The organism is Bradyrhizobium sp. 2TAF36 (genome assembly GCF_052114925.1).
GTDB classification, from domain to species: Bacteria; Pseudomonadota; Alphaproteobacteria; order Rhizobiales; family Xanthobacteraceae; genus Bradyrhizobium; species Bradyrhizobium barranii.
In genome coordinates this window covers 1-55,764 of sequence record NZ_JBFRFR010000012.1, presented here as the reverse complement: position 1 = coordinate 55,764, position 55,764 = coordinate 1, and the positions used below count along the sequence as shown (strand labels likewise).

Here is a 55,764-nt window from a genome sequence, read left to right as displayed (position 1 = left end):
CGCCGCTGAGTGTGCCGGCTGCGACGTCGGCTCCGGAAAGCTAAAGATAGTTCAAGCGAAGCAGTTGGCATTACTGGCCCTCGAGTTCACGTTGGCCGGTCTTCTTGTCATGCCAAGCAGGACACGATGGCAAGCACGACGTCTGCGCTTAGCTCCCCTGAGTACATCGTGAAAAGGATGCCAGCGCCAAGAACAACAGCAGAGACCTTGAGAATAATCATTTTGAGATCCCCTCGTGGGTGACGAGACACTGGACCCGGATTGTTTCCTGAGTGCTTCGCGTGATGCGGCGAACGGTTTCATTCACCGAGACGTTATCCGTGAGGGGCTGCTCGACTTGGAGGCCCGAACCCCTAGCTCGCGAATGGGGCGGTGGCCGCTGGCTTATCCCGAGACTGCGGTTGGGCCGGGCGACGCGCATACATTTCAGCAAGCTTCTCCGGTCCGGGATATTCGCCTTTCCAAAGCTGAGGAAATGGTGGCCGGTTCAAAATCGATGGTTCGAGCGCCGCAATTTCAGCGGAAACAAAGTCCGTCTCAAGCCTAATCCTATTGTGGAGCGCTACCCCACCTTGGAAGGCGATCCCTTTGAACTTAGTCCACGCGTCTCGATCAAACGGCCGCCGGGTTCCAAGCAAGGCGTTTCTTACTTCATTTACCGCTCGCAGAGCGTTGTCGACAAAGTAGACAGTCAAGCTTTGTGCATTCTCGTCGCCCCACAAAGTTCGCCGCGCCGCATTTAGGACTCCAGCGCTTTGTTCGAGGCGATCAAAAGCGGCTTGCCTGCCTTCGTTGGCGCCAAGGCCGGAAAGCAATAGCCCGGTTTCCATAGATTCGAGATTCGCGGCAACGTTCTCGATTAGGATTTTCATGTCGATGAGTTCGGCAGCACGCTGTCGCAGACGCTCATAGTGCGCAAAGTTGTTCTGCCTGACCAACTCAGAAAGTTGGCGCTGCATTGGCAGGATCGTTCGATAAGCGGCTATGCCAGCAACAATCGCTGCGAGAAGCGATACGGCAGCTCCTAAGGCATTTCCGGCAAATCCTATCCAAGCGTCTGGATTGGCGGCGTTGCTCGCGTGCCAGATTGGCCCAGCGATTCCAAGCCACATCATCGTCGCAAATATCCACAGGATCGCGACGGCAGTCGCGACGCCTGGCCAATGTCTCTCATTCATGCAGCCGTTCCGAGCTCCGCCAGAACATCAGACTTCAACCGGAGGGCGAGCGCAAGGGTCCTCAGTTGCTCCGTTCCGACCTCCAGCCGGTTTCCCGATGTGAAATGGTGGCGGTGATATCGACGTCTCTGCCGGCGGACTGGCGCCAGGCCGCCACGCCGAAACACACCGTCAGCGTCAATGTCGTCAGCAATAGCAGCACCGACAGAAACTGGCTCACGCATACCCCCAAGCAAGATCACACACGAGGGCGCGCACATCTGGTTGATTCGGAAAATGCAGTCCGACTGACCTAGGGAGCGTTTTCCCCAAGGTTGCAGACCCGTGGACCAACACTCGTAGCCCTTGAGCCACCGCGCTCAGGATCCGGCTCCGCACACACCAGGCTTCTGCGCTTCACAAGAATTGGCCGGCTATTGCCGTCGCCACGGCATAAGCTTTGGCTGGATGCTCGATGTCAGCCTCGCCGGCCTTCGCTCTATGATGGAGGCGATTGTCGGCGGCGGTGACTTCACAGCGCTAATTGCTTGGATGGACCGGCGCTGTAGATCTCGTCCGACCGACCAAATTGGAATCGCAGCCCTAGATCTCGCGATGGAATTAGCTGGCAACGCAGTGAAGCGCTGACCCGCCGGTTCACGCTGGCGGCCCCCCTTTAGAATTCGCTAGTTGGGGGGGCTGCCGCTCTTGGCCTTGGACGAATGTTTCACTACCGGTTTGGCTGGCGTGGCCGGCTTCTTCGCTTCGTCGCCGCGGGCAGTTCCCCACGGATCGACTGCCTTCTGGTCGGGAACATTGCCGAGGGAGCGTTGATAGGCGCGCTCGGCCCGAATGTCGTCCGCCTTCTCGGCCTCCGTCTTGTCCTTGGACTCGCCGTACATTGGAACATGGTCCTGAGCCAATGCGGTCTGTGCGATCAGGGCAAACATGACAGCGGCGGCGATTTTGCGCATCGAGAAACTCCCGGTTCTGCGACTAGCATAACATCGCGCCGATTGCGGCATCAATGCATCGGAGTGGCGTCCGGTAACGGCTGATGACGCATCGCCGCCGCCGGTTGAAGCGGTAGAGATAAGCCCGGCGGCTCACAAGGTCGGCGGGGTTCTCTTGCGGGGCAGGCTAGTCATCATCCGCCGACGAGCCGTTAGTTCGCTAGTTGAGCGCGCGCCTGTTTGACATTGCGTGAGACGACACGATCGTAGGCCGATAAAGCGGCATCGGTCGCTAACTCAACCATTTCTCGATAGGCGGCGTCGTTCGTTTGAGTGAAGCTTTCGCGGATTGCTCTGGCAAGCTGTTCGTCTGAAACGGCGTCTCCAGGGGCCGCTCGTCCGGTGAGTCGGCTATACAGATTCAAGCGATACACGTCGGCGGCGATTTGCCAGGCCCAATCCTCCAGTCCCAGTTGTTGAACCACCCGGTCGACCCCTTGCTCTACGTGCAGAAAAATTGGGGTAGTCGACGCTGGGCATAGAAAAAACTAACTCAGGTTAGAAAAAATCTGCCCTACAAATTCAGGTGGAAGCCGCCGCTCGAGGCGCGCGCCGGTTCAGGCACCAACAAATACGCCGCCGGGCTCTAATACATTGTCCCGGCGGCGGTGTTCATTTCCAGCCCCGAGATGGGAACTAACAAAAACCTCGGATAGAGATTTTACGTACGAAACCTGGGAAGGTTTCAGGCTGCCGGTTCACGCTGGCGGGCCTTGGCAGGCCCTGCAAACTCCTGTTGATGTGGCCGAGGAAGCTGTCACATTACTTTGACAGACAGGTGCCAATTTGGAAGGCGCTGGGATTTCAGAGCCCAGACCGGAATACGCGGCGAACGCTGCCAAGCGAATATATTCCGCTTGTGCAGCGTTCAGTATCCTCTCAATTTCGGGAGTTCGGCGTGTTTGATGCTGAAATGACTGCGCTGCTCAGGGCGGTGCTCGATGAAGTTTGCGAAAATATTCCTGTAAGCGAGACGGGCGCCAGAGCGTACGTTGCTTCGAAGCTGCTCGATGCCGCGGCACATGGACAGCTCTCGACCGACGCGTTGAAAGCGGCGGGTCGCGAGGCCCTGAGCCCACCAACGATGTGGCGCTGATTATCCGCTCCACATCACTCGATCACATCGTATTCGAAGGCGACGCCCTCCGGGTCGTTCTCCTCAAACCGTCGTTCCGCGGCGCCCACCGTCGCGAAGACCTTGATGTGATCGATGTCGCCGACCTGCTTGGGGTGTTGCGCCGGCCCTAGTGGGGCTCTTTCGCGCGCATGGAGCGCATCTGCCCGGATCTGGCGGACGGGGAGGGCGTGCTGCCGCTTGAGCGCGCCGGCCTAGTGGCGATCGCGAGCAATTGCCGCGCTGCCATCCTCGACGCAGATCGGCAATCAGTTTGCCAACACAGTGCCCACACACGGCTTTTTCGGTCGGCTTGTGATTTCGCTTAAGTCATTGTTTTGGCTTGGTGAGCGCGCTGGGGCTCGAACCCAGGACCCCGTGATTAAAAGTCACGTGCTCTACCGGCTGAGCTACGCGCTCCCATGGCCGCTGATGGCTTTCAAGATCGATCGCCATCGTCTTCGGACATTCGAGAAGCATGTCTTGCCGCTGCCTCAACTGGCGTCGCGGGGAAAAACCGGCTGTTTCCGGATCATGCTTTCGGCCCGCGCTGTGTAGGGGGACGGGGCGCTGAGGTCAATAGTGCGAGTGGCGGCCCAAACTCTTGGCGGAGGCGGGGATTCGCTCGCGCTTTCCGCCGCTTAGACCGGAATTTTCAACCCGATTGGCGGCCCGCTATCCACGCCGAACAGCGCCGGTGGCTTGCCGGCGCGGAGGTTTCACCCGCGCCGAGAGGCCGTTCGTCCGTCAGTTCGCTTCCCGCCGGACTTCGCTCGGCACCGGTTGCGGCGTGCCGGCGGGGGTCGGCAGGGCCACGGGGCGCAGGCCGATCAGTTCGGCGGTGCGGATCGCGCTGTCGCGCCAGAACTGGAACGAGTTGATGCGGCTGAGCTCGAGGATCGCGATCGCGACCGCGGCCAGGAACGGCAGGCTTTGCAGCACCAGGACGCCGGCGAAGATGTAGATCTCGGTGATCTGGCGATAGCTGTTGGAGGCGATCAGCACGCCGGCGCCGATCACCAGCAGGGTGCCGATCACGGCCTCCCAGAACGCCTGGAACTCGATCGACATCCTGGACAGGCCGCCCTTGGAGGTGCGCGCGAACGCGATGTGCTCGGTGATCAACCCCTGCGCGACCGCGCGCGACACCGTCCATTGCACGCTCATCGCGGCGATCATCGCGCCCATCATCTGGCCGGGCTTGATCGCGACGCGCGCGCGGTACATCGACAGGAAGTGCGCGAGCGAGACGATGAAGGCGCCGATGATCGGCAGCGTCAGAATCTTGTCGGGGATGGCGATGTCGGCGAAGGCGACGATCGGCACCCAGATGAGATTGAGCAGCGCCACCACCACGCCGAGGCTCTCGGCGCCGAGCCAGTTCAGCCAGCCCAAGCCATATTCGCGCTTCTGATCGGGCGTCAGCCGACTGCGGCCGGGCAGGAAGTTCCGCCAGTGCTTCTTCACGATCTGGAGGCCGCCATAGGCCCAGCGGTGACGCTGCTTCTTGAAGGCCTCGTAGGTGTCGGGCAGCAAGCCCTGGCCGTAGCGATGATTGGTGTAGTGGGTGGTCCAGCCGAGTTGCTGGATCGCGAGGCCGAGATCGCTGTCCTCGCAGATCGTGTCGGACGACCAGCCGCCGGCCATGTCCATCGCGGCGCGGCGGATCAGGCACATCGTGCCGTGCACGATGATGGCGTTGGCCTCGTTGCGCTGGACCATGCCGATGTCGAAGAAGCCGGCATATTCGCCGTTCATGATGTAGTGCATGATCGACAGGTCGCCGTCGCGATGCTCCTGCGGCGCCTGCACGAGGCCAACGCGCGGGTCGGCGAAAGCAGGCACGAGGTCCTTCAGCCAGTCGGGATCGACGACATAGTCGGCATCGAGGATGCCGATGATCTCGGCATCGACGGCGGTGCGATCCATCGCGATCCGCAGCGCACCGGCCTTGAAGCCCTGCACCTTCTCGGCGTTGATGAACTTGAAGCGTTCACCGAGCGCGCGGCAATGGTCCTGGATCGGCTGCCAGAACGCGGGATCGGGCGTGTTGTTGATGATGACGACGCATTCGTAGTTCGGATAGTTCAGCCGCGACAGCGCATCGAGCGTCTGCTTCAGCATCTCGACCGGCTCGAAATAGGCGGGGATGTGGATCGAGACCTTCGGGTAGTAATTCTCGGGAACGTTCTCGACCGGCTTGCTCTTGGAGAGCAGCCGCTGCGGCGGCCGGCCCAAGGCCACTGCCGCGATCTCGTCGACGCGCGCCATCGCGATGAGGACAAGGGGAACAAGCAGGATCATGCCGAGCGTGAGCGCGAAGGCCGAGCCGAAGATGAAATAGTGGTCATTCCAGAACGCGAACACGGTCGCGGCCCAGGCGCCGACGCCGTTGGCGGTCGCCGATAGCAGGAACGCCTGCCTGGCGGTCGGCTGTTCCAGCCGCAGGATCGGCAGCGACAGGAGGATGCCGACCAGCAGCGCAATTCCCATCAGCTTCCAGTAGTCGGGATTCTCGACCGGGCCGGTCCAGGCGAATTTCGGCTCGCGGCTGGCGTTGAGGATGCCCCAGTACGGGCCGACGCCGCCCTCGAAATATTTCCAGGGCTGATCGATGGCTTCGACGATGTTGTATTCCATGCCGATGGCTTCGGCGCGGCTAACGAAGTTGCGCAGGGTCAGCGCCTGCTGGAACGGACCGGGGTCGGCGTTGCGAAGGTTGTAGCCCTGGCTCGGCCAGCCGAATTCGGCGATCACGATGCGCTTGCCCGGGAACAGGTTGCGCAACAGGTTGTAGCGATCGACGGCCTGGTCGACGGCCTGGTCCGAGCGGAAGTTTTCCCAATAGGGCAGCACGTGGGCGGCGATGAAGTCGACGTTGGAGGCAAGGTCGGGATTGTCGCGCCAGATGTTCCAGATCTCGCCGGTCGTGACGGGCACGCGGACCGAGCCCTTCACCTTCTTGATCATGTCGATGAGGTCTTCGACCTTCTGCTCGCCGCGGTAGATCACCTCGTTGCCGACCACGACGCCGACGACGTTGCTGTTCTTGCGGGCGAGTTCGATGGCGGCCTTGATCTCGCGCTCGTTGCGATCCTTGTCCTTGTCGATCCAGGCGCCGACGGTGACCTTGAGGCCGAACTCGGCCGCGATCGGCGGCACCAGCTCCACGCCGCCGGTGGACGAATAGAGACGGATCGCGCGCGTCATCGTCGACAGCGTCTTCAGGTCGGCGCGGATTTTCTCGACGGTGGGGATGTTGTCGATGTCGGGGTGCGCCGCGCCTTCGAACGGGGCGTAGGAGACGCTGGGCAGCAGGCCCTTGAAGTCGGGCGCGGGTTCCTTGTCGCGCAGGACTCCCCAGATGCCGGCGTGAAGCACGGACACAAGCAACAGAACGGCGGCGACAACGCGCATCGCGGCTAAACCAAAAGGGGCTGAGGTGGCAGGGAAGCGGATCCGACCCCGAGATCCGACCGAGTCCGCGGCAAATGGAGCATACCTCTGCCGCGCGGTTTCACAACTGTCATGGCCTCATGACCGTATGAGGGCATGACAGTTTCGGAATGTGCGGCAGTGCCAACCGCTTCTATCGCCGATCGTTCCTGAACGGCGGCTGAAACGATCGCGGCTATTTCGAGGGCGCCGGTGTCGGGCTTGCCGCAGGCGCGGGGCTCGCGGCCGGCTGCGGGGCCTGCGAATTGCCCGTGGTTGGCGCCGCCGGCTGGGAGGCGCTGGCTGACGCCTGCTGCGGCTGGGATGCCGGGTTGATCCAGCAGGCGTGCACGCGGCTGTCCAGGGTCTCGGCGACCTTGGGATCGATCTGGCCGCCAAAGCGGGTCAGGCAGCGGAAGGCGGCCTGGATGTGGCCGCCGGGGCAGCCGAAGCGGTCGTAGAGGTCGAGATGGCGGAACGCGGTATCGAGGTCGTCGCGCCACATCAGCCGCACCACGCGCCGGCCGAGCCAGACGCATTCGGGGTTGCCGGCCGGGCCGTTGATGACCTGGGCTGCTTCGGCGAACTCGTCGGTGCGGCGCTGGTTCTGGGCGGCGTCCTTGGCGGCGGCATCGGCGGGCTGGGTGGCTGCCTTGCCCTGGTCCGGGGCGGGCGTGCCGCTCTGGGCGGAGGCGCCACCGAGACCGACCATCACGACCAGGGAGGAGACGGCCAAGGTGGCGGCGAACTGCCGCAGGACCGCATTTCGTAACTCGAACACCCGTTGCCGCATGAATTCCCCAATATATCAGCTGACCGCCCGCGCCAGGACCTCGCGGACTCGCCGGTGATGGCGTCCAAATGGGTCCCCAATGCGGCGGCAAAGTCCTGCCGAGTCCATGACCTGAATTTGAAATTTTGTCCAGCAAAGTCACGATCCTAGGCCTCTGTCGAACGGCCGCAGGTAAATTCCTCGGGGGAGGGAAGGATCCATCCCGGACACACCCCTTGGCAGATGGCGCGTGAGCAGGTAATCGACGGCACCTCGCGGAGGACGGAACCGATTTCTCTTCGTACGCCACTGGCGCTTCTGCTCGTTTCACTGGGTGCGATTGCTGCCGTGTGGTGGTGGCTGGCCACGCCAATCACGCTCGCGCGCGCCCCGATCGACCCGGCCGACAAGGTCCAATGCGTCTCCTATGCGCCGTTCCGCGGGGAACAGTCGCCGCTGAACGCGTGGACCCATATCGAGGCCGACCAAATCGAGCAGGATTTGCGCCAGCTCAAGGAGATCACCGACTGCGTCCGCACCTATTCGATGGAGAACGGGCTCGACCAGGTGCCGGCGATCGCCGCCAAGGTCGGCGGGCTGAAGGTGCTCCAGGGCATCTGGCTCTCCAGCAACCGCGCCAAGAATTTTGAGCAGGCCGCGCTCGCCGTCCGCCTCTCCAAGGAATTTCCCGGCATCATCACCAGCGTCATCGTCGGCAACGAGGTGCTGTTGCGCGGCGAGATGACGACCGCGGACCTCGTCTCCATCATCCGCTCGGTGAAGGCGCAGGTCAGCGTGCCCGTCACCTATGCCGACGTCTGGGAGTTCTGGCTCAGGAATCGCGAGGTCTATGACGCCGTCGACTTCGTCACGATCCACATCCTGCCTTATTGGGAGGATGTTCCGGTGAAGGCGAAGTTCGCAGCGAGCCATGTCGAGGCGATCCGCGAGCGCATGGCGGTCGCGTTCCCCGGCAAGGAGATCCTGATCGGCGAAACCGGCTGGCCCAGCGAAGGGCGCATGCGCGAGGGCGCGCTGCCGTCGCGCACCAACCAGGCGCGCGTCGTCTCGGAAATCCTGGGCCTGGCGAAAGCAAACAAGTTTCGCGTCAATCTGATCGAGTCCTATGACCAGCCCTGGAAGCGCAAGCTGGAAGGCACCGTCGGCGGCTATTGGGGCCTGTACGACTCGGTGCGCCGGAACCTGAAATATCCGCCGGGCCAGCCGATCAGCAATTTCCCGTACTGGAAATGGTACATGGGCGCCGGCATGGGCCTCTGCGTGCTGGTGTTCGCGGTCGCCGGCCTCACGCTGCGCAGGCGGCCGTGGACGCCGCGCTTCTCGGCCTGGCTCGGCGTCGCGATCTCGGCGACGTCAGCGGGCACCCTGCTCGGGATCGGCGCCGACAAGATGTACTATGAGAGTTACGGCATCGGCGGCTGGCTGCACTGGGGCGCGCTGCTTCTGGCCGGCATCCTGTCGCCGATCTTCTGCTCGCAGGCGATGGTGATCGGCCGCAGCCTTCCGACCTTCCTCGATCTGCTCGGCCCGCGCGAGGGCCGCAAATGGTCGAAGCTCACCGCCGTGCTCGGCCTGACGCTGGCGGTGACCGCGGTGATCGCGGCGCAGACCGCGCTCGCCTTCGTGTTCGACTCGCGCTACCACGACTTCCCCTACGCCTCGCTGACGATGGCGGTGGTGCCGTTCGCGGTGCTGATGCTGAACCGGCCGCAGATCGGCCAGCGTCCGATCGCGGAATCGGTATTCGCGGGCCTGCTCACGCTGGCGGCCGCCTATGTGCTGTTCAACGAGGGCCGCGAGAACTGGCAGTCGCTGTGGACCTGCGCGATCTACTTGCTGTTCGCGTTCACGCTGTGGCGGGCGCGGGCCGAGCAAATCCAAGAATGAACAGGCCGATCGCAAGGCCCGACAGCACGACATTGTAGAGCACGATGCCGAGGCCGGCGGCGACGATGCCGACGGTCAGCAGCACGATCGACGGCCGCATCAGGTTCAGCGTCGCAACCACCAGCGCGACGATGCCGAACACCGAATTCTTGAACAGCACCGTCGAGACTGTGCGCGCCTTGCAGATCAGCGTCTGCAGGCCAGCGTCACAGGCGAGGCCGACGGTCGAGTTCTCGATGCCGAGATAGCGCAGATAGATCGCATAGCCGACGGACACGAAACCGACGACGATCAGGAACTGCACCTGGTAGGGCGTGAGGCGGAAGGGCTTTTTTGTCATGGGCGCAATATGGTCGGGATGACGGGAGGGGGCAACAGGCGAGGTGGATATTTCTGATCGCTTGCGCTGTTCGACGAGTCATTGGTCGACGGCCATTGACGCCCCAATTTGATGAGAGGCCGCAGTGATCTAACTCGTCCGCGTTCCTACCGCCTGAAGAACGACGACAGCGTCGATCCCGCCGAGGCCGTCTCCGGCTTCGCCGGTGCGGCCGGCGGCTGAGGCGCGGGTGCAGGCGCGGGCTCCTCGCGCTTCGACGAGCGTTTTGAGGAGTAGCTGCGGCGGCGCTTCTCCGGTTTGGCGCCAGGAGCGGGCGCTGGCGCAGTCTCGGCTTGCGGGACGGCGTCCTGGTTCTTGTCCGCGTTCTTCTCCTGAACCCGGTCCTGAGTCTTCTCTTGTCCCTTCTCCGATCCGCCGCGCATCGACAGCCGCTGGCCGTCGAACACGGTGGTCTCGCAATGGCGGTCGCTTTCGGCAAGGCCCGCGCAGAGCTTTGCGGCGGCGGCGGCATTGATCAGCGGGCCGGCGCCCAAGCGGAGCTGCATGCCGAGGCCGGTGTTGCCTTCCTTGATCATGATGATCGGCCGCAGCGCCGCGACCTCCGGATTGGACTTGATCAGGCCGCGCCAGAGCGCGCGCAGGCCGTCGAGCGAGTTGGCGCCACCGAGGTCGATGGCGAAGCGCGTCTGCTGGACAGCGATCGCGGGGGCCTCGCTCTCGGCCGTCTCCGGCGGCTTGGCTGGCGCCGCGGCGACCTCGGTCGGGGTGGGCGCCTGTTCGGGCTTCTTCTCGGCGGCCTTCTCCGTCGTCTCGGGCTGCGTCAGCTTCGATGCGGCGGGATCGGGTGGCGCCATGATCGACTTGGATGGCACCAGCGGAAGCATGGGCAGTGCCGACGTTGTCAGCGGCGACTGCGATACCAGCGAGGCCATGGCGGCGTTCTGCGGCGGCGGGATCAACTGATCCTTTGCGGCCTCCTTCACAGCGTCTTTTGTCGGCTCCTTCGCCTGGTCCTTCGCGGCTCCCGCGCGCGGCTTGTCACTCGAGGGAGCCGGCGTGGAGGCGACCGGCGCGACGCTAGGCGCCGCGGGCTGCGCGTCAGGCGCCGGCGCGTCCTGCGGTTTCGCGCTCTGCTTGGCGATGGCGCCGGTGACGGAATCCATCCCTTGCTCGAGCACGGTGACGCGCGAATAGAGCCGGTCCCGATCGGTGTTCAGCGTCTCGATGGCGGAGGCGAGGCGGCGGGCCTCGTTCTGGCTCTCCTTGGTCAGCATCTGGAGCCGGTCGGCCTGGCGCGACAGATCGGCGGACGCAACCTGGTCACGGCGCCAGCCGAGCTGGGCCTGATTGGCCATCACGGCCATCACGACAGCGCCGACGGCAACCACGCCCCACGCGCCCAGCCGCCACATCATGCTGCGGTCGACCGCGCTTTCCTCGGCCAGAAGTCCGGAGAACAGCCCGCCGGTCTCCTTGGTCCCGAAGGCGTCCGCCAGTGGGTCGGAATCCTTTGCCATGAACGTTAAGTGCCCAGCCCCGAGCTGCTTCCCCGAATCAATCAGGGAACATTAACAGGAAAACCCCGTCGCACTTGAATTCCGGGCGTTTGCGGGGGTAGCAAGGCGACAGCTCATGACGGCATCGGCCTGGCGCCGCCCGTTGATTCGGCCATGTTTGACAGGATTTCGATGACCGCCCGTTCCAGCCTCACGATCGTACTCGCCGCCGGCGAAGGCACGCGCATGCGATCGAACCTGCCGAAAGTGCTGCATCCGGTCGCCCACCAGAGCCTGCTCGCGCACGTGCTCGCCGCCACACCGAAGGGAACCGGCACCTCGCTCGCCGTCGTGATCGGCCCCGACCATCAGGCGGTCGGGGACGAGGCGAAACGTATCCGTCCCGATGCGCTCACCTTCGTGCAGGCAGAACGGCTCGGCACCGCGCATGCGGTGCTGGCGGCGCGCGAGGCGATTGCGCGGGGCGCCGACGATCTGCTGATTGCCTTCGGCGACACGCCGCTGATCTCGGCCGAGACCTTTGCGCGGCTGCGCGCGCCGCTCGCGAAGGGCGCAGCAATCGCCGCGCTCGGCTTTCGCGCCGCCGATCCCACCGGCTATGGCCGCTTCATCGTCGAGGGCGACCGTCTGGTCGCGATCCGCGAGCATGCCGATGCCAGCGCGGAAGAGCGCAAGATCGATCTGTGCAATGCCGGCCTGATGGCGATCGACGGGCGCCGTGCACTCGCGATCCTCGACAAGATCGGCAATGCGAATTCGAAGGGCGAGTATTATCTGACCGACGCGGTCGGCGTCGTTCGTGAACAGGGATGGGAGGCCGTCGTGATCGAGACCAGCGAGGACGAGGTGCGCGGCATCAACACCAAGGCGCAGCTCGCGGAGGCCGAAGGCGTGATGCAGGCGCGCTTGCGCAAAGCGGCGATGGAAGCAGGCGTCACGCTGATCGCGCCCGAGACCGTTTATCTGTCCGCCGATACCGTGTTCGGCAATGACGTCACCATCGAGCCGTTCGTGGTGATCGGTCCGGGCGTGTCGATCGCCGACGGCACGGTGATCCATTCCTTCTCGCATATCGTGCAGACCACGCTCGGCAAGAACGTCTCGATCGGCCCCTATGCGCGGCTGCGACCCGGCACCTCGCTCGGCGACGGCGCGCGGATCGGCAATTTCGTCGAGACCAAGGCCGCGACGCTGGAGGCCGGCGTCAAGGTCAACCATCTCTCCTACATTGGTGACGCCACCATCGGCGCCAATTCCAACATCGGCGCCGGCACCATCACCTGCAACTACGACGGCTTCAAGAAGCACAAGACGATCATCGGGCAGGGTGCCTTCGTGGGCACCAACTCTTCTCTCGTCGCGCCCGTGAAGATCGGCAACGGCGCCTATATCGGCTCGGGCTCGGTGATCACGCGCGATGTGCCCGACGACGCCATGGCGCTGGAGCGCAACCAGCAGACCATCAGGGAAGGCGGCGCCGCGCGCTATCGCGAGATGAAGACCGGCGGCAAGAAGCCGGAAAAGAAGCCGGAGAACTGAGCGCCAACTGCCGTGTCCTCTCGCTTTGTGCGCGATCTCTTCAGTTTTCTGATCGACACATTCGTCACGGGGATGGGGCGACTGCTGCTGCGGGAAGTGAACGAGTACGATCCGCCCGAGATTTTGGCCCTCGTCATCGGGCTGGCGTTCTGGGCGCTCCTCATTTCCCTCGTCTGGGCCGTGACGCTGGGGTGGTAGGGCGCGCCGCTATTCGTCGTCGGAGAATTCCGAGAAGATCGCGCGCGTCAGGCGCCAGCCGCGCGGCTTTGCCCGTTTCGCAGGTTCTCCGGCGGCGTGCTTGACGAAGACGGGCTTGCTTTCCTTGCCGCGCTGGGGCGGCGGCCAATGCGCAAGGTGCGTGCCAGTGGTCTCGCTGGCGCGCAAGAACGTCGATGACAGACCTTTGCGGTCGGATGAGCCTTTCATGGCCTTATTCTCCTGTCCCGGAATCGTTGGCCAAACTTGTTGACAAGGAGTTAATGCGCGCGGTTTAAGGCCGGCCAATTCGACGCAGTCGAAGCCGGATGCGAAACGGTGCTGTCTCAATCAGCAATAATTATTGAGTATCTGGTTCCTTAGGAACTTCGCTAAAGACCGAGCGGATCGTTTAGGCGATTTTTCGACGATTTGGGGGATATTGATCCGCATGTGCGGGATTGTCGGCATTCTCGGGCGCACGCCGGTTGCAGAGCAATTGGTGGATTCGCTCAAACGTCTTGAATATCGCGGCTACGACTCCGCGGGCGTCGCCACGCTCGAAGGCAAGCATCTCGAGCGCCGCCGCGCCGAGGGCAAGCTGAAGAACCTGGAGAAGCGTCTCGAAGCCGAGCCGCTCAAAGGCACAACCGGCATCGGCCACACCCGCTGGGCCACCCACGGCAAGCCGACCGTCAACAATGCCCATCCGCACGCGACCGAACGCGTTGCCGTGGTCCACAACGGCATCATTGAGAATTTCCGCGAGCTGCGCGAGGAGCTCGAGAAAAAGGGCACGGTGTTCCACACCGAGACCGACACCGAGATCGTGCTGCATCTCGTAGACGATCTGCTCACGCGCGGCAACAAGCCCGTGGAAGCGGTGAAGCTGACGCTGGCGCGGCTGCGTGGCGCCTTCGCGCTCGGCTTCATCTTCGCCGGTGACGACGACCTCATGATCGGCGCCCGCAACGGCCCGCCGCTCGCGATCGGATATGGCGACGGCGAGATGTATCTCGGCTCCGATGCCATCGCGCTCGGCCCCTTCACCGACACGATCAGCTATCTCGAAGACGGCGACTGGGTCGTGCTGACGCGCAAGGGCGCCACGGTCTTCGACAAGGACGGCCACGCCGTCCAGCGCGAGAAGATCAAGCACGCCGCCTCGACCTCGCTGGTCGACAAGGCCAATTACCGCCACTTCATGGCGAAGGAAATCCACGAGCAGCCGGAAGTGGTCGGCCACACGCTAGCGCGCTATGTCGACATGGCGACCGAGCGCGTCTCGCTGCCGGTCAAGCTGCCGTTCGACTTCAAGAGCATCCAGCGCATCAACATCACCGCCTGCGGCACCGCGAGCTACGCCGGCTTCGTCGCGAAATACTGGTTCGAACGCTTTGCGCGCGTGCCGGTCGAGGTCGATGTCGCCTCCGAATTCCGCTACCGCGAGGCGCCGTTGCGCAAGGGCGATCTCGCCATCTTCATCTCGCAGTCGGGCGAGACCGCCGACACGCTGGCCGCGCTGCGCTATGCCAAGGCTGAGGGCGTGCACACGGTGGCCGTCGTCAACGTGCCGACCTCGACGATCGCGCGCGAGAGCGAGACCGTGCTGCAGACGCTCGCCGGCCCCGAGATCGGCGTCGCCTCGACCAAGGCCTTCACCTGCCAGCTCATGGTGCTGGCAAATCTTGCGATCGCGGCCGGCAAGGCCCGCGGCGAATTGTCCGACGAGGACGAGACCAAGCTCGTTCATGGCCTTGTCGAGATCCCGCGCCTGATGTCGGACGCGCTCACCACCGAGCTCCAGATCGAGAAGCTCGCGCGTGAGATCGCCAAATCGCGCGACGTGCTCTATCTCGGCCGCGGCACCAGCTTCCCGCTCGCGCTCGAAGGCGCGCTGAAGCTGAAGGAGATCTCCTATATCCATGCCGAGGGCTATGCCGCCGGCGAGCTGAAGCACGGGCCGATCGCGCTGATCGACGAGACCATGCCGGTCGTCGTCATCGCCCCCTATGACCGCGTGTTCGAAAAGACCGTCTCCAACATGCAGGAGGTTGCCGCCCGCGGCGGCAGAATCATCCTGATGACGGACGCCAAAGGCGCGGAGGAGGCGACCGTCGAGTCCCTCGTCACCATCGTCATGCCCGACATGGCGGCCGCGTTCACACCGATGGTCTATGCCGTCCCCGTTCAGCTGCTCGCCTATCATACGGCGGTCATCATGGGCACCGACGTCGACCAGCCGCGCAACCTCGCGAAATCGGTGACCGTGGAATAGGCAGAAGGGATCAGGCCGGAACGCTAGGTAGTCTTCCAAAACCTGCTAGAAGACCCTAGTTTGAGTGCAGCGACCGACCTGGAACCCGAATGACCCCCCGCGACGACGCGCCTGCGCCGCTTGATCCCATCCCGGAACCGCATACCGGCCTGATGGGCCGCTTCCGCAATTATTTTCTGACCGGCCTCGTCGTGACGGGGCCAATTGCCATCACGCTGTATCTGGTCTGGTGGTTCGTCACCTGGGTTGACGGCGTGGTGCGGCCGTTCGTGCCGCTGGCCTACCGGCCCGAAACCTATCTGCCGTATGTCGTTCCAGGTTGGGGACTGATTGTCGCATTCTTCACGCTGACGCTGGTCGGCTTCCTCGCGGCCAACCTGATCGGCCGGACGCTGGTCGATATCGGCGAAACCTTCCTCGGCCGCATCCCGGCGGTGCGCGCCATCTATCGCGGCCTGAAGCAGGTGTTCGAGACGCTGTTCTCGGGCAAGGGCTCGAGCTTCCGCAAAGTCGGCCTGGTCGAGTTTCCGTCGCCGGGAATGTGGTCGATCGTGCTGATCTCGCAGTCGCCGAATGAAGAGGTCGCGCGCAGCCTGCCGGGGCAGGAGGAGCACGTCTCCGTATTCCTGCCGTGCTCGCCGAACCCGACCACGGGCTTCTTCTTCTACGTGCCCAAGAGCAAGATCGTCGAAGTCGACATGAGCACCGAGGACGCCGCGACCCTGATCATGTCGGCCGGCGTGGTGCAGCCGGGCTTGGCGCCGGACCCGAAGAAGGCCGCCGCGCTCGCGGGCATGGCGAACGCCGCGCGCATCGCCAACGCGTCGGCGCTCCAGCCCCAGCCTGCGAAGGTGGAGTAGGGCCATTCCCGTTTCGGATGGCCGCATTCACGCAAGCACTTTCGTCCTCTGCTAGTCTTCCGGTTGAATTGAGCGCCTCGCTCGGAATTCGACCTGGAGTGCATGATGACGAAGACCATTGCGATCCTCGCGCCCGGCGCCATGGGCAGCGCCGTGGCCCGCCGCCTCGGCGAAAACGGTGCGCGCGTGCTGACATCGTTGAAGGGGCGCAGCGAGGCGACGCAAAAGCGCGCCGCGGATGCCGGCATGATCGGCGCCGAGGACGACGCGATCGTGGAGGCCGACATCATCCTTTCGATCGTGCCGCCGGGCGAAGCCGTGGCTTTGGCCGAACGCCTGGCCGCGCTGATCGTCCGGCGCGAGAAGAAGCCCATCGTCGTCGACTGCAACGCGGTCAATGTCGATACCGTTCAAAGAATCGAGGAGATCATCGGCTCGGCGCAGGCGCCGTTCGTCGATGGCGGCATCATCGGCTTCCCGCCGCAGCCCGGCAGCAAGAGCCCGGCTTTCTACCTGTCCGGCGAGTACGCTGGGGATCTCGCGGTGCTGAAGGATCTCGGGCTCGACGTGCGGATTGTCGAGGGACCCGTCGGCGCGGCCTCCGCGCTGAAGATGTCCTATGCCGGTATCGTCAAGGGCCTGGCCGGCATCGGCTCGGCCATGGTGGTCGCGGCCACGAAAGCGGGCGCGGCCGATGCGCTGCGCGACGAGCTCGCGCTGAGCCAGCCCGCGGTCCTGGCCCGGCTCGAAGTCGCGCTGCCGGACATGATCCCGAAGGCCTATCGCTGGGTCGCGGAGATGCGGGAGATCTCGGGTTTCCTCGGGCCCGACCATCCGGCGAGCCAGATCTACGAAGGCTTTGCACGCTGGTTCGAGCACCTCGCCGCGGATGCGAATGGCGAGCGGTGGATGCGGCACTGCTGAAGGCCTTCGCAGCGCGTGTCGCGCAGAAGAAGGCCTGACCGTCCAGTCCGACGTCACGGCGATGGATCACTCGCCGTGCACTGAAACCGACTCCAGAAAACCCTGGATGTCCCGGTCGCGTCTCAGGCGCACGACCGGGACATCGGGGCCATATTGAAGGCGCTCGGCCTCGATGACGGGCACGCGCTCGGTGTCGTAGCGCCACGCCTCCTTCATCAGTTTCCAGTCGAACTGTTCCGGACATCCCTCGGGCAGATCGGGTCGCGTCGTGTCGCGATCGAACGCGGAGCGCCAGAGAATGCGCCACTGGCAGAGCCAGCGTGGGCGGTCGATGACGACCAGGGTGTCGGCACGCGCAAGCGTGAGATCGAAGGCGAGCCCCGAGAAGCTGCCGTCGATGACCCATGCGTCGCCCGCGATCTCCTCCGCGACGCGTAGACGGAAGCTGGCCTTGTCGGATGGCTTCCATCCCGGCCGCCAGTAGAGCACGTCGAGATGCACCACGGGCAGTCCAAGCTTCCGCCCGAGACTTCGGGAGAGGCTCGTCTTTCCGCTTCCCTGAGAACCGACGACGATGACCCTGCGCATGAGCGCAAGGTTTCATAAAGTCGACCGCGGCGAAAGGGTGAGTCTTCTGAAGCGGCTCTATCCACTTCGTCATTGCGAGCGCAGCGAAGCAATCCAGCCTGTCTCCGTGGGAAGATTCTGGATTGCTTCGCTGCGCTCGCAATGACGGGGAGGAGACGCCGCACGCCCCGTCTGCTATCGTTTCTGCGGAGACAGATGGATGCAATCGGAGTTCGAATGAGAGTGCTGGTGATCGGCGCAGGCGCGCTTGGGGGCTATTACGGAGCTCGCCTGGTCCGAGCGGGCGGCGACGTGACCTTTCTGGTGCGAGCGAAGCGTGCCGAGCAATTGCGGCGGAATGGATTGCAGGTCGCGAGTCCGCATGGCGACTTTGCCGTACAGCCGAAGATCATCTTGGCAGACGATCTCAAGGAGACATTCGACGTCGTGCTCGTCGGGGTGAAATCCTACTCGCTCGACGATGCGATGGCCCAGTTTGCCCCGGCAGTTGGCGCCGATACGATGATCCTGCCGATCCTCAACGGGTTGAAACATATCGACACCTTGACCGCGAAGTTCGGTGCAGCGCGCGTCCTCGGCGGGTTGGCGAACGTCAGCGCCGGCCTCGATGCGGATGGTCGTGTCGTTCAGTTCATGGCCAATCAGACCATCGTCTTCGGCGAGACCAACGGGGCGCTGAGCGAGCGTGCGCTCGCGCTGGAAACATTGCTCCATGTCCCCGGCATCGACGTGCGCGCCAGCGAAGCGATCATGCAGGACATGTGGGAAAAGTTCGTCCAGCTCAGCACGCTCGCTGGCATCACTTGCCTGATGCGCGCAAGTATCGGCGACATCCTGGCGGTGCCGAACGGCGAGCAGTCCATTTTCCGGCTGTTCGCGGAATGCTGTGCCGTTGCAACGGCGTCGGGTTTTGAGCCGCGCGCTCCGTTCATCGAGTTTGACCGAAAGCTCTTCACCACCTTGGACTCGCTGCTCAAGGCCTCGATGTTGCGCGATATCGAGCGTGGTTCGGTTACCGAAGCGGAGCATATCCTGGGCGATATGGCCAATCGCGCCCGCACGCTCGGTATCGATACGCCGCTGCTGGATCTGGCCCGCGCGCATGTGGCGGCTTATGAGGTCGGACGCCGAAGAGCAGCAGGCTAACCCGCCCCGATCAGCGGGATCGCTTCGTCCCGCTCGTAGAGATACAGCAGGCACCGTAGCGCCTCGCCGCGCTCGCCCTTCAGCTTCGGATCGTCTTTGAGGATCCGCAGCGCCTCGTCTCTAGCCTGGGTGATGAGCTGGCCGTGCACCTCCGACCGCGCGATGCGGTAGCCCGGCAGGCCGCTCTGGCGCACGCCGAGCACATCGCCTTCGCCGCGCAGCTTCAAATCTTCCTCGGCGATGCGAAAACCGTCGGTGGTCTCGCGGATCACCTTCAGACGTGCCTTCGACATCTCGCCAAGCGGCTCCGAGTAGAGAAGGAGGCAGGTCGAGGCTTCCGAGCCGCGACCGATGCGGCCGCGCAACTGGTGCAGCTGGGCAAGGCCAAACCGTTCGGCGTTCTCGATCACCATGATGGTCGCGGCCGGCACGTCGACGCCGACCTCGACCACGGTGGTCGCAACCAGAAGGCCGATCTCATGGGCGGCGAACTGGCCCATCACGCGGTCCTTCTCGGTGCCCTTCATCTGGCCGTGGACGAGGCCGACGCGGTCGCCGAAACGCTTTTGCAAGCTCTCGAAGCGTTTGGTCGCATTGGTCAGGTGCTCGGTGCCTTCGGCCTCGGATTCCTCGACCAGCGGGCAGATCCAGTAGACCAGCTTGCCCGCCTCCAAGGCCCGGCCGATGCTGTCCGTGACCTCATTGAGGCGGCTCATCGATATGGTGCGGGTCTCGATCGGCTGGCGGCCGGCGGGCTTCTCGCGCAACTCGGAGATGTCCATGTCGCCGAAATAGGTTAGCACCAGCGTGCGCGGGATCGGCGTCGCACTCAGCACCAGCACATCGACGGCGGCGCCCTTCGAGGTCAGCGCGAGGCGTTCGCGCACCCCGAACCGATGCTGCTCGTCGACGACGGCCAGGGCGAGATCGTTGAAGATCACGTCGTCCTGGATCAGCGCATGGGTGCCGACGAGGAGATTGATCTCGCCGGCTTCGAGTTGTGCCAACAGCTCGCGCCGCTCCTTGCCCTTCTCGCGGCCGGTGAGGATGGCCACGCGCAGCCCTGCGCGCTCCGCGAGCGGGGCGATGGTCTTGATGTGCTGCCGCGCCAAAATTTCCGTCGGCGCCATCAGCGCGGCCTGCTTGCCGACTTCGGCGACGGCGGCGGCCGCCAGCAGCGCCACCACGGTTTTGCCCGAGCCGACATCGCCCTGAAGCAGGCGCAGCATGCGCACGGGTTGTTGCAGATCGTTCGCGATCGCGGCGGTCGCTTCTCGCTGCGACGACGTCAATGCATAGGGCAGGGCGTCGATGATCTTGTTGCGCAAGTGACCGTCGCCGGCGTTGCGGACGCCGGCCGGGCGGCGCAATTGCGCGCGGATCAGGGCCAGCGCGAGCTGGCCGGCCAAAAGCTCGTCGAAGGCGAGGCGCGACCAGTAGGGCTTTTCGGGCAGGATGTCGGTGAGCTCGACCGGCTGATGCACGCGGCTGAGCGCCTCGGTGACCGTCGGAAAACTGCAGCGGCGCATCACCTCCGGGCTGATCCATTCCGGCAGGGCGGGCAGCTTCTGCAGCGCTTGCGCGACCGCGCGTCGCAGCGAGCCGAGCGCCAGACCCGTGGTCAGCGGATAGACCGGGTCGATGCCCGAGAGCTTCGAGATCGCCTCTTCGTCGAGCACGCGGTCGGGATGCACGATCTGCGGGATGCCGTCATACATCTGCAGTGTGCCCGAGACGTAGCGCTTCTCGCCCATCGGCAGCAGCTTTTCGACATAGCCGGGCTTGGCGCGGAAGAAGGTCAGCACGACGTCGCCGGTGTCGTCGCTGGCGTAGACGAGATAGGGCGCCCGGGCGTTGCGCGGCGGAGGCGGGCGATGGCGATCGACGGTGACCTCCAGCGTCACCATGGTTCCCTGGACGGCGTCGCGGATCTTTGGCCGCGCACGGCGGTCGATGACCTGGCTCGGCAAATGCAGCAGCAGGTCAATCAGGCGCGGCGTCTCATTGCGGCTGAGCAGGTACTGCAGCAGCTTGTCCTGCTTCGGACCGACGCCGGGCAGGCTGGTCACGGGAGCAAACAGCGGATTGAGCAGGCTGGGGCGCATCAGGCGAATCTGGGATCGTTTCGGCCCGTCATGCCCGGCTTTATGCCGGGCATCCACGGCTTTTTTCGCGGCGCCCGCGCGGGCAGCGGGCCATGCCAAATCGAGGGCTGACAGGGGCGGTCCGAGTGGCTATATCACCCCGGCCCGGCACGTCCGGGCTTTCTGCGTTTGACTGGATCTGAGACATGACGGGAACGACACGATCGAGCAACGGGCTGGACGATCGCCGCAAGCGGCTTCTGTTCCGCTGCTGGCACCGCGGCACGCGCGAGATGGACCTGATCCTGGGCCGCTTCGCGGATGCCGAGATCGGCAATCTGTCCGATGACGAGCTGACCGAGCTCGAGACCCTGCTCGAGGAGTCCGATCCCGATCTCTATGCCGCCATCACCGGTGACAAGGTGCTGCCAGCTGATGTCACCGGCGCGCTGTTTGCCCGCATCAAGGCGTTCCCGATTACGGACGGCGATTTATGAAACAGGGGATGAAGTCGCCGGCCGAGCTGCTCACGCCCGGCCGCGCGCTGACGCTTGCCAATGTTGCCGAGGGCGCCGAGGGCCTCGTCATCTCCGATCTGGCCCGCGCCATCGCGGCGCGGCCGAAGAAACCGGCCGTCAGCCTCGCCGTGGTCTGCCGCGACGGTGGGCGAATGCAGCAGCTCGAGCGCGCGCTGCAATTCTTCGCGCCCGATTTGCCGGTGCTGACCTTTCCGGCCTGGGACTGCCAGCCCTATGACCGCGTCTCGCCGCATGGCGGCATCCTGGCGCAGCGCCTGACCACACTGGCGCGGCTTGCGCCGCTGACCGGCAGCGACAAGCCTCTGATCGTGCTGACCACGGTGAACGCAATCGTGCAGCGCGTGCCTGCGCGCGAACTCGTTGCCGCGCAGGCGCTGTCGGTCGCGCCCGGCAATGTGGTGCCGATGGACACCATCGTCGCCTGGCTCGAGCACAACGGCTACAACCGCTCCTCGACCGTGCGCGAGCCCGGCGAATATGCCGTGCGCGGCGGTATCCTGGACCTGTTTCCGGCCGGCCTCGACCAGCCGGTCCGCTTCGACTTCTTCGGCGACAGCCTGGAATCGATCCGCTCCTTCGACGCCGAGACCCAGCGCACGATGCTCGACATGCGCTCGCTCGACCTCGTGCCGATCTCGGAATTCCAGCTCGTCACCGACACCATCCGTCGCTTCCGCATGGGCTATGTCGCCGAGTTCGGCGCGCCCGAGCGCGACGACGCGCTGTACGAGGCCGTCAGCGAGGGTCGCCGCCATCCCGGCATGGAGCACTGGCTGCCGCTGTTCCAGGACCGGATGGACACGCTGTTCGACTATCTGCAAGGCGCAGCCATCGCGATCGAGCCGCAGGCCGAGGACGCGGTTCGTGAGCGCTTCAAGCAGATCCAGGATTACTACGAAGCCCGCCGCGATGCGATGGAGCATCCCGGCGGCGGTGCCATCTACAAGCCGCTGCCGCCTGACAGGCTCTATCTCACCGACGAGGAATGGACCAGGCGCGAAAGCGAGATGTCGCTGGTGCGGCTGACGCAGTTTTCGGTTCCGGCCGATGGTGCGACGATCGTCGATGCCGGCGCGCGCAAGGGCCGCGACTTCGCACCCGAACGCAACGACGCCACCGTCAACGTGTTCGAGTCCGTCGTCAGCCACGTGATGGCGCTGCATGCCCAGCGCAAGAAGGTCGTGATCGCTCTCTGGAGCGAGGGATCGCGCGACCGCATGACCTCGATGCTGCGCGACCACAAGCTGACCCATACCACCAGCGTCAACGCCTGGCGGACGGTGCAGGCGACCCCGCGCAACGAGACCATGCTCGCCGTGCTCGGCCTGGAGGCAGGGTTCGAGACCGACGAGATCGCGCTGATCAGCGAGCAGGACATCCTTGGCGACCGCCTGGTGCGGCCCCGCAAGGCGAGCCGCAAGCTCGACAATTTCATCTCGGAGGTGACGAGCCTCACCGCCGGCGACATCGTCGTCCATGCCGACCACGGCATCGGCCGCTTCATCGGCTTGCAAACCCTCGACGTCGCCGGCGCGCCGCATGACTGTCTTGAGCTGCATTACGCCGCCGACGCAAAACTGTTTCTGCCGGTCGAGAACATCGAGCTGCTGTCGCGCTACGGCTCCGACCAGACCGCGGTCGAGCTGGATCGTCTGGGCGGCAGCGGCTGGCAGACCCGCAAGGCCAAGCTCAAGAACCGTATCCGCGAGATCGCCGGCGAGCTGATCAAGATCGCCGCCGCGCGCCATTTGCACGAGGCGCCAAAGCTGCCGGTGCAGCCGGGACTTTACGACGAGTTCTGCGCGCGCTTCCCCTATGACGAGACCGAGGACCAGTTAGGGGCCATCGAATCCACGCTGAAGGACCTTGAGCTCGGCCGTCCGATGGACCGGCTGATCTGCGGCGACGTCGGCTTCGGCAAGACCGAGGTGGCCTTGCGCGCGGCCTTTGCCGTCGCGCTCGAAGGCAAGCAGGTCGCGGTCGTGGTGCCGACCACGCTGCTCGCCCGCCAGCACCACAAGACCTTCACCGACCGCTTCAAGGGCTTTCCAGTGAATGTGGCGCAGGCCTCGCGCCTGGTTCCGACCAAAGAGCTGAACCTGGTCAAGAAGGGCATTGCCGACGGCTCGGTCGACATCGTCGTCGGCACCCACGCGCTGCTCGGCAAGGCGATCAAGTTCCGCGATCTCGGCCTCGTCATCGTCGACGAGGAGCAGCATTTTGGTGTCACCCACAAGGAGCGGCTGAAGGCACTTCGGTCCGAGGTGCACGTGCTGACGCTGTCGGCGACGCCGATCCCGCGCACGCTGCAACTGGCGTTGACCGGCGTCCGCGAGCTCTCGATCATCGCATCGCCACCGGTCGACCGCCTCGCGGTGCGTACCTTCGTCGCCCCGCATGATCCGCTGATGATCCGCGAGGCGCTGCTGCGCGAGCGTTATCGCGGCGGCCAGGCGTTCTACGTGGTGCCGCGCATCGACGACCTCGCCGAGGTCAAGGACTTCCTCGACAAGAACGTGCCGGAGATGAAGGTCGCGGTCGCGCACGGCCAGATGCCGCCCGCGGTGATCGAAGACATCATGACCGCCTTCTACGACGGCAAGTTCGACATCCTGCTGTCGACCACCATCGTGGAATCCGGCCTCGACATTCCCAACGCCAACACCCTGATCGTGCACCGTGCCGACATGTTCGGCCTGGCGCAGCTGTATCAGCTCCGCGGCCGCGTCGGCCGCTCCAAGCTGCGAGCCTATGCGCTGTTCACGCTGCCGGCGCAGCAGAAGATCACCGCGCAGGCCGAGCGCCGGCTCACCGTGTTGCAATCGCTGGAGACGCTGGGCGCGGGCTTCCAGCTCGCCTCGCACGACCTCGACATCCGCGGCGCCGGCAACCTGCTCGGCGAGGAGCAGTCCGGCCACATCAAGGAAGTCGGCTTCGAGCTCTACCAGTCGATGCTGGAGGAGGCGATCGTCAACCTCAAGGCCGACGTGTCCGAGCCCGCCGCCGACCGCTGGTCGCCCTCGATCACCATCGGCATGCCCGTGCTCATTCCGGAAGACTATGTCGGCGACCTCTCGGTGCGGCTGTCGCTGTACCGGCGGCTGGCCGATCTCGACACCGAGGAGGAGATCGAGAACTTTGGCGCCGAGATGCGCGACCGTTTCGGCGTGCTGCCCGACGAGGTGCGCTATCTGTTCAAGGTCGCCGCGATCAAGGCGTTCTGCCGCACGGCCAATGTCGGGAAGATCGACGCCGGTCCGAAGGGCGCCGTCATCGCCTTCCGCGATAATTCGTTTGCCCATCCCGACCGCCTGGTGTCGTTCATCCGCAGCTATGGCCAGGCCGCCAAGGTGCGGCCGGACATGAAGGTGGTGTTCCTGCAGGACTGGGAGACGCCGGAAGAGCGGCTCGCCGGCACCACGGAGATCATGCGCCAGCTTGCACAGCTCGCGCAGAGCAAGAAGGCGGCGTAATTGTTCCGAGCGCCACCGGAGCGGTACTTGGATACAAGACAGCGGCATATGGCCACTTGCGGAATGATCGAACGACAGCCATGTTCGATTCGTCGAGTTTGGCCGACGATTTGGCCTCGCCGCTGATAGCGTGCCCGACTGATGACCTGATTCGTGTGACCCGCGACTGGTTTACCGGCCGCGGGTTTTTTGTACCGCAAAGCGGGGCTGCCCCGCCCATTGAAACTTCTGAGGTCGCGAGCGTGTCTATCAATATCGATTCAGGCCAGGAACACGGTGACGAACACGACGACGTCATGTATCCGCAGGTCCTGCCGTTCATATTGGTCCACGCGGGATGCGTCGCGGCGATCTGGTCGGGCGTCTCGTGGCAAGCCGTTACCATTTGCGCGGTTCTGTACTGGCTGCGCATGTTTGCGATCACCGCCGGCTATCACCGGTATTTCTCGCATCGGGCTTACGCGACCAGCCGGGTGTTTCAGTTCATCCTGGCCTTCCTGGCCCAGAGCAGCGCTCAGAAAAGCGTCCTCTGGTGGGCTGCCAAACATCGCCATCATCATCTTCACTCGGATACGGCGCAGGATGTGCATTCGCCCCGGCACAAGGGCTTCCTCTACAGTCATCTCGGCTGGATCTTCTACCGGCAGCACGATGCAACCGACCTGGTGAAAGTATCGGATCTGGCGTCGTATCCCGAGTTGATGTGGCTGCACAAACTGGAGCTTCTGCCGGCGTTCGTGCTCGCGGGCCTCTGCTTCCTCATTGCGGGGTGGTCAGGGCTCGTGGTCGGCTTCCTCTGGAGCACGGTGCTCGTGTATCACGGCACGTTCTGCATCAACTCCCTCGCACATGTTCACGGCCGCAGGCGGTATGTGACCGGCGACGATTCCCGCAACAACTGGCTGCTCGCTCTCGTCACGATGGGTGAGGGGTGGCACAACAATCACCACGCCTATCAGGCCAGTGCTCGACAGGGCTTCCACTGGTACGAGATTGATCTCACCTATTATATCCTGGTGGCTTTGTCCTGGCTCGGGATTGTCCGGGATCTGAAGATGCCGCCCAAGCAGGTCCTGCGCAATGAGCATCGGTTGGGATCACGCGCGATCAAGCAAGCGGCCGAGCAGCTCGCCGCTCGCTTCAATCCTGAACACATCGCACAGGCGATCAAGACGTCGATCCATGAGACCGAATTGTCGGTCCGGGACGCGATCATTCTGTTGCAGCAGCGTGCCGATTTGCGTCTGTCCAGCATGCCGACTCGCGACCAGTTGCTGGCTGAAGCGCAGCGCATGTTCGCAAAGACGATGTCGCTGGACGACATCGTCGACCGGGCCCACGAGCTCCTGAACGAGACTGTCGGCTTTCTCCTGGCCACTCCCGCTCTGGCGGCCGCACCGAAATCGAACGCGAATAGCGGCGTTTAGCGCCACGTTCCCCGGACAAGGGGCGCGCACGAGATCAGGGATTGCTGACGCGCGACTACGACGCCGCGCGCGACGCGTCGGCTGAGAGACGCCCGAGCAGTGACCGCGCCGTATCCGACGGCGACAGCGAGTCCACGCTGACGACGGGATCGCTGCGCATCTCGTGCTTGCCGTTGGAGGTGTGCCGCATCACCGCCGACAGGCGGCGGGCGATCATGTGGGCGGTGCGGAAGTCGGTCTCCGCGAACACGACGACGACGGAACCGTCTTTCTGCGCCACGCCAAAATCCATCTGCCGCATCAGGCGGCTCAGGATCCGCGCGGCGTCGAGCTGGGCGCGGGAATTGCCGGGCTCGAAGGCGAAGCGCGCCACGGAGAGGCCGCCGCCGCGGGCAAGAGCCTGCTCGACCGCCTTGGCGAAATCGCGGGCAAAAGCTTCCACCGTGAGCAGGCCGCTGCGCGGGTCGAGCCAGCCGCCGGCATCGATCGAACGCAGCGTGCGGCTCAGTTGCGCTTCCATCGCGTGCTGGCGGATCAGCGGCAGCGCGTTGGCGGCGACCTTCGCCGGCTCGCCCGGGATCAGCTCGAGATTGGGCAGGTCGTAAGTCTGCGCGAGCTGGTGCGCGGTGACAACCACGGGCAGGCTGCGGAATCGGGTGTCTTCGGCGAGCACCGTGAGGAAGGCGTCGGTGACGCGCGCGGTAAAACCTTCGGCGAGTACGACGCCATCGATGTCGCGGGTGTTGAGATGCTTGGCAGCGGCCTCGATCGAGAGCGCGCCGACGACCCCGACGCGTTCGCCGAGTGCGACGGAGAGCGCAGGATAGGCTGTGCCGCGGCCGATCAGGAGCACCGTCGCATCGCGTGCCGGATCCCCCTCCGGCAACCCGACTTTCGCGTCCGGCAGCCGGCGCAGAACCGTCGCATGGAGAGTCCGTACGCGCAGCGCGGCGCGGAGCCGCGCGACGAGGCGGTCGGAATTGCCGCCGCGCGAGGAGAAGGGCAGGGCGTTCTGCGGCAGCGTGCCCGCAGCATCGAGCGCCACGAACGGCAGGTAGGGCGATTGGTCCGCGATCTTCCTGGCGAGCGTCGCCAGATGGGGCTCGTGCCCGGCATGCATCGCGGCGAGAACCGCGGCCGGCTGCACCTGCTCGACCGCGCGCGCCGCGCTGGCCCAGTCGGCGTCGACGACGGGAAACAGACGGGCCTCGTCCAGGGCCGCAATGAAAGGCGGCCGCTGGGCGTTGGACACAAACAGGATCGGGCCCGCCTGGGACATCGCAAACTCTGATCACGCAACAGATGCTGCGCAATCTAGTCCGGTTGCCTTAATGCAGCGTCAATGGACGGGTCGAAACTACGCTTAAACCGGCCCGGAGCGGTCGCGAAAAGCCTCGACCATCAGGGGGTTAAGCCCGAGTTCATTGAGCGCTTCGCGGGCGCGGGCATTGTCTTGCGCCCGTCCTGCGAGCCGGTGACCCGAGAGCCGGTCGGGCAGTGCGGTGAGCAGGGCGCCCTGGCCGAGCCGGCGCGCCCATTCCTGGAGGTCGTTGGACAGGAAGCGGTAGCCGCCGACGGCCATGATGCCGGAGGGCGGTGCGGTGATGCAGATCGCGCCGCTCGGACGGTCGAGCCGCGCGGCATAGCCGGTGTCGACATAATCGCGCGGCGGCTGCGCCGTCAGCGTGTCGCCGACCGGCTGCGGCGGCGCGTAGGCCGCGATCGGCACCATCGCTCCGCGCAGGCCGAGCGTGCCCCTGGGCGTCAGCAGGATCTCGCCGGCGATGGAGGAACCGGACTGCTCGCGCGGGGCGCCGTGCGGTCCGGGCATCACCGCAACAGGCATGCCGTCCTCGCCGCGGCGGGCGCCGAACAGCCCGGCCTCGCCGAACAGATAGACGTCGGTCAGCGGTGCATGCGGCGCGATCCAGGCATCGCTCGCCGCCACCTGTTCGGGGGCGCGCCAGAGGCCGATGACGTTGCGCAAGCTCGGCATCCGCGCCGCGAGATCGGCATCGCCGAGCCGCAGCGCGAGCTGCGCGGGGGCGATCAGCACCTCGCATTCGTGCTCGTTGATTTGCCGTTCCAGCACGTCGTTCTCGAAGGGATGATGCAGCGCCAGCGTGCCGCCGCAGAGCAGCCACACCGCGAGCGAGGAGGCGAGGCCTGCGAACGACATCGGCGTAAACGCCGCCATCACGGTCGCGCCCTGCTTGATGTCGGCTTCCAGCGACATCGCGAGCCCGCCGGCGATCAGGCTGAAATGCGGCCGCGGCACCGGGCGAAAGCCTTCCGCGGTGACGTCGAAGGAGATCATCGCCGCCTTGCGGCCGTCCTGGATCACGGCGCGCGTGGTGCCGGGCGGGCGGGCCAGCACGTCGTCGAGCGAGGCCATGCCCTCGGGCAGGTCGGCGCCGAAACCGCAGACGTAGCGGATCGAGAAGGCCTCCGCGGCGGCGTGCATCGCGAGGTCGGAATAGCTGACGCCGTCGACCTTGCTCATGGTGACGATGGCGCGCGCCGCGGTGCGGTTCAGCGCGGCGGTCAGTTCCGCATGGCGCCAGAGCAGCGGCAGCACGGCGACGACGAGCCCGGCGCGATGCGCGGCGAGCACTGTCAGCACGAACTCGACCGTAGCAGGCAGCTGGATCGCGATGACGGAATTGGCCGGCAGGCCCGATTCGACGAAATGCGCCGACAGGGCCTCGATGGCGGTGTCGGCCTCGGCGTAGGTCATGCGCCGCGGCTGGTGGCCGGTCACGCGGGCCTTGTTGAGGGGATCGAGCAAAGCGGGCGCGTGCGGTTGCCGCATCAGCGTGCGCTGAAACAGCGTGTCGAGCGTCGGCGATACGGCTGGCTGATTCACGGCGTCACTTCGCTTGCGGCTGCCCCTTCGACCACCAGGTCTCCGGCAGGTAGCCGGACAGCGCGGTGGCCTTTGGCCGTTCTATCCGATTCCAGCGCGCGATCCATTGCTCGGATACGTTAAACAGGGGGATTGTATAGAAACCGGAGATCAGGGCGCGGTCGAGCGCCCGCACCGCCGAGACGAAGGCCGTGTGATCACGGGCCTCGAGGAGAGCGTCGATCATGGCATCGACGGCGGGATCTTTGGCGCCCATGTAGTTGCGGGTGCCCGGATTGTCGGCGGCCGCGCTCCCCCAATAGAAATACTGCTCGTTGCCGGGCGACAGCGACTGGTCCCAGCGGTTCTGGATCATGTCGAACTCGTAGCCGAGCCGGCGCTGGTCGAACTGCACGGGATCGACCGCGCGAACGCTCGGCTCGATGCCGGCGCGCTTGAGGTCGCGCTGGAACGCGAGCGCGATGCGCTCCTGGTCGCGGGTCGTCACCAGCATCTCGAAGGTGAAGGGGGCTTTTGTCGCGCGGTTGCGCAGCACGGTGCCGTCGAGATCGTAGCCGGCGTCCGACAGGAGCTTGAGTGCCGCGCGCAGCGTCGTCCGGTCGCGCCCCGAGCCGTCGGTGACGGGCAGGCGGTAGCTGCCGTCCATGACGTCGGGCGGGATCTGCGCGGCGAAGGGCTTCAGCAGCTCGCGTTCGCGCGCATCCGCAGGCCGGCCATAGGCCGACAGGTCGGAGCCGGCGAAATAGCCGGCAACGCGCGAATAGAGTCCGAAGAAGTAGTTGCGGTTGACCAGCTCGAAATCGAACAGCAGCGTCAGTGCCCGGCGCACGCGGATGTCGGCAAAGATCGGACGGCGCGTGTTGAACACCAGGAATTCGGAAGTCTGCGGCACGCCGGGCTTGATGGTGTCGCGGATCACTTCGCCGCTTTTGGCGGCTGGAAAGTCGTAACCGTCGTGCCAGCGCAGCGGCTCATGCTCGACGCGGAAATCATAGAGGCCGCGCTTGAAGGCTTCGAACTGGCCATTGGCCTCGCGAAAATAGTCGAGCCTGATCTCATCGAAATTGTAGAGCCCGCGATTGATGGGCAGGTCGCGGCCCCAATAGTCGGGATTACGGGTCAAGGTCACGCTGGCGCCGGGCTTCACCGCCGTGATCCGATACGGGCCCGAGCCGATCGGGCTGGTCAGCGTCGTCTCCTCGAAGGTCGCGACATCCACGGCATGCTTCGGCAGGATCGGCATCAGGCCGAGGATCAGCGGCAATTCCCGGTCGTTGGCGCCAGCCAGGTCGAAGTGGACGGTGAGAGGGTCAGGCGCCTCGGCCTTGGCGACCTTAGAGTAATATTGCCGATGGTTGGGGCGGCCGTGATCGCGCAGCAGCTGCCAGGAGAACAGCACATCCTCCGCCAGGACCGGCTTGCCGTCGGAGAAGCGGGCGCGGGGATCGAGTCGGAACGTGACAAAGCTCCGCGCGTCATCGGTCTCGACCGATCTGGCGAGCAGGCCGTAGAGCGTGAACGCCTCGTCATTGCCGCGTGCGAGCAGGCTCTCGACCACATAGTTCCGCACCGGCTGCACGGCCAATCCCTTGACGATGAAGGGATTGAGGCTGTCGAAGGTGCCGAGAATGCCCCAGGTCAGCCGGCCGCCCTTGGGGGCATCAGGGTTGGCGTAGGGCATGTGGGTGAAATCGGCCGGCATCGCCGGCTTGCCGTGCATCGCGATGGCATGGGCTTCCTCAGCCCCTGCGCCGCTTGCGGAGAGCACGGAGGCCACGACGAAGGCGAGAAGACAGAGGCGGGTGCCAAGGCCCTCAGGAAGGCCCTCGAGAAGGCGCTGGAACATGGACATCGGCACACGTTGATTCGAGGACCTGCGGGCCTGAATCCTATCACAAGGAATTTCACGGATCGCAGGCCAGGGAGCGGTTCAAGGCGTGGCCAAAGACGCTTGTCGGCATTGATCTTTTCGTCGGCCACGTTAAGAAGGCACGCAATCGCGCAAGAGCGTCGAGCCCGTCACTTATCCGCCTCAATTGACGGGGAGAGAGCCGCGCCCAACGCGGCCAGGTTCGTCGCTTTGGAGCGGTTCGGGCACTTCCCGTTCAGAAAGGGTTTTCCGCAATGAATTTCCGTTACTTGGCCGCGTCCGTCCGGCCGCGCGGGCGACTTCTCGCCTTGTTGACGGCGACGGCATTGGCCGTTCCGTTTGCCGCTGAGGCCCAGACCCCGGCGCCGGCCCCCGGTGCCCCCGCCGCGCCCAAGGCGGCCCCGAAAGCTGCTCCAAAGGCTGCCCCCAAGGCTCCGGCGCCGGCTGCCCAGGCTCCCGCCCAGCCGGCTCCCGCGCAGGGCGCTCCGGCGCAGCAGGGCGCCGCGGCCCAGCCGGCCGATCAGCAGATCCAGCTGATCTACGCCCCCTGGACCAAGTTCTGCCTCAAGGGCCAGGACGCCAACGCCAAGCAGGTCTGCTTCACCGGCAAGGACGGCCGTATCGAGTCGGGCCAGCCGGTCATCGCGGCCGTGATCATCGAGCCGGAAGGCGAGCCCAAGAAGATCCTGCGCGTGACGCTGCCGCTCGGCATGCAGCTCGTGCACGGCACCCGCATCATCGTGGACAACAATGCGCCGTTGCAGAGCCCCTACGTGATCTGCTTCCAGAATGGCTGCATGTCCGACTACGAGGCCACGCCCGAGCTCATCGGCAACATGAAGAAGGGCCAGAACCTCGTTGTCCAGGCGATCAATGCGAACGGTGCGCCCTTGACGCTGCCGCTGCCGCTCGCCGGCGAATTCCAGAAGGCCTATGACGGTCCGCCGACCGATCCGAAGGTGTTCGAGGAAACCCAGAAGAAGCTTCAGGAAGAGCTTCAGAAGAAGGCCGACGAGCAGCGCAAGAAGCTCGAGCAGAACGGTGGCGCGCCCGGCGCGGCTCCGGCCGGTCAGAAGTAAGCGGGCTAAAATCCCGGACATGAAAAAGGCGCTCGGTTCGAGCGCCTTTTTTGCTGGCCGCTTGATGGCGGCAAAACTCACTTCAAGCGCGGTCGGCTCAGTTCAGCGACGGATTGCGCGGGCGATAGCCGCCGGTCTTGTCCTTGATGAAGATCTCGGCGACCTGGGAATGGCGGATCGGCTCGCCGGAATCGTCAGGCACCAGATTCTGCTCGGAGACATAGGCGACGTATTCCGACTCCGCGTTCTCCGCGAGCAGGTGGTAGAACGGCTGGTCCTTGTGAGGCCGCACCTCTTCGGGAATCGACAGCCACCACTCCTCGGTGTTGTTGAATTCCGGATCGATGTCGAAGATCACCCCCCGGAACGAGAAGATCCGGTGGCGAACGACCTGTCCGATCTGGAATTTGGCGGTCCTCGCTTTAATCATTCCCCGTCGATAGACCAGGATTGTGGCCGATGCTAGTGCCCTGATCTGTAATTGACCTTCGGCTAAGGGGCAGATAGCCCCCAAATCTTCAGAAAACACTTCATCAATGGTCGATATCCTCAATCTGGCGCTACCTTATTTCGGCTTGATCTTCGTCGGATTCGCCTGCGGCAAGGCCAAATCGCTACCGGAATCGGGCCTCGCCTGGATGAACTTCTTCCTGCTCTACGTGTCGCTGCCGGCGCTGCTGTTTGCGATCATGTCGAAGACGCCGTTTGCGGAATTGAACAACCCGCCGTTCCTGGTCGCGACCACGCTGTCCACGGTTGCGGCATTCACCCTGGCGCTGGTGGTCGGCAAGGTTTTGGGACGGCTGACGCTGCGCGAGGCGACGCTTGCGGGCCTCTCCGGCGGCTATGGCAATATCGGCTATATGGGGCCGGGGCTGGCGCTCGCCGTGCTTGGACCGAAGGCCTCGGCGCCGACCGCGCTGATCTTCTGCTGCGACAGCATCTTCCTGTTCACAATCGTGCCGCTGCTGATCGAGCTCTCCGACCGCGACCATCCCTCGCTGGTCCATGCCTTCGCCGTGGTGCTGAAGCAGATCGTGCTCAACCCGCTGATCATGTCGGCCTGCTTTGGCGCCGCCGTAGCGGCGCTTCATATCGAGCTGCCGGTCGCACTCGATCGCACCATCACGTTCCTTCAGAACGCAGCCGCACCGACCGCGCTGTTCGTGCTCGGCGTGACCGTGGCGCTCCGCCCGTTCAACCGGGTGCCGTGGGAGGTGCCGGGCGTGATCGCGGTGAAGCTGTTGATCCACCCGCTCGCCGCGTTCGGTCTGATGCTGGCGTTCGGACCGTTCGCGCAGCCCTGGGCCGCGACCGCCGTGCTGATGGCCTCGCTGCCGCCGGCGCTCAACGTGTTCGTGATCGCCCGGCAGAACGACGCCTGGATCGAATCCGCCTCTGTCGCGGTGCTGCTCGGGACCTTCGCGTCGGTGGTCACGCTGACCAGCGTGATGTGGGCGATCCAGACCGGCCGGCTGGCGTTTCCGTAAGCGAGCCTATCGCCGCCACGTCGGGGTCAGGCCCTCGCGCATGGCGAAGCGCCGCAGCGGGCCGATGGCGCCGAGCAGGTGCATGCCGACCGCGCGGACCGGCTGGAGCGGCAGGAAATCGTTGAGCAGGGAGCGGTTGGCGATGTCGATCGCAAACGTGCGGCTCAAAATGTCCGGACGCCGCGCCCGGTCGTAGCGCTTGAGCACGTCGGGCGCGCCCGGATCCTGGCCTGCAGCGATGGCTTCGCCCGCAAGCCTGGCGATGTCAGCGGCATCGCGCAGACCAAGGTTGAGGCCCTGGGCGCCGATCGGCGGGACCACATGGGCGGCTTCGCCGACCAGCGCTATGCGGTCGCGCCCGAAGGATTTTGGACGTTCGATCGCCAGCGGGAATAGGTTGCGGCCCGGCTCGACCGTCATGCGCCCCAAAATGGAATGCGACTGCTTCTCGATCGCGGCGGACAGCTCCGCGTCGCTCAAGCCGCGAAGCCGCTCGGCCTCGGCGGGGGCCGAGACCCAGACGATGCTGGAGCGGTCGCCTGGCAGGGGCACGAACACGCAAGGGCCATGCGGCGTGTGGAACTCGGTCGAGACGTTGCGATGCGGGCGCGCGTGGCCGACGTTGAAGGTCAGCGCGGTCTGCGTCAGGTCGCGTCGCGTCATCGCGATGCCGGCGGCTTCCCGGCACAGCGAGTGCCGGCCGTCGGCGCCGACCACGAGCCGGGCCGTGAGGAATTCAGCGGACGCCGTGCGGATCGCGACGTCGTCGGCTTCGATGACGACGCTTTCGGCCTCGTCATCGCAACGGACGAGGTTGGGCAACTCGGCCGCGCGTTCTTCCATCGCCAGCATCAGCGAGCGGTTGTCGATATTGTAGCCGAAGGCGTCGAGCGCGATTTCGTGGCAGGAGAACCGGACCTCCGGCGCCCGGAACAGCCGGCCGGTGTCGTCGACGAGGCGCATGATTTCGAGCGCGGCCGCCTTGCCCTTGCAGCGCGGCCAGACGTCGAGGCTCTCCAGGAGATCGACGGAGGCGCCGAGCAGGGCGGTGGTGCGGTTGTCGGCGTAGGGCATGCGCCGCGCCACCAGCGCGGTCCGCGCGCCGGCCTGCGCCAGTGCGATGGCGGCCGCCAGTCCCGCCGGTCCGCCGCCGACCACGGCCGCGTCATGGAGTGTCGATGCATCTGTCATGGAACGACAATTGACATGCTGCGCGGCAAATTCAAGCCCGGCTATATTTCCTTGATTTTGTGGCGAATTGTGCGACCGCGCGCCGCAATGGCGGATGTGCAAACCGGTCCCATTCTGATAGCAGAAGCCATGGATACCCAAGAGGATTCCCTGAAGCCGAGACCGGCGATACGCGCCGCGGCCTTCTCGGTGCACATCTTCACCGCATTCGGCGCGGCCATCGCGCTGCTGGCGATGCTGGAGGCCGTGCGCGAGCATTGGGCGGCGATGTTTCAGTGGCTGGGCGTTGCCCTGATCATCGATGCGATCGACGGGCCGATCGCCCGCCTGCTGAAGGTCAAGGATGTGCAGCCGAACTGGTCGGGAGACGTGCTCGATCTCGTGGTCGACTTCGTCACCTATGTCTTCGTGCCGGCCTATGCGATCGTGGCGAGCGGGCTGTTGCTGCCGGTGGCCGCGCCGCTGCTCGGCATCGCCATCATCGTCACCAGCGCATTATATTTTGCCGATCTGCGCATGAAGGCGGACGACAATCATTTTCGCGGCTTTCCGGCGCTGTGGAATGCGGCGGCGTTCTATCTGTTCCTGCTGCACTGGCCGCCGCTGGCATCGACGCTGCTGGTCGCGGCGCTTGTCGTGCTGACCTTCGTGCCGTTCCACGTGCTGCATCCGGTCCGGGTGGTTCGGCTGCGCTGGCTGACGATGTCGCTGATCGCGATCTGGGCCGTGCTCGGCCTCTATGTGCTGGAGATGGATTTTCGCGTCGGCACCGGCGTGACCATCGTGCTCTGCGCCATCGCGCTCTGGATCAGCTTCAGCGACGCATTGATCCGCCTGGCAAGATCCTTCGCATGATGCACCTCCTCACTAGTCCTGAAGCCTGGGCCGCGCTGCTCACCTTGACCGCGCTCGAGATCGTGCTCGGCATCGACAACGTCATCTTCCTGTCGGTGATCGTCTCGCGCATCCCCGAGAAGCAGGCCCACCGCGCCCGCCAGATCGGGCTCGCGCTGGCGCTGATCTTCCGCATCATCCTGCTTAGCCTGCTGGTCTGGCTGATCGGCCTGACCGCGCCGGTGTTTTCGTTTTCAGGTTACGGCTTCTCCTGGCGCGATCTCATCCTGATCGGCGGCGGCCTGTTCCTGATCGCCAAGGCGACGCACGAGATCCACGCCGAGGTCGAAGCCGATGACGGCGAGGGCGATCGGGAGTCCGGAGGCAGCGCGTTCTTCTGGGTGATCGTCCAGATCATCGTCATCGACATCGTGTTCTCCCTGGACTCGATCATCACCGCGATCGGCATGGCGCAGGACATCGAGATCATGATCGCGGCGGTCGTGATCGCCTGCCTGATCATGTACATTTCATCGGGGCCGGTGTCGCGGTTCGTCGCGGAGCATCCGACCACCAAGATGCTGGCGCTGGCGTTCCTGGTGCTGATCGGCGTCGCGCTGGTCGCGGACGGATTCCAATTCCACATTCCGCGCGGCTACATCTACTTCGCAATTGCGTTCTCGGCGGCGGTGGAATTCTTCAACGTGCTGGCGAAGCGCAACCGCAGGAAAGTCCGCAAGTCGTCCGTTTAGCCGTTCCAATCTGGGTCGAGTTGACAAGGCGGGCGCGATGTCTTTCGCTCAGCGGCGAGAAGACCGAGAGGAGGTCAGGTGATGACCAAAGCCGTCCGTGTGCACAAGGTCGGAGGCCCCGAAGCCCTGGTCTATGAGAGCGTCGATGTCCCGGCGCCGGCTTCCGGCGAGGTGCGCATCCGCCAGCATGCGGTCGGGTTGAACTTCATCGACGTCTATTATCGCACCGGCCTCTACAAGGCGCCGGGGCTGCCCTTCATCGCCGGCAACGAGGCCTCGGGCGAGGTCATCGCCGTCGGGCCCGGCGTGACACATTTCCATCCCGGCGACCGCGTGGCCTACTACCACAATCTCGGTGCCTATACCGGCGAGCGCAACATCCCCTGGGAGAAGCTGGTCAAGCTGCCCGACCACATCACGCACGAGCAGGGCGCCGTGCTGATGCTGAAGGGGCTGACGGTCTGGTATCTCCTGCACAAGACCTTCAAGGTCGAGCCGCACCATCGCGTGCTGATCCATGCCGCGGCCGGCGGCATCGGCCTGTTGGCCTGCCAATGGGCGAGGGCGCTTGGCGCGCACGTCATCGGCACCGTCGGCTCGCGCGAGAAGGCGGAGCTTGCGGAGGCAAATGGCTGCGACCACGTCATCCTCTACAACGAGGAGGATTTCGTCGCGCGCGTGAAGCAGATCAGCCGCAACGAGGGCTGCGACGTCGTCTATGACGGCGTCGGCAAGGCGACCTTCCCGGGCTCGCTGTCCTGCCTGAAGCCGCGCGGCATGTTCGTCTCGTTCGGCAATGCCTCGGGGCCCGTGCCGCCGTTTTCGATCGCCGAGCTCAACAATCACGGCTCCCTGTTTGCGACGCGGCCGAAGCTCAACGACTACGTCGGCACGCGCAAGGAGCTGCTGGAAGGCGCCGACACGCTGTTCGCCGCCGTCATCAACGGCAAGCTGCACGTGCCGATCAACCACGCCTACGCGCTCAAGGACGCCGCCAAGGCGCATATCGATCTCGAAAGCCGCAAGACCACCGGCGCGTCGATCCTGAAGCCGTAGTCTCTCGTCATCCTCGGCTCCCGAGTCCCGGACGCGCCGCAGCGTGAAACGCTGCTGCGCAGAGCCGAAGGGGCGCTGCGCTGCGTCCGGGGCACGAGACTGGCCTCACGCCACCCGTCTTGCCGCGCCGGCCCTGGTCAAAATCCCGTCGAGACAATCGATCATCTCGACGATCTCGGCCCGCGTGACGTTCAGCGCCGGCATGAAGCGCAGCGTGTCGAGCTGCGGCGCGTTCAGGAGCACGCCGGCCTCGAACGCCTGCGCGACGATGCCTGGCGCGATCGGCAGCTTGAGGTCGAGCGCGAGCAGGAGGCCACGTCCCCGGACGCCGCCGAGGCCGTGCCGGGCCGAGACCTTCTRCAACTCGCTTTCGAGCAGCAGGCCGGTCTCGGTGACCGTCTTCAGGAAGTCGGGCTTGCTGATCTCTTCCAGCACCGCGAGCCCTGCCGCGCACATGATCGGGTTGCCGTTGAAGGTCCCGCCTTGATCGCCGTGCTCGAAGCAGGAGGCACGTTCGGTTGCCAGCAGGGCTGCGAGCGGCACGCCACCGCCGATGCCCTTGCCAAGCGTCATGATGTCGGGCGCGATGCCTGTGTGCTCGTAGTGGAAGAGTTTTCCGGTCCGGCCCATGCCGGTCTGGATCTCGTCAAAAATGAGCAGCAGGCCGTGCGCTTCGGTGAGCGCGCGCAGTTCCTTCAGGAACTGATCGGTTGCGGGCCACACGCCGGACTCGCCCTGGATCGGCTCCAGCATCACCGCGACGGTGTTGTCGTTGATCAGCTCCTCGACCGAGGCGATGTCGTTCAGCTTCGCCTTCTTGAAGCCGGCGACCTTCGGCTCGAACAGCGGTTCGAACGCCTTCTTCCCCGAGGCCGACATCGTCGCCAGCGTCCGGCCGTGGAAGCCGCCTGCGAAGCTGATGATATCGAACGCGCCGTTCCTGTGCAGGCTGCCGTATTTACGCGCGAGCTTGATCGCGCCCTCGTTGGCTTCCGCGCCCGAGTTGGCAAAGAACACCTGGTCGAACGCGCTGTTTGCGACAAGCCGCTCGGCAAGCTTCAGGCTCGGCTCGTTGTAGAACGCCGGGCTCGGCGTCAGCAGCCGCTTGGCCTGCGCGGAAAGCGCATCGGCGATCGCGGGCGGGGAGTGACCGAGGCAGTTCACGGCCCAGCCCTGCACGAAATCGAGATAGCGCTTGCGGCTGTCGTCCCAGAGGTAGGAGCCGGCGCCGCGGACGAACACGGCCTTGGGCCGTGCGGTGATGTCCATCAGCGCGTCATACGGATGCGTGGTCATGTCGAACTCCTGTGGGGACGGGGGTGGAAAAGGGGCGCAAAAAGCAGAAAGGCCGCACCTTGCGGGTGCGGCCTTTCTCGAAAACTCGGCTGAATTCAGTGGTTCAGCGGCGTCGTCGGACATGGCGCACCCTCTCGTCGTCGCGGAAGCGACGGCGGAGCATTTCGGTGCGCTGATGGGTCCGAGCGTTGATCATGGGGCGGGTCCCTACAGCCGAAGGGCAGGGCTTGTCAAGCGGGCGTTTTGAAGAACACCCGTCCGGCGTGCATCGGCGAGATGGGAGCACGTCACTGAACGCAGTAGCGCGCAAAACTGTCCGCGATGCCGGCGTTGATTGCCTTGGCGGCCGCGATGTCTTGCTCAGCGCCTTCGCTGTCGCCCTTCTTTCGCTTCGCCAGTCCGCGGCCGTAGAGGGAGCCGTCGAGCTCAGGCTTTGCGCTCAGCGCCGCGTCGTAATCCGCAATCGCCGCGTCGAGATTGCCGAGCTTCAGATACGTGAGGGCGCGGCTGTCCAGCGTATAGGGGTCGTTGGGAGCCATCCGCAGCGACTGCTCGCAATCGGCCAGCGCCTCCTGCAGGCGGCCAAGGATCGCACGCGTCATGCAACGCGAATTGAACACGCCCGGATAGCTCGCATTGGCCTTGATCGAGCGATCGTAATCCTCCAGCGCCTGCGCATAGTCGTGGGTGTCGAAATACATGTTCGCGCGCGCAAAGAAATCGCGATCGTTGTTCGGACTGAGCTGAAGCGATTTTGCGAAGTCGGCCAGCGCACGCGCACGGTCGCCGCGGTCGCGGAAGACTCGCGCGGTTGCCGTAGGCCGGGCCGTAATTCGGGTCGAGCTTGATCGAGAGATCGAAATCCGCCAGTGCGCGAGCGTCGTCGCCATGGTTGCGATAGGCAGTGCCGCGATTGAAATAGGCCAGCGCAAATTTAGGGTCGAGCTTGATGGCCTGATCGTAGTCGGCCATCGCATGCTCGTAGTCGTTCTTGTGGATGTGGGAATTGCCGCGGTTGTTGTAGTAGAGCGCGTCGCGGGAATTCAGCCGAATCGCGCGCGTGTAGTCGGCAATGGCGTGGTCGGTGTCGCCGAGATCGTCATGGGCGATGCCGCGATTGTACCAGAGGTCGGCGTCTTTCGGATCGAGATCGATGGCACGGTTGAAGTCCGCCAGGGCACGCTCCGTGTCGCCTTTTCGCCGAAACATCTCGCCGCGATTGGCCAGCGCCCGCACATTCGAGGGATCGGCCTTGAGCACGGCCGAGCAGCCGGCGATGCGCTGGTCCTCGCGGTCCCCGTCGTCGTCGCTATAGCACCATTGGCGTGCCTGCGCGGCTGACGGCGATCGCGCGGTGGCGGGGGCGGACAGGGCGAACACGGCCATTGCGATGCCGATCGCAGACAGCTTGAAGAGAATCCTTGACGTTTCAGTGTGTTTCATTGTTTTCCACATCGAAACCATTGCGCCTCTAGCGCGTTTGTGATCGAAGGACGCGACTTGGTTCGAACCGAATGCATCACGGATCAGACCAAGAAGGCGGGACCAACCAGATAGTTTGAAGACCTTGTCCGATACGCCTTATCCAATCGACCTCGACAGCATTCGCGGCGCGTTTCCGCCGGGCATCGAGGCGCCATCCCTGCTGGTCGACTTTGCCGATTGGCTGAACGGGCGCCCGTGGGGCAGCGTCGGCCGTTTCTCCCTGCAAGGCCAGTTCTCCGATCAGGCGCCGATCTTCGACGGCAGTCCCTTGCGCGACAGGTTTTCACTGTTCATGCGGCTGCCGGATGGCTCGGCCGTCGGCGGCTGGTATGGCGCGGGTCTTGATCGCGACAATCCGCCGATCGTGGGGCTGGGCTCCGAGGGCGATTACGAGCTGCTCGCGCCGAGCCTCGACGGCTTGCTGGCGAAGCTGACGTCGCAGCAATTCGACAAGGCCTGGAGCGATCTCAAGCCGCATGACGAGGTCGAGTGTCAGACGGACGAGCTCGCGAAATGGCTTGCCGGGCAGCCGATCGGCGACAAGGCGGCATGTGACGACGGTGCCGCGGAGCTTCCCGATTTCCGCGGCTTCGTGGAAAAATGGAGCCGGGATCGCGAAGACTATTGGGCCAATCATCGCTTGATGGCCGAGCTCGGCTGGCGGCTCGCCGCGCATCTGCCCAAGGGCAAGAAGCCCTGGGACAAGACCCGCTTCGAGGTCGCGATCGTCGGCAAGCAGTATGAGGCCCGCGTCCTGACCCTCGGCCCGCAGCCGTTCGAGGAGGCCGCCTCGATCGAATCGCTGCTGCGCGATCTGCGCGAGGAGATGCGCAAGGCACAGCCCGAGCTCGGGCTGTGGCACGCGATGAAATTCGGTCTCTATGTCGACGGCCGCGTCATGCCGAACTTCGAATACGATGTGCGTCCGATCATCGGCGGCGAGCCGGCGCAGCTCTCCGAAGCAAAGGCCGATCTCGCGCGCGCCCCGCGCCCGGAGCGGTGGGTGCCGAAATGGCTGGCGTGAAGGAACACCGTCAGAATCCCGTCACGGAGCCGTGCAATCAGGTTGCTGATTGAATTAGCTTCTCGTCGGGGTAGTTCGCTGATGCGCGGCCTTTGTCACCGGTTGATTGTCGCGATCCTGCTGATGTCAGCGGCCTCGGCCGCAGACGCGCAAGCCGAGCTCGTGGAAAGCGCCGTTGCCGACCTTCCGATCGTGCTGGCTACCGATCCCGCGCTCACGCGGCCTCACGTGATCACACCGGACGAAAAGAAAAACAGCGATGAGGCCGATGCTGGCGGCGTTATTCTCACCTACGTTTTTGAAACGAAGCTTCGCCTTCGGTCGGAGAGGTACTTCCTGGTTGTCTGCAGCTCCGGCGGTAGTGCCGACTACAATTGCGTATTTAACCTGATTGGAGGCGCGGGCGATCTCTATCAAGACCAGATCGAAGGCCTCCGATTCGAGATACCCGGCGACGGTTGCGTCTACGCCTCCGGTCACGTCAATACGATGTTCGACCATCGACGCAAGTACTGCCTTGACGACGACCGATTGAAGGAGGTTAACCAGCCGTTTCATTACGTCGGCCTCAAGTCAAAGACGCTGCATGACTTGACGTTCTATTTCGATAAGGCTGCGACGAATGCGGTCGGCACCATTCCGAAGGGTGAGTTCGTTGAGGTGCTCGTCGCAAGCGACCGACGTGAGGAGGACTCGTCCGAGCGCTACCATTTCCTCGTTCGGAACAAGAATGGACTGACTGGTTGGGTCAGTCTGGCCGGAGGTCAGCAAGCGGAAGACATCGAGGGGATCCTTTTTGCCGGCGACTAGTCGCGTCGAACCGGTATTCTTCTGCTGTCGCGCCGTCTTGACCTCGCGGGAACGGCACCTTCGATCCCCCTTGCGATCCCCCTTGACTTAGAGTGCGCTCGAAGGGGTATCTGTACGTGCGTCAGTACGAGAACGGGCACACATGAAGATCGGCGACCTCGCAAAACGAACCGGCTTGTCGACGCACACGTTGCGTTATTATGAGCGCGTCGGGCTGCTGCCATACGCAGACCGGGATCGTTCCGGCCAGCGTGACTTTGACGCATCGATCCTCACATGGATCGCATTCCTCGGTCGGCTCAAGACCACGGGAATGCCGATCCGGGACATGTTGCGTTATGCGGCGCTTCGTGATGAAGGCGATGCCACCGGGCCAGCCCGGCGGCAGATGCTGGAAATCCACCGGGAACAGGTTCGCACGCAGATTGCCGAACTCCAGGAATGCCTGCTCGTCCTTGATACCAAGATCTCCGGTTATGCCGGCGATGAACAGAGGACGAAGGAAAATGACGCACGCCCAAACACAAGCCGAAAGCCGCTTCGATCGCGGCCAGCGGGCCCTGTCACGCATTGACGGCAGAGCCGGCGAAAAGGTCGTCGCCTCACTCGCCGACATCGCTCCGGATTTCGCACGATACGTGATCGAGTTTCCCTTCGGCGACATTTACAGCCGCCCGGACCTCGGCCTGCGCGATCGAGAGATCGCGACGATCGCCGCGCTGACGGCGCTCGGAAATGCCGCGCCTCAGCTCAAAGTGCATATCGAGGCGGGTCTGAACGTCGGGCTGTCTCGCGACGAGATCGTGGAGATCATCATGCAGATGGCCGTCTATGCGGGCTTCCCGGCGGCGGTGAACGGGCTGTTCGCAGCCAAGGAGGTGTTTTCCGCGCATGACGGACGGCAGGCATCGGGAGAAGCGACATGACGAACTTCGAATACGTTGTGCGCCCGACCATCGACGGCGAGCCCGCCAAGCTGACCGAAGCCCAGGCCGATCTCGCCCGCGCCCGACGCCCGGAGCGCTGGGTGCCGAAATGGCTGGTTTGACGGAGCTGTAGCCCAGCGACGGTCTGCTCCCTGCAAGCTTGAGGCAACAGAGGCTTCCACAGCGTCATGGCCGGGCTTGTCCCGGCCATCCACGCATTGCCCAGTGGCACGAAGAACGTGGATGCCCGGGACAAGCCCGGGCACGACGACCTTCTTCATATCCGGTTGCAGCGACCCGCAAGAGAGGTGACGCGATCGTTGGCGCCGTCAGAACCCTGCGACGCTGCCGTGCAGGTCGTRTTGGTCGGCGCGCTCGATCTTCGCGGTGACGATCTCGCCGACGCGCAACGGGCGGCGGCTCGACAGGTAAACCGCGCCGTCAATCTCCGGCGCGTCGGCCTTGGAGCGGCCTTTTGAAACCGTCGGGCCGACCTCGTCGATGATGATCTGCTGGCGCGTGCCGACCTTGCGTTTCAGCCGGCGCGCGGAGATCTTCTGCTGGCGGGTCATCAGCGCGTTGTAGCGCTCCTGCTTGATCTCTTCGGGCACGGGGTTCTCGATCGCATTCGACGTCGCACCGGCAACCGGCTCGTATTTGAAGCAGCCGAGGCGATCGATCTCGGCCTCATCCAGCCAGTCGAGCAGATAGGCGAAATCGGCATCGGTCTCGCCGGGGAAGCCGACGATGAAGGTCGAGCGCAGAGCAAGATCGGGACATTCCTCGCGCCAGCGCTTGATCCGCGCCAGCGTCTTGTCCTGCGCTGCGGGGCGCTTCATCGCCTTCAGCACCTCGGGGCTTGCATGCTGGAACGGGATGTCGAGATAGGGCAGCACCTTGCCCTCGTTCATCAGCGCGATGACCTCGTCGACATGCGGGTAGGGGTAGACATATTGCAGGCGGACCCATGCGCCGAGCTCGCCGAGCTCGCGCGCGAGGTCGAGGAATTTGGCGCGGACCTGGCGATCCTTCCACGGGCTCTCGGCGTATTTGAGATCGACGCCGTAGGCCGAGGTGTCCTGCGAGATCACCAGCAGCTCCTTGACGCCGGCACCGACGAGGCGCTCGGCCTCGCGCAGCACGTCATTGGCCGGACGCGAGACGAGGTCGCCGCGCAGCTTCGGGATGATGCAGAACGTGCAGCGGTTGTTGCAGCCCTCGGAGATCTTCAGATAGGCGTAGTGGCGCGGCGTCAGCTTGATGCCCTGCGGCGGCACCAGATCGAGATGCGGATTGTGGGCGGGCGGCAGCGCGCGATGCACGGCGTCCAGCACGCTCTCATATTGCTGCGGGCCGGTGATGGAGAGCACGCCGGGATAGGCTTGCTCGATCTGCTCGGGTTCCGCGCCCATGCAACCGGTCACGATCACTTTGCCGTTCTCGGCCATGGCCTCGCCGATCGCCGAAAGCGATTCCTGCTTGGCGCTGTCGAGGAAGCCGCACGTATTGACGATGACGATGTCGGCCCCGTCATGCTTGCGGGCGAGCTCGTAGCCCTCGGCGCGCAGGCGCGTGATGATGCGCTCGGAATCCACCAATGCCTTGGGACACCCGAGCGACACGAAGCTGACCTTGGGCGCAGCCGTCTGATCCATATCTGATCTGCCTGATTGACAGGCCTGAGCTAGTCCCAATTGCCCATAATTACAACCCTTTGCATCGCCCTCCGGCATGCTATGGATGAATCGCCGGGTGGTGAGTGAGCTATGAGCGCCGAACAGTCGCCTAAAATCGTGATTGTCGACGAAAGCCCGATCCGGGCTGCGATCCTCGAGGAGGGGTTGCGGGAGGCCGGATTCACGCAGGTCGTCCATATCCGCGAGATGCAGAGCCTGCTCGCCCGTATTTATGCGGTGGATCCCGACATCATCCTGATCGATCTGGAAAACCCCAGCCGCGACGTGCTTGAGGCGATGTTCCAGGTCAGCCGCGCCGTGAAGCGGCCGATCGCGATGTTCGTGGACCAGAGCGATTCAGCCTCGATCCAGGCGTCCGTGGAGGCGGGAGTATCCGCCTACATCGTCGACGGGTTGAAGAAGGAGCGCATCAAGCCGATCCTCGACCTCTGCGTGTCCCGCTTCAACGCCTTCGCAAAACTCCAGGAGGAGCTGGAGCGCACCAAGTCGCAGCTCGAGGACCGCAAGATCATCGAGAAGGCCAAGGGAATTTTGATGAAGGTCAAGGGCCTCACCGAGGACGAGGCCTACGTGCTGCTGCGCTCCACGGCGATGCGCGAGAAGAAGAAAATCGGCGAGATCGCGCAGTCGATCATCACCGCGTCGGAGATGCTGAAATGACCGGTCCCCTCCGCATCGGGTTCATCCCGCTGGTCGACGCCGCCGCCCTGATCGTCGCCGTCGACAAGGGCTTTGCCGCCGCCGAAGGGCTCGAGGTCGAGCTGGTGCGCGAGGTCTCCTGGTCCAACGTGCGCGACAAGCTCAATATCGGCCTGTTCGACGCCGCGCATCTGCTGGCGCCGGTGGCGATCGCGTCCTCGCTCGGGCTCGGCCACGTCAAGGTGCCGATCGCGGCGCCCTTCAATCTCGGTATCAACGGCAACGCGATCACAGTCTCGCCGGCGCTCCATGCCGCGCTGATGGAGGAGATCGACGGTGACCGCTTCGATCCGCTTGTCACGGCGAAAGCGCTGGCGAAGGTCGTCGCGAAGCGGCGCAAGCTAGGTGCCGATCCGCTGACCTTCGGCATGACCTTCCCGTTCTCGACCCACAATTACCAGCTGCGGTTCTGGATGGCGGCGGCCGGCGTCGATCCGGATGAGGATGTGCGTCTCGTGGTGCTGCCGCCGCCCTACATGGTCGATAGCCTCGCCAATGGCCATGTCGATGCGTTCTGCGTCGGCGCGCCCTGGAACTCGGTCGCGGTCGATCTCGGCATCGGCCACATCCTGCATTTCGTCTCCGACATTCTCTTGCGCGCGGCTGAGAAGGTGCTGGCGGTTCGCCAGGTCTGGGCCGACAAGCATCCGGATGTGGTGGCAGCGCTGGTGCGCGCGGCCGTGAAGGGCGCCGAGTTCATCGAGAATCCCGCGAACCTGTCTGAGGCGGCGCGGATCCTGGCGCAGCCGGAACGGATCGGCGTCGATGCCGAAGTCATCCAGCGAACCCTCACCGGGCGCCTGAAGATTTCTCCCGACGGCACCCTCCGCGAGAGCGGTCGCTATCTCCTGGTTGGACGCGAAGGGGCAGGGCGCCCCGATCCGGTTCAGGCGGCCTGGCTCTATGCGCAGATGGTGCGCTGGGGGCAAACGGCGTTGACGCCTGACGGCGTCAGGACGGCGATGGCCGTGTTCAGGCCCGACCTCTACGACGCAGCCCTCGGTCAGCAATCGCCCGCTGAAGCCCCCGCGGCGTTCGGGGCATTTGCGGGCCCGGCCTTCGATCCCGGCAACATCCGGGGGCATCTGGAGGCCTTCGAGGTCGGACGCTGGAAGGCCTGATTCGGTCCTGCATCGTTTTTGGGCGGAAGAGATCATCGGCTAAATTTTGGGCCGCCTGCTCGAATTTCATGAGGGTTCCGGACCGCGATTTTCCGGGCTCGTCTGTATCCATCTGAAATCAAAGAAATTTTCATTTCATTGAAGCTGGCACGCAACTTGTATGTTGCAGTGCGGCCAGCTTGTCACAGACGCCTGCTGAGCCAAGTCCCGCAGCAACGAAGCTGACCGGACCGTTGGGTGCGCAGCCGGCTTCTTGAGCCAGCCGAGTTCCTCGCGGGTCGCGCAATTTTCCGTCGATGCCACCCGGTGGCCGCAGGAGCTTCGTTACCGACCATGAAAATCGATACGCTCTCAGTCGACTTCTCCGACGAGCAGAAACGCTATCTCGAAGGCTTCACGACCGGTTTGCAGATCAGCCGGGTCGGTCGCGGTCTCGGCSGCAGTGCCGGCAAGGCCAATGCCGAGCCCACGGGCCCCGACGCCGTCCACATCAAGGCGCAGGACAAGGTCATCGCAGCCGGCAAGAAGCTCGCCGACCAGGAGAAGTTCAAGCGCGACGAGCATCCGTTCGATGCCTATCCGCGACTGCGGCAGCAGGCGCTCGACAACACGCCGCCGAGCCCTGCGGACAATTTCCGCTGGCGCTATTACGGCATCTTCTACGTCGCGCCGACGCAGGACTCCTACATGTGCCGGCTGCGCATCCCGAACGGCATCATGAAGCACTGGCAGCTGTCCGGCCTTGCCGATCTCGCCGACGATCTCTGCGGCCCGTACAGCCACGTCACGACGCGCGCCAATCTCCAGCTCCGCGAGATCCCGCCGAAGAATGCGATCAGGCTGATCGAGGGCATCCAGGACCTCGGCCTGTGCTCGCGCGGCTCCGGCGCCGACAACATCCGCAACGTGACAGGGACGCCGACGGCCGGCATCGACCCGCAGGAACTGATCGACACGCGCCCCTATGCGCGTGAGTGGCACTACCACATCCTCAACGACCGCTCGCTCTACGGCCTGCCGCGCAAGTTCAACGTCGCCTTCGACGGCGCCGGCAGGATCGCGGTGCTGGAGGAAACCAACGACATCGCCTTCACCGCGTTCGAGGTGAAGGACGGTTTTGGCGTCGAGCCCGGAATCTGGTTCCGCCTTGGTCTCGGCGGCATCACCGGACACAAGGATTTCGCAAAGTACTCCGGCATCATCGTCAAGCCGGAGGAGGCCACCGCCGTCGCCGACGCCATCGTGCGCGTGTTCATCGATCAAGGTGACCGCACCAACCGCAACAAGGCGCGTTTGAAATACGTGCTCGATGCCATGGGCCACGACGGTTTCCTTAAACTCGTCGAGGAGCGGCTGAAGACCCCGTTCACGCGCGTGCCGGAAGAGGCGTTTGCGCCGCGGCCAGCCGCGGACCGCATGGCGCATATCGGCGTGCACAAGCAGAAGCAGGACGGCTTGAACTGGATCGGCGTCTCGCTGACGCTCGGCAAGATCAGCTGCGATCAGATGCGGGGTCTGGCCAAAGTGGCGCAGGACCTCGGCGACGGCGAGATCCGCCTGACCGTCTGGCAGAACCTGCTGATATCGGGCGTGCGCGACGAGAATGTCGAGCTCGCCATTGCGGCGATCAAGCAGATCGGGCTCGCGGTCGAGGCCTCGCACATCCGCGCCGGCCTGATCGCCTGCACCGGCAGTGCCGGTTGCCGTTTCGCGGCTTCCAATACCAAGCGCAATGCCGCCGAGATCGGCGACTGGTGCGAGCCGCGCGTCGCCATGGACAAGCCGGTCAACATCCACGTCACCGGCTGCCATCATTCCTGCGCGCAGCATTACATCAGCGACATCGGCCTGATCGGAGCGCGCGTGCCGATCAACGACGAAGACACGGTGGACGGCTATCACCTCTTCACCGGCGGCGGGTTCGGTCCCGATGCGGATGTCGGGCAGGAGGTCTATCACGACCTCAAGGCCGAAGACGCGCCGAAGACGGTCGAGGGACTGCTCAAGGCCTATATCGCCCACCGCTCGTCGCCCGACGAGACCTTCCTGTCCTTTGCGCGCCGCCATGATGGCGAAACGCTGCGCAAGCTTGCCGATGCACAGGTGTCCGCATGAACCAGATCACGCCTCCGCCGAAACTCGACATCATTCCCGCCAGCGCGCCGTTCTCCGACGCGCAGCGCTCCTGGCTCAACGGCTTCTTTGCCGGGCTGCTGTCGCCTGATGTGGCCACGCCGCTGTCGGCGGAGCAGGGCGCCGCCGTCATGCAAGCCGGTGATGGCGACGACGGTGAAGCGCCATGGCACGACCAGACCATGCCGATCGCGGACCGGATGAAGCTCGCCGAAGGCCGTCCCGTGCGCCGCAAGATGATGGCCGCGATGGCGCAGCAGGATTGCGGCCAGTGCGGCTACAATTGCCACGACTATTCGGAGGCGATCGCCACCCGTAGCGAAGCACGGCTCAATCTCTGCGTCCCCGGCGGCAAGGAAACCGCGCGGATGCTGAAGTCGCTGTACGAGGAGCTGGACAAGGCGCCGGCGGCCAAGTCGGCCGACAAGGTGGATGCGGTGGCGGCGCCGGCCGTGACGGTGACGATCGCCGAGCCCGGCCGCTCGCGCGACAATCCGATCGCGGCGACATTCCTGTCGCGGCGCCTGCTCAACAAGGGGAAGTCGGAGAAAGAGACCTATCACGTCGAGTTCGATCTCGCCGAGAGCAAGCTCGACTATGTCGTTGGCGATAGTTTCGGCGTGTTCGCACGCAATGAGGTCGGCCTCGTCGATCAGATCATCGCGCTGCTGGGCGCCTCCCACACCACCAAGGTCAACGGCAAGACGCTGCGCGAGGTGCTGATCGACGACGTCTCGCTGTCGCCGGCGCCCGACACGCTGTTCGAGCTGATCTCCTTCATCACCGGCGGCGCGCAGCGCGAGAAGGCGCGGGCGCTGGCGCAGGGCGAGGATCCCGATGGCGACGCCGCCACGCTCGACGTCATGGCGGCGCTCCAGAAGTTTTCGGGCACGCGGCCGCATCCGGAGGCCTTCGTCGAGGCGCTGGAGCCGCTCCAGCCGCGGCTCTATTCGATCTCGTCCTCGCACAATGCGACGCCGGGAAAACTGTCGCTGACGGTGGACTCCGTGCGTTACGTCATCGGCAAGCGCAAGCGGATCGGCGTGGCCTCGACCTTCCTCGGCGAACGCATCGCCGAGGGCGAGAAGCTCAAGGTCTATGTGCAGAAGGCACATGGTTTCGGCTTGCCGCAGGATCCGAAGACGCCTGTCATCATGATCGGCCCCGGCACCGGAATCGCGCCGTTCCGCGCCTTCCTGCTCGATCGCAAGGCGACCGGCGCGCCCGGCAAGAACTGGCTGTTCTTCGGCCACCAGCGCAGCGATTGCGATTTCTTCTACCAGGAAGAGCTCAACGCGATGAAGACCTCGGGGCTGCTGACGCGCATGTCGCTGGCCTGGTCGCGCGACGGCGAGAAGAAGTTCTACGTGCAGGACCGTATGCGTGAGGTCGGCCGCGAGGTGTGGACCTGGCTTGCCGAAGGCGCGCATCTCTACATCTGCGGCGATGCCAAACGCATGGCCAAGGACGTCGAGCGCGCGCTGGTCGACATCGTCGCGCAGTTCGGGGCACGTTCTACGGATGAGGCCGTCAGTTTTGTCGCCGAGCTCAAGAAGACGGGCCGCTTCCAGGCTGACGTCTACTAAGGCGCGAGCCGATCAGCGCAAATCGTCCCGGCGGCGCAACCGCCGGACGTCGCGCCGCCGGGCCGTTTCTACTGTGCATGGGGTTGTTTTCGACAATTTTGTTTGGAGGGGGTCTGAATGCCTCCGCCCGGCTGTCATCTCACCGTCATTCGGGCCGGTTCCAGCTGGCTCGGATCTTAACGAATAAGATTCTCGGAACCCTCGGGTGCAGAGAATTTGCGCCTGCGACGGGGCGCCTTCAGAGAACCTCCATCGCTATTTTCGCCGCCATCTTGCCTCCTGCCAGGGTTGATCCTTCATACTCCCACAAATGGGGCGTTGGAGATCGACCATGCGCGAACTATCGGCGGAAGCCAGGCTGCACTTCTACGCGCGCTCGCTCTCGCGTCGGACCGGGGCGAGCATGCACCACGTTGGGCTCTACAGCGCCTTCGCGGTCATCGCCGCGATCGTGTTCGGCACGCTCTCGGTGCACCCGTTCTGATTACGCCCCGCGCTTGAACGGCGCGACCTCGATCCCCGCATCCTTCAACGCCTGACGCAGCGTGCGCGCGATCTCGACGGCGCCGTGCGTGTCACCGTGGATGCACACCGTGTCCGTGCGCATCTTGATCACCTTGCCCGTCACCGACACCACCGCGCCGTCCTGCACCATGCGCACCACGCGATCGGCAATCGCCTTGGCATCGTGCAGCACCGCGCCGGGCTTCTTGCGCGAGACGAGGTTGCCGTCGTCCTCATAGGCGCGGTCGGCGAACACCTCGTGCACCATCGGCAGATTGGCGTCTTCGCCGGCCTTCACCAGCTTCGAATTGGCGAGCACGACGAAGATCAGGCTCGGATCGACCGCCCTGATGCCGGCGGCGATCGCCTTGGCCGTCATGTCGTCCTCGCAGGCGACGTTGGAGAGCGCGCCGTGCGCCTTCACATGCGTGACCTTGTGGCCGGCCGCGGTCGCGATCGCCTGCAACGCGCCGATCTGGTAGGCGACAAGGTTCTCGATCTCGGAGGCCTTCAGGCCCGCGATCGGATGCCGGCCGAAACCGTGCAGGTCGCGATATCCGGGATGGGCGCCGACCGAGACGCCGCGCGCCTTCGCCAGTTCCACCGTCCGGCGCATGATGTCGGGGTCGCCGGCATGGAAGCCGCAGGCGACGTTGACCGAGCTGGCAAGGTCGATCATCGCGGCGTCGTTGCCCATCTCCCACGCGCCAAAACCTTCGCCGAGGTCGCAATTGAGATCGATCGTCTTCATGGGGTGCTCTCCGCCTCTGGTCGTCTTGTCGCTTACGGCTCCGCCGTGACCTGCCAGGTCCCGGCATCCATAGCGCTCACCGCATAGCCCGCGACATTAGCATCGCTGAGCGCCTCGATGTTCAGCTCGACGGTATCGGAAGAGCGCAGGCGATCGGGCAGGTTGCGGATGAGTTGCGCGAACTTGCGCGCCTCCTCCTGCGCCTCGGCCATGGTGACCTCAAGGAAGCGGAACGCGGTTCCCGCCGAGGTTTGCGCGAGGCGGCCGACATCGGCCGTGATCACGGTTGCGATCTTCGGATAACCGCCGGACGTGCCGCGATCCATCATCAGCGCGATCGGCGAGCCGTTGCCAGGGACCTGGATGCTGCCGTTGACGGTGCCGTCGGAGACGATGTTGTGGCCATGCAGATGCTTGATCGCCGGGCCCTCGAGCCGGTAGCCCATGCGGTCGGAGGTCGCCGAGATCTTCCACTCGCTATCGAGGAACAGCGCCTTGTTGGCGTCGTCGAACTCGTCGTCCTGCGGTCCGAGCAGGACGCGGATCGGGCCTTTTGCAGGCTTCGGTAGCTCGATGCGCAGCTCGGGCGCGCCGCTTGCGGCATCGACTGTGAACTCATCGCCGGCCTGCAGCGGGCGCGGGTAGGGGCTGCCGAGGCCCGCGCGGGCGTTCACCGCAAGGCTGCCGAACACCAGTTCGCCTTTGATCCCGCCTTCGATCGCCAGATAAGTGAACGCGCCGCCGCGGGCAAAGCCCAGCGTCAGCGTCTCGCCGTCCTTGAGCGTCACTGACGTGTCCATGGCCACCGGCTTACCGGCGACGTCCGCATTGCGCGGCGCGCCTGATATCGCGACGCGCACGGCGCCGTCTTTGGCAGTGAACGTGGCGCCGAAGGGGCCGATCTCGACGACGGCCGCAAACGGCTCGTTGCCGACCAGCGTGTTCGCTGCCGCCAGCGAAAGCCGGTCCATCGCACCGCTGACCGTCAGGCCGTAGCGCTGCGCGCCGTGGCGGCCGCCGTCCTGGACGGAGCTTGCGGGACCGATGCTGGCGATCACGAGCCGGCTCATGCGACCACCTGCTCGGCGATGATCTCGCCAGCCTCGGCGGCGCGATCCTGTTCCTCGAAGGTCTTGTGGTCGATGGCAAAAAACGTCACGCGATCACCGGGTTCGGTGAGAAAGGTCGGATTCCGGTGGAGTTGATAGGTTCTGACCGGCGTGCGGCCGAGCAGGTGCCAGCCGCTTGGCGCGGCCAGGCATTGGATTCCGGCCTGGATGCCACCGATCGAGATCGTGCCGGCGGGCGTGAACAGCCGCGGACTCTGCCGCCGCGACATGTGCAGGGATTTGTCGAGGCCGCTGAGATAGGACCAGCCCGGGGTGAAACCGATCATGGCGACGCGGTAGTCGCCGGCGACGTGGCGGGCGACGATGTCGTCGGGCGTGGTGTTCAGCGCCTTGGCGACATCCTCGAGGTCGATGCCGTGTTCGCCGCCATAGGCGACGGGAATGCGCCAGCGCCGCGCCTTCGCGGCCGGCGGCAGCGGCTGGCTGGCGAGCGCGAGCAGCTTTTCGCCGAGCGCGTCGAAGCCGATCTTGCCGGGATCGTAATGCACCAGCAGCGAGCGATAGGTCGGAACGGTCTCGGTGATGCCGTCGATGGGGCTTGCTGCGAGCGCCTTGTCGAGCGCGAGCACGCGCTCGTTGGCGGCGTCATCGATGGTGCGGCTGAATTCGACCGTGACGGCGCTGTCGCCACTGGGCAGAAGGCGGGGCGGGGGAAGCGTCGCGGCCATGAGCTGTCGAAGGGCTGTCGAAATCGGGCTTCTCAGGAAATGCGGGCTCATCCTTGAGTTCCGCTTTTCCTTGCTTCGCGTAAATGCGCCCGCAAGTCCAATAAATTAATGCAAGGGGAAACGATAAAGCGTTGTTATCGCGTCGCATAACAGCCCAGCGGCCCTGCGTTCTTGCTGGCTCTTTGGCCCTTGACGCAAGGGCTGCGGCTCGCAAGATGCGCGCGTTCTTTCCCGCCCATCCGGAGCTCGTTCTCGTCCATGTCGCTGTCCCCCGAAGCCCGCAAGACCCTCGCCGGCATCACCACTGCCACCATCACCACGGTCCTGCTGAAGAAGGGCCTGCGCAACGTGTGGATGCGCGGCGCGCGTCCGCTGCGCCCGGGCCTGCCGCGGCTGGTCGGGCCGGCCTTCACGCTGCGCTTCGTGCCGGCGCGCGAGGATCTGGCGACGCCGGAATCCTGGTCGTCGCCGATCTCGACCCGCACCGCGATCGAGGCGATGCCGGACGGCTGCATTGCCGTGGTCGATGCCATGGGCATCACCGATGCCGGCATCTTCGGCGACATCCTCTGCGCCCGCATGATGAAGCGCGGCGTGACCGCACTCGTCACCGACGGCGTGGTACGTGACGTCGAGGGCGTGCTCGGCACCAATCTTCCGGTGTGGTGCGACGGCTATGCCGCGCCGCCGTCGGTTGCAGGCCTCACCTTCGTCGGCTGGGGCGAGCCGATCGGCTGCGGCGGCGTTGCGGTATTCCCGAACGACATCGTGGTCGCCGACCAGGACGGCTGCGTGCTGATCCCGCAGGCGATGCTCGATCACGTGCTCAATGAGGGCGTCGAGCAGGAGCGGATGGAAGCCTGGATCGTCAACGAGGTGAACAACGGCGCGGTGCTGCCGGGCCTCTATCCCATGAACGCCGAAACCAAGGCGCGCTACGCCGCCAGCAAGAAGTAACAGGAAACGAGGTATCCCATGGAAATCACCGTCGCAGGCACGCGGCCGACCCGCCGCGCGCCCAAGGAAAATTTTACGGGCACCGTGTTGCAGGACCCCGTGATCATGGCGCCGGCGCCGGCGCGGCTGAACTGCTCGCGCGTCACCTTTGAGCCGGGCGCGCGCACCAACTGGCACCACCATCCGCTTGGGCAGACGCTCTACGTGATTTCGGGCGTCGGCCGCGTCCAGACCAAGGGTGGCCCTGTCAAGGAGATCCGTCCCGGTGACACCGTCTGGATTCCGCCGGGTGAACTGCACTGGCACGGCGCCTCGCCAAACAACAGCATGTGCCACATCGCCATGCAGGAGGCGCTCGACGGCGTCTATTCGACCTGGCTGGAGCCGGTGACCGACACGGAGTACGGCGCGCCGCTCGGCTAATCTCTCGTGCCCCGGATCCAATGCAGCGCGTAAGCGCGGCGTTGCCGATCCGGGGCCCGCAAGCTTCCTCAAAGCAAGTGCCCTTGGGTCCCGGCTCAGTGCAGCAACGCTGCGCGTTGCAGCGCGTCCGGGACGCGGCAAATCACATCCGCTCCGCCGTCCACGTGCCCGTGCACAGGGGGCCGCGCCATGTGCCGGAGCCTGAAGTGCCGCTGAGCCGGCCGAAGCCGACGGCGCGTTTGATCCCGGTGCTCAAGGTGACATTGATGCTGCCGGCATCGGCCACGCGGCCGGATGCTGAAACCACAGCGCTGCTCGATGCGATCTGACCGTTGCTGATGCCGATCGAGACCGTTGCGCCGTTACCGCAAGTCTCGCTCGTTGATGAGATGCGGACATTCCATGCGCCGTCGAAGGTGGAGGTCGCCGCGCCCGCCTGCGTCAGCGGGACGGCGATGGCGACAATGCTGGCGAAGAGACCTTTGCAAAATCCGTTCATGACACGCCCCGTTGGTTGACCATGGGGGGATCGTGGCATGAGCGCGGAACCCGCGATGTGAGGGCTGTCACGTGCGCAAGGGGCTCAGTGAGGTGGCGCACTCCGCAAAGAGATCGCGGGCAAAAGCAAAGGGGCCCGGATCGCGGGCCCCTTGTCTCGGTTCGAACGTCGAAGCCGGACTCAGTTCACGCGCGTCCAGGTCTGGCCGCCGCAGAACATGCCGCCGAAGGCGCAGCCCTGCACGCGCAGGCGGTCGGTGCCCTTCATCGCGATCGTGGAATCGTAGGTCGAGCCGGAGTTGGGATCGAGGATGCGGCCGGACCATTTCTGATCCTTGTTCTGGTCCTTGGCGGGTTTCATGTTGATGAGGACCTGCTCGCCGTTCTGGTTCGATTTGCTGTCGACCGAATAGCCGCAGAGATTGGTGCCGCATTGCTCGATGCGGACCTTGCCTTCCTTCTCCTCGGTGAGCCAGATGCCGAGCGGTGAATTGAGATCGCGCGCGGGCGCGGCTGCGGGAGCCGGCGGCGCGACGGCAGCCGCCTGAACGGGTGCGGGGGCCGGCGCCGGAGCGGGGGCTGGAGGCGGCGCCGGGGGGGCAGCAGCCA

At 64.8% G+C, this 55,764-nt stretch carries 52 protein-coding genes, 1 tRNA gene and 3 pseudogenes (1 of these 56 only partly in view); 30 read left to right on the top strand and 26 right to left on the bottom strand.

All coding sequences use genetic code 11. The features are described from left to right. Positions 1-44, top strand: the end of a protein-coding gene (locus tag AB4Z51_RS08970) for a hypothetical protein (protein WP_167767901.1). The gene continues 619 nt to the left of window position 1, outside the view; 44 of the gene's 663 nt are visible here — the last part of the coding sequence; its start codon lies off the left edge, out of view; it ends in the stop codon at positions 42-44. A gap of 309 nt (positions 45-353) precedes the next feature. Here the strand turns inward: AB4Z51_RS08970 and AB4Z51_RS08965 are convergent, their stop codons facing one another. The 4 genes from AB4Z51_RS08965 to AB4Z51_RS08950 form a co-directional block, all read right to left on the bottom strand. Beyond that, positions 354-1,178: a hypothetical protein gene (locus tag AB4Z51_RS08965; RefSeq protein ID WP_439036672.1), complete on the bottom strand. Its 825-nt coding sequence runs from the start codon at positions 1,176-1,178 to the stop codon at positions 354-356. 61 nt (positions 1,179-1,239) lie between these two features. Continuing rightward, entirely contained in the window at positions 1,240-1,398 is a 159-nt protein-coding gene (locus AB4Z51_RS08960) for a hypothetical protein (protein WP_244623041.1), read from the bottom strand. Positions 1,399-1,843: 445 nt separating this feature from the next. After that, positions 1,844-2,131, bottom strand: a complete 288-nt coding sequence (locus tag AB4Z51_RS08955; RefSeq protein WP_135213686.1) for a hypothetical protein — start codon at positions 2,129-2,131, stop codon at positions 1,844-1,846. Positions 2,132-2,322: 191 nt separating this feature from the next. Then, complete coding sequence (locus AB4Z51_RS08950; protein WP_135213685.1) at positions 2,323-2,595, bottom strand: hypothetical protein; 273 nt, start codon at positions 2,593-2,595, stop codon at positions 2,323-2,325. A gap of 473 nt (positions 2,596-3,068) precedes the next feature. On the opposite strand from AB4Z51_RS08950, the gene AB4Z51_RS08945 reads away from it, so the two are divergent. Both AB4Z51_RS08945 and AB4Z51_RS08940 read left to right on the top strand, forming a co-directional pair. Further along, positions 3,069-3,266 carry a hypothetical protein gene (locus AB4Z51_RS08945; protein ID WP_193560862.1) on the top strand — a complete coding sequence of 66 codons (198 nt, stop codon included), beginning with the start codon at positions 3,069-3,071 and terminating at the stop codon, positions 3,264-3,266. Next, positions 3,257-3,418 (top strand): hypothetical protein, encoded by a 162-nt coding sequence (locus AB4Z51_RS08940; protein WP_167767900.1) that lies wholly within the window; start codon positions 3,257-3,259, stop codon positions 3,416-3,418. Before AB4Z51_RS08945 ends, AB4Z51_RS08940 begins: the two co-directional genes overlap by 10 nt. 210 nt (positions 3,419-3,628) lie before the next feature. On the opposite strand, the gene AB4Z51_RS08935 is transcribed toward AB4Z51_RS08940, so the two are convergent. From AB4Z51_RS08935 to AB4Z51_RS08925, 3 genes are all read right to left on the bottom strand, one after another. Further along, a tRNA-Lys gene (locus tag AB4Z51_RS08935) sits at positions 3,629-3,704 on the bottom strand. A 327-nt stretch (positions 3,705-4,031) separates the two neighbouring features. Then, the gene (locus tag AB4Z51_RS08930; protein WP_063983203.1) at positions 4,032-6,701 is read right to left on the bottom strand and encodes a glycosyltransferase; all 2,670 of its coding nucleotides are present in this window, start codon (positions 6,699-6,701) and stop codon (positions 4,032-4,034) included. 214 nt (positions 6,702-6,915) lie between these two features. Next, on the bottom strand, positions 6,916-7,512 hold the full coding sequence (locus tag AB4Z51_RS08925; protein WP_135213684.1) for a beta-1-3, beta-1-6-glucan biosynthesis protein: 597 nt from the start codon (positions 7,510-7,512) through the stop codon (positions 6,916-6,918). Positions 7,513-7,734: 222 nt separating this feature from the next. Between AB4Z51_RS08925 and AB4Z51_RS08920 the strand changes: the two genes are divergently transcribed. Next, positions 7,735-9,399, top strand: a complete 1,665-nt coding sequence (locus AB4Z51_RS08920) for a glycoside hydrolase family 17 protein (RefSeq protein WP_135213683.1) — start codon at positions 7,735-7,737, stop codon at positions 9,397-9,399. Here the strand turns inward: AB4Z51_RS08920 and AB4Z51_RS08915 are convergent. Beyond that, entirely contained in the window at positions 9,359-9,739 is a 381-nt protein-coding gene (locus AB4Z51_RS08915) for a hypothetical protein (RefSeq protein ID WP_028147889.1), read from the bottom strand. The genes AB4Z51_RS08920 and AB4Z51_RS08915 overlap by 41 nt on opposite strands. A 146-nt stretch (positions 9,740-9,885) precedes the next feature. After that, positions 9,886-11,256 (bottom strand): hypothetical protein, encoded by a 1,371-nt coding sequence (locus tag AB4Z51_RS08910; RefSeq protein WP_208071271.1) that lies wholly within the window; start codon positions 11,254-11,256, stop codon positions 9,886-9,888. A gap of 171 nt (positions 11,257-11,427) precedes the next feature. On the opposite strand from AB4Z51_RS08910, the gene glmU reads away from it, so the two are divergent. Next, a complete protein-coding gene (glmU, locus tag AB4Z51_RS08905; RefSeq protein WP_135213861.1) occupies positions 11,428-12,795 on the top strand; it encodes a bifunctional UDP-N-acetylglucosamine diphosphorylase/glucosamine-1-phosphate N-acetyltransferase GlmU in 1,368 nt (455 codons plus the stop codon). A 12-nt stretch (positions 12,796-12,807) separates the two neighbouring features. Then, a complete protein-coding gene (locus tag AB4Z51_RS08900) occupies positions 12,808-12,993 on the top strand; it encodes a hypothetical protein (RefSeq protein WP_135213681.1) in 186 nt (61 codons plus the stop codon). Positions 12,994-13,002: 9 nt separating this feature from the next. Here the strand turns inward: AB4Z51_RS08900 and AB4Z51_RS08895 are convergent, their stop codons facing one another. Continuing rightward, entirely contained in the window at positions 13,003-13,221 is a 219-nt protein-coding gene (locus tag AB4Z51_RS08895; protein ID WP_071913760.1) for a hypothetical protein, read from the bottom strand. Positions 13,222-13,441: 220 nt separating this feature from the next. Here AB4Z51_RS08895 and glmS point away from each other — a divergent pair, with 220 nt between their 5' ends. The 3 genes and pseudogenes from glmS (at position 13,442) to AB4Z51_RS08880 (ending at position 17,090) form a co-directional block, all read left to right on the top strand. After that, positions 13,442-15,268: a glutamine--fructose-6-phosphate transaminase (isomerizing) gene (glmS, locus tag AB4Z51_RS08890; RefSeq protein ID WP_208071273.1), complete on the top strand. Its 1,827-nt coding sequence runs from the start codon at positions 13,442-13,444 to the stop codon at positions 15,266-15,268. 89 nt (positions 15,269-15,357) lie between these two features. Further along, positions 15,358-16,128: a DUF502 domain-containing protein gene (locus AB4Z51_RS08885; RefSeq protein WP_135213679.1), complete on the top strand. Its 771-nt coding sequence runs from the start codon at positions 15,358-15,360 to the stop codon at positions 16,126-16,128. Between the two features lie 105 nt (positions 16,129-16,233). Next, positions 16,234-17,090, top strand: a pseudogene (locus AB4Z51_RS08880) (DUF1932 domain-containing protein). A gap of 28 nt (positions 17,091-17,118) precedes the next feature. Here AB4Z51_RS08880 and AB4Z51_RS08875 read toward each other — a convergent pair. Next, positions 17,119-17,556 (bottom strand): AAA family ATPase, encoded by a 438-nt coding sequence (locus AB4Z51_RS08875; protein WP_224580756.1) that lies wholly within the window; start codon positions 17,554-17,556, stop codon positions 17,119-17,121. A 300-nt stretch (positions 17,557-17,856) separates the two neighbouring features. On the opposite strand from AB4Z51_RS08875, the gene panE reads away from it, so the two are divergent. Then, positions 17,857-18,786, top strand: coding sequence for a 2-dehydropantoate 2-reductase (panE, locus tag AB4Z51_RS08870; RefSeq protein WP_135213677.1), 930 nt, complete (start codon positions 17,857-17,859; stop codon positions 18,784-18,786). On the opposite strand, the gene recG is transcribed toward panE, so the two are convergent. Further along, positions 18,783-20,891: an ATP-dependent DNA helicase RecG gene (gene recG, locus AB4Z51_RS08865; RefSeq protein ID WP_135213676.1), complete on the bottom strand. Its 2,109-nt coding sequence runs from the start codon at positions 20,889-20,891 to the stop codon at positions 18,783-18,785. The two genes, panE and recG, sit on opposite strands and share 4 nt — an antisense overlap. A 185-nt stretch (positions 20,892-21,076) precedes the next feature. Here recG and AB4Z51_RS08860 point away from each other — a divergent pair, with 185 nt between their 5' ends. The 3 genes from AB4Z51_RS08860 to AB4Z51_RS08850 all read left to right on the top strand — a co-directional run bounded on the left by AB4Z51_RS08860 (position 21,077) and on the right by AB4Z51_RS08850 (position 26,309). After that, complete coding sequence (locus AB4Z51_RS08860; protein WP_028147879.1) at positions 21,077-21,367, top strand: FAD assembly factor SdhE; 291 nt, start codon at positions 21,077-21,079, stop codon at positions 21,365-21,367. Continuing rightward, a complete protein-coding gene (mfd, locus tag AB4Z51_RS08855; RefSeq protein ID WP_441497302.1) occupies positions 21,364-24,882 on the top strand; it encodes a transcription-repair coupling factor in 3,519 nt (1,172 codons plus the stop codon). Before AB4Z51_RS08860 ends, mfd begins: the two co-directional genes overlap by 4 nt. Positions 24,883-25,178: 296 nt before the next feature. Then, positions 25,179-26,309: an acyl-CoA desaturase gene (locus AB4Z51_RS08850; protein ID WP_167767924.1), complete on the top strand. Its 1,131-nt coding sequence runs from the start codon at positions 25,179-25,181 to the stop codon at positions 26,307-26,309. A 55-nt stretch (positions 26,310-26,364) separates the two neighbouring features. Here the strand turns inward: AB4Z51_RS08850 and AB4Z51_RS08845 are convergent, their stop codons facing one another. The 3 genes from AB4Z51_RS08845 to AB4Z51_RS08835 all read right to left on the bottom strand — a co-directional run bounded on the left by AB4Z51_RS08845 (position 26,365) and on the right by AB4Z51_RS08835 (position 31,027). Further along, positions 26,365-27,588 (bottom strand): GGDEF domain-containing protein, encoded by a 1,224-nt coding sequence (locus tag AB4Z51_RS08845; protein WP_135213674.1) that lies wholly within the window; start codon positions 27,586-27,588, stop codon positions 26,365-26,367. 84 nt (positions 27,589-27,672) lie between these two features. Then, positions 27,673-29,175, bottom strand: a complete 1,503-nt coding sequence (locus tag AB4Z51_RS08840) for a class I adenylate-forming enzyme family protein (RefSeq protein WP_135213673.1) — start codon at positions 29,173-29,175, stop codon at positions 27,673-27,675. A 4-nt stretch (positions 29,176-29,179) separates the two neighbouring features. Next, the gene (locus tag AB4Z51_RS08835; RefSeq protein ID WP_167767899.1) at positions 29,180-31,027 is read right to left on the bottom strand and encodes an extracellular solute-binding protein; all 1,848 of its coding nucleotides are present in this window, start codon (positions 31,025-31,027) and stop codon (positions 29,180-29,182) included. A gap of 272 nt (positions 31,028-31,299) precedes the next feature. On the opposite strand from AB4Z51_RS08835, the gene AB4Z51_RS08830 reads away from it, so the two are divergent. Then, positions 31,300-32,124 carry an invasion associated locus B family protein gene (locus tag AB4Z51_RS08830; RefSeq protein ID WP_135213671.1) on the top strand — a complete coding sequence of 275 codons (825 nt, stop codon included), beginning with the start codon at positions 31,300-31,302 and terminating at the stop codon, positions 32,122-32,124. A 97-nt stretch (positions 32,125-32,221) separates the two neighbouring features. Here the strand turns inward: AB4Z51_RS08830 and hspQ are convergent, their stop codons facing one another. Further along, on the bottom strand, positions 32,222-32,554 hold the full coding sequence (gene hspQ, locus AB4Z51_RS08825; protein WP_014495177.1) for a heat shock protein HspQ: 333 nt from the start codon (positions 32,552-32,554) through the stop codon (positions 32,222-32,224). A gap of 106 nt (positions 32,555-32,660) precedes the next feature. On the opposite strand from hspQ, the gene AB4Z51_RS08820 reads away from it, so the two are divergent. Further along, complete coding sequence (locus AB4Z51_RS08820) at positions 32,661-33,614, top strand: AEC family transporter (protein ID WP_135213670.1); 954 nt, start codon at positions 32,661-32,663, stop codon at positions 33,612-33,614. A 6-nt stretch (positions 33,615-33,620) separates the two neighbouring features. Here AB4Z51_RS08820 and AB4Z51_RS08815 read toward each other — a convergent pair whose 3' ends face one another. Beyond that, entirely contained in the window at positions 33,621-34,805 is a 1,185-nt protein-coding gene (locus AB4Z51_RS08815; protein ID WP_135213669.1) for a UbiH/UbiF family hydroxylase, read from the bottom strand. Between the two features lie 87 nt (positions 34,806-34,892). Between AB4Z51_RS08815 and pcsA the strand changes: the two genes are divergently transcribed. From pcsA to AB4Z51_RS08800, 3 genes are all read left to right on the top strand, one after another. After that, positions 34,893-35,660: a phosphatidylcholine synthase gene (gene pcsA, locus AB4Z51_RS08810; RefSeq protein WP_167767898.1), complete on the top strand. Its 768-nt coding sequence runs from the start codon at positions 34,893-34,895 to the stop codon at positions 35,658-35,660. Then, positions 35,657-36,391 (top strand): TerC family protein, encoded by a 735-nt coding sequence (locus tag AB4Z51_RS08805; protein ID WP_063983222.1) that lies wholly within the window; start codon positions 35,657-35,659, stop codon positions 36,389-36,391. The genes pcsA and AB4Z51_RS08805 overlap by 4 nt, the downstream gene beginning before the upstream one ends. Before the next feature lie 81 nt (positions 36,392-36,472). After that, a complete protein-coding gene (locus AB4Z51_RS08800) occupies positions 36,473-37,447 on the top strand; it encodes a quinone oxidoreductase family protein (protein WP_014495182.1) in 975 nt (324 codons plus the stop codon). 105 nt (positions 37,448-37,552) lie between these two features. Here the strand turns inward: AB4Z51_RS08800 and AB4Z51_RS08795 are convergent, their stop codons facing one another. From AB4Z51_RS08795 to AB4Z51_RS08785, 3 genes and pseudogenes are all read right to left on the bottom strand, one after another. After that, complete coding sequence (locus AB4Z51_RS08795; RefSeq protein ID WP_441497301.1) at positions 37,553-38,743, bottom strand: acetylornithine transaminase; 1,191 nt, start codon at positions 38,741-38,743, stop codon at positions 37,553-37,555. A 287-nt stretch (positions 38,744-39,030) separates the two neighbouring features. Further along, on the bottom strand, positions 39,031-39,633 hold the full coding sequence (locus tag AB4Z51_RS08790) for a tetratricopeptide repeat protein (RefSeq protein ID WP_439036669.1): 603 nt from the start codon (positions 39,631-39,633) through the stop codon (positions 39,031-39,033). Beyond that, positions 39,617-39,952, bottom strand: a pseudogene (locus AB4Z51_RS08785) (tetratricopeptide repeat protein); the annotation flags it as partial. The pseudogene AB4Z51_RS08785 and the gene AB4Z51_RS08790, both read right to left, overlap by 17 nt. 349 nt (positions 39,953-40,301) lie before the next feature. Between AB4Z51_RS08785 and AB4Z51_RS08780 the strand changes: the two are divergent. The 5 genes and pseudogenes from AB4Z51_RS08780 to AB4Z51_RS08760 form a co-directional block, all read left to right on the top strand. Next, positions 40,302-41,252, top strand: a complete 951-nt coding sequence (locus AB4Z51_RS08780) for a hypothetical protein (protein WP_225048847.1) — start codon at positions 40,302-40,304, stop codon at positions 41,250-41,252. Between the two features lie 42 nt (positions 41,253-41,294). Next, positions 41,295-42,062: an SH3 domain-containing protein gene (locus AB4Z51_RS08775; protein WP_439036668.1), complete on the top strand. Its 768-nt coding sequence runs from the start codon at positions 41,295-41,297 to the stop codon at positions 42,060-42,062. Between the two features lie 142 nt (positions 42,063-42,204). Next, entirely contained in the window at positions 42,205-42,636 is a 432-nt protein-coding gene (locus AB4Z51_RS08770; RefSeq protein WP_071913796.1) for a MerR family transcriptional regulator, read from the top strand. Further along, positions 42,569-42,988, top strand: a complete 420-nt coding sequence (locus AB4Z51_RS08765; protein WP_014495189.1) for a carboxymuconolactone decarboxylase family protein — start codon at positions 42,569-42,571, stop codon at positions 42,986-42,988. Before AB4Z51_RS08770 ends, AB4Z51_RS08765 begins: the two co-directional genes overlap by 68 nt. Further along, a pseudogene (locus tag AB4Z51_RS08760) lies at positions 42,985-43,110 on the top strand (hypothetical protein); the annotation flags it as partial. The gene AB4Z51_RS08765 and the pseudogene AB4Z51_RS08760, both read left to right, overlap by 4 nt. Before the next feature lie 207 nt (positions 43,111-43,317). Here the strand turns inward: AB4Z51_RS08760 and rimO are convergent. Next, positions 43,318-44,643 (bottom strand): 30S ribosomal protein S12 methylthiotransferase RimO, encoded by a 1,326-nt coding sequence (rimO, locus tag AB4Z51_RS08755; protein WP_441497300.1) that lies wholly within the window; start codon positions 44,641-44,643, stop codon positions 43,318-43,320. A 111-nt stretch (positions 44,644-44,754) separates the two neighbouring features. Between rimO and AB4Z51_RS08750 the strand changes: the two genes are divergently transcribed. The 5 genes from AB4Z51_RS08750 to AB4Z51_RS08730 all read left to right on the top strand — a co-directional run bounded on the left by AB4Z51_RS08750 (position 44,755) and on the right by AB4Z51_RS08730 (position 50,708). Beyond that, positions 44,755-45,345: an ANTAR domain-containing response regulator gene (locus tag AB4Z51_RS08750; protein ID WP_027559205.1), complete on the top strand. Its 591-nt coding sequence runs from the start codon at positions 44,755-44,757 to the stop codon at positions 45,343-45,345. Then, a complete protein-coding gene (locus AB4Z51_RS08745; protein ID WP_135213665.1) occupies positions 45,342-46,505 on the top strand; it encodes a CmpA/NrtA family ABC transporter substrate-binding protein in 1,164 nt (387 codons plus the stop codon). Before AB4Z51_RS08750 ends, AB4Z51_RS08745 begins: the two co-directional genes overlap by 4 nt. 333 nt (positions 46,506-46,838) lie before the next feature. Beyond that, positions 46,839-48,620 carry a NirA family protein gene (locus AB4Z51_RS08740; RefSeq protein ID WP_441497299.1) on the top strand — a complete coding sequence of 594 codons (1,782 nt, stop codon included), beginning with the start codon at positions 46,839-46,841 and terminating at the stop codon, positions 48,618-48,620. Next, positions 48,617-50,224, top strand: coding sequence for a sulfite reductase subunit alpha (locus AB4Z51_RS08735; protein WP_135213663.1), 1,608 nt, complete (start codon positions 48,617-48,619; stop codon positions 50,222-50,224). The genes AB4Z51_RS08740 and AB4Z51_RS08735 overlap by 4 nt, the downstream gene beginning before the upstream one ends. 331 nt (positions 50,225-50,555) lie before the next feature. Beyond that, on the top strand, positions 50,556-50,708 hold the full coding sequence (locus AB4Z51_RS08730) for a hypothetical protein (RefSeq protein WP_014495196.1): 153 nt from the start codon (positions 50,556-50,558) through the stop codon (positions 50,706-50,708). Here AB4Z51_RS08730 and AB4Z51_RS08725 read toward each other — a convergent pair whose 3' ends face one another. From AB4Z51_RS08725 to pxpB, 3 genes are read right to left on the bottom strand one after another with little or no spacing between them, the layout of a single operon-like run. Continuing rightward, the gene (locus AB4Z51_RS08725) at positions 50,709-51,479 is read right to left on the bottom strand and encodes a LamB/YcsF family protein (RefSeq protein WP_135213662.1); all 771 of its coding nucleotides are present in this window, start codon (positions 51,477-51,479) and stop codon (positions 50,709-50,711) included. It abuts the gene before it with no gap. Positions 51,480-51,511: 32 nt separating this feature from the next. Further along, positions 51,512-52,549 carry a biotin-dependent carboxyltransferase family protein gene (locus AB4Z51_RS08720; RefSeq protein WP_441497298.1) on the bottom strand — a complete coding sequence of 346 codons (1,038 nt, stop codon included), beginning with the start codon at positions 52,547-52,549 and terminating at the stop codon, positions 51,512-51,514. Next, positions 52,546-53,277 carry a 5-oxoprolinase subunit PxpB gene (gene pxpB, locus AB4Z51_RS08715; RefSeq protein ID WP_071913808.1) on the bottom strand — a complete coding sequence of 244 codons (732 nt, stop codon included), beginning with the start codon at positions 53,275-53,277 and terminating at the stop codon, positions 52,546-52,548. Before pxpB ends, AB4Z51_RS08720 begins: the two co-directional genes overlap by 4 nt. A 258-nt stretch (positions 53,278-53,535) precedes the next feature. Between pxpB and AB4Z51_RS08710 the strand changes: the two genes are divergently transcribed. Next, the gene (locus AB4Z51_RS08710) at positions 53,536-54,234 is read left to right on the top strand and encodes a ribonuclease activity regulator RraA (protein WP_008129640.1); all 699 of its coding nucleotides are present in this window, start codon (positions 53,536-53,538) and stop codon (positions 54,232-54,234) included. An 18-nt stretch (positions 54,235-54,252) separates the two neighbouring features. Next, complete coding sequence (locus AB4Z51_RS08705; RefSeq protein ID WP_135213661.1) at positions 54,253-54,657, top strand: (R)-mandelonitrile lyase; 405 nt, start codon at positions 54,253-54,255, stop codon at positions 54,655-54,657. Positions 54,658-54,799: 142 nt separating this feature from the next. Here AB4Z51_RS08705 and AB4Z51_RS08700 read toward each other — a convergent pair whose 3' ends face one another. Together AB4Z51_RS08700 and AB4Z51_RS08695 are read right to left on the bottom strand one after the other, a co-directional pair. After that, positions 54,800-55,156, bottom strand: coding sequence for a hypothetical protein (locus AB4Z51_RS08700; protein WP_135213858.1), 357 nt, complete (start codon positions 55,154-55,156; stop codon positions 54,800-54,802). A 180-nt stretch (positions 55,157-55,336) separates the two neighbouring features. After that, positions 55,337-55,764 (bottom strand): DUF2147 domain-containing protein (locus tag AB4Z51_RS08695; RefSeq protein ID WP_441497297.1); only part of this gene is annotated, 428 nt, incomplete at its 5' end.

Bases quoted from the DNA above. Each gene is read 5' to 3' on its own strand.
- AB4Z51_RS08805 (WP_063983222.1), top strand. From the start codon at position 35,657: ATGATGCACCTCCTCACTAGTCCTGAAGCCTGGGCCGCGCTGCTCACC.
- glmS (WP_208071273.1), top strand. From the start codon at position 13,442: ATGTGCGGGATTGTCGGCATTCTCGGGCGCACGCCGGTTGCAGAGCAA.
- AB4Z51_RS08750 (WP_027559205.1), top strand. From the start codon at position 44,755: ATGAGCGCCGAACAGTCGCCTAAAATCGTGATTGTCGACGAAAGCCCG.
- AB4Z51_RS08850 (WP_167767924.1), top strand. From the start codon at position 25,179: ATGTATCCGCAGGTCCTGCCGTTCATATTGGTCCACGCGGGATGCGTC.
- AB4Z51_RS08910 (WP_208071271.1), bottom strand. From the start codon at position 11,256: ATGGCAAAGGATTCCGACCCACTGGCGGACGCCTTCGGGACCAAGGAG.
- AB4Z51_RS08820 (WP_135213670.1), top strand. From the start codon at position 32,661: ATGGTCGATATCCTCAATCTGGCGCTACCTTATTTCGGCTTGATCTTC.
- pxpB (WP_071913808.1), bottom strand. From the start codon at position 53,277: ATGGCCGCGACGCTTCCCCCGCCCCGCCTTCTGCCCAGTGGCGACAGC.
- AB4Z51_RS08920 (WP_135213683.1), top strand. From the start codon at position 7,735: ATGGCGCGTGAGCAGGTAATCGACGGCACCTCGCGGAGGACGGAACCG.
- mfd (WP_441497302.1), top strand. From the start codon at position 21,364: ATGAAACAGGGGATGAAGTCGCCGGCCGAGCTGCTCACGCCCGGCCGC.
- recG (WP_135213676.1), bottom strand. From the start codon at position 20,891: ATGCGCCCCAGCCTGCTCAATCCGCTGTTTGCTCCCGTGACCAGCCTG.
- AB4Z51_RS08930 (WP_063983203.1), bottom strand. From the start codon at position 6,701: ATGCGCGTTGTCGCCGCCGTTCTGTTGCTTGTGTCCGTGCTTCACGCC.
- AB4Z51_RS08700 (WP_135213858.1), bottom strand. From the start codon at position 55,156: ATGAACGGATTTTGCAAAGGTCTCTTCGCCAGCATTGTCGCCATCGCC.
- AB4Z51_RS08965 (WP_439036672.1), bottom strand. From the start codon at position 1,178: ATGAATGAGAGACATTGGCCAGGCGTCGCGACTGCCGTCGCGATCCTG.
- AB4Z51_RS08710 (WP_008129640.1), top strand. From the start codon at position 53,536: ATGTCGCTGTCCCCCGAAGCCCGCAAGACCCTCGCCGGCATCACCACT.
- AB4Z51_RS08720 (WP_441497298.1), bottom strand. From the start codon at position 52,549: ATGAGCCGGCTCGTGATCGCCAGCATCGGTCCCGCAAGCTCCGTCCAG.
- AB4Z51_RS08845 (WP_135213674.1), bottom strand. From the start codon at position 27,588: ATGTCCCAGGCGGGCCCGATCCTGTTTGTGTCCAACGCCCAGCGGCCG.
- panE (WP_135213677.1), top strand. From the start codon at position 17,857: ATGAGAGTGCTGGTGATCGGCGCAGGCGCGCTTGGGGGCTATTACGGA.
- AB4Z51_RS08725 (WP_135213662.1), bottom strand. From the start codon at position 51,479: ATGAAGACGATCGATCTCAATTGCGACCTCGGCGAAGGTTTTGGCGCG.
- pcsA (WP_167767898.1), top strand. From the start codon at position 34,893: ATGGCGGATGTGCAAACCGGTCCCATTCTGATAGCAGAAGCCATGGAT.
- AB4Z51_RS08770 (WP_071913796.1), top strand. From the start codon at position 42,205: ATGAAGATCGGCGACCTCGCAAAACGAACCGGCTTGTCGACGCACACG.
- AB4Z51_RS08835 (WP_167767899.1), bottom strand. From the start codon at position 31,027: ATGTCCATGTTCCAGCGCCTTCTCGAGGGCCTTCCTGAGGGCCTTGGC.
- AB4Z51_RS08895 (WP_071913760.1), bottom strand. From the start codon at position 13,221: ATGAAAGGCTCATCCGACCGCAAAGGTCTGTCATCGACGTTCTTGCGC.
- AB4Z51_RS08800 (WP_014495182.1), top strand. From the start codon at position 36,473: ATGACCAAAGCCGTCCGTGTGCACAAGGTCGGAGGCCCCGAAGCCCTG.
- AB4Z51_RS08705 (WP_135213661.1), top strand. From the start codon at position 54,253: ATGGAAATCACCGTCGCAGGCACGCGGCCGACCCGCCGCGCGCCCAAG.
- glmU (WP_135213861.1), top strand. From the start codon at position 11,428: ATGACCGCCCGTTCCAGCCTCACGATCGTACTCGCCGCCGGCGAAGGC.
- AB4Z51_RS08730 (WP_014495196.1), top strand. From the start codon at position 50,556: ATGCGCGAACTATCGGCGGAAGCCAGGCTGCACTTCTACGCGCGCTCG.
- AB4Z51_RS08745 (WP_135213665.1), top strand. From the start codon at position 45,342: ATGACCGGTCCCCTCCGCATCGGGTTCATCCCGCTGGTCGACGCCGCC.
- AB4Z51_RS08790 (WP_439036669.1), bottom strand. From the start codon at position 39,633: ATGGCGACGACGCTCGCGCACTGGCGGATTTCGATCTCTCGATCAAGC.
- hspQ (WP_014495177.1), bottom strand. From the start codon at position 32,554: ATGATTAAAGCGAGGACCGCCAAATTCCAGATCGGACAGGTCGTTCGC.
- AB4Z51_RS08955 (WP_135213686.1), bottom strand. From the start codon at position 2,131: ATGCGCAAAATCGCCGCCGCTGTCATGTTTGCCCTGATCGCACAGACC.
- AB4Z51_RS08860 (WP_028147879.1), top strand. From the start codon at position 21,077: ATGACGGGAACGACACGATCGAGCAACGGGCTGGACGATCGCCGCAAG.
- AB4Z51_RS08830 (WP_135213671.1), top strand. From the start codon at position 31,300: ATGAATTTCCGTTACTTGGCCGCGTCCGTCCGGCCGCGCGGGCGACTT.
- AB4Z51_RS08925 (WP_135213684.1), bottom strand. From the start codon at position 7,512: ATGCGGCAACGGGTGTTCGAGTTACGAAATGCGGTCCTGCGGCAGTTC.
- AB4Z51_RS08815 (WP_135213669.1), bottom strand. From the start codon at position 34,805: ATGACAGATGCATCGACACTCCATGACGCGGCCGTGGTCGGCGGCGGA.
- AB4Z51_RS08765 (WP_014495189.1), top strand. From the start codon at position 42,569: ATGACGCACGCCCAAACACAAGCCGAAAGCCGCTTCGATCGCGGCCAG.
- AB4Z51_RS08735 (WP_135213663.1), top strand. From the start codon at position 48,617: ATGAACCAGATCACGCCTCCGCCGAAACTCGACATCATTCCCGCCAGC.
- AB4Z51_RS08885 (WP_135213679.1), top strand. From the start codon at position 15,358: ATGACCCCCCGCGACGACGCGCCTGCGCCGCTTGATCCCATCCCGGAA.
- AB4Z51_RS08915 (WP_028147889.1), bottom strand. From the start codon at position 9,739: ATGACAAAAAAGCCCTTCCGCCTCACGCCCTACCAGGTGCAGTTCCTG.